48 protein-coding genes (2 of these 48 only partly in view) are annotated in these 57,671 nt (G+C 59.3%); 24 read left to right on the forward strand and 24 right to left on the reverse strand.

Annotated elements, in window-relative coordinates; translation table 11 throughout:
• The 5 genes from clsB to AC07VO_RS17845 all read right to left on the reverse strand — a co-directional run.
• On the reverse strand, positions 1-1,276 hold the 5' portion of the coding sequence (gene clsB, locus AC07VO_RS17825) for a cardiolipin synthase ClsB (RefSeq protein WP_086945169.1). 11 nt of this gene lie to the left of the window's left edge; only the first 1,276 of its 1,287 coding nucleotides appear in the window; the start codon lies at positions 1,274-1,276; its stop codon lies beyond the left edge, outside the window.
• Positions 1,273-2,070, reverse strand: a complete 798-nt coding sequence (locus AC07VO_RS17830) for an endonuclease/exonuclease/phosphatase family protein (RefSeq protein WP_018925674.1) — start codon at positions 2,068-2,070, stop codon at positions 1,273-1,275. The genes clsB and AC07VO_RS17830 overlap by 4 nt, the downstream gene beginning before the upstream one ends.
• Complete coding sequence (locus AC07VO_RS17835) at positions 2,067-2,993, reverse strand: DUF72 domain-containing protein (protein WP_018925675.1); 927 nt, start codon at positions 2,991-2,993, stop codon at positions 2,067-2,069. The genes AC07VO_RS17830 and AC07VO_RS17835 overlap by 4 nt, the downstream gene beginning before the upstream one ends.
• Positions 2,994-3,150: 157 nt before the next feature.
• Positions 3,151-4,362, reverse strand: coding sequence for an MFS transporter (locus AC07VO_RS17840; protein WP_086945170.1), 1,212 nt, complete (start codon positions 4,360-4,362; stop codon positions 3,151-3,153).
• 271 nt (positions 4,363-4,633) lie between these two features.
• Entirely contained in the window at positions 4,634-8,974 is a 4,341-nt protein-coding gene (locus tag AC07VO_RS17845; protein WP_086945171.1) for a DEAD/DEAH box helicase, read from the reverse strand.
• Positions 8,975-9,199: 225 nt separating this feature from the next.
• Here AC07VO_RS17845 and AC07VO_RS17850 point away from each other — a divergent pair, with 225 nt between their 5' ends.
• Both AC07VO_RS17850 and AC07VO_RS17855 read left to right on the forward strand, forming a co-directional pair.
• Positions 9,200-10,084: a sugar nucleotide-binding protein gene (locus tag AC07VO_RS17850; RefSeq protein WP_032833719.1), complete on the forward strand. Its 885-nt coding sequence runs from the start codon at positions 9,200-9,202 to the stop codon at positions 10,082-10,084.
• The gene (locus AC07VO_RS17855; protein ID WP_086945172.1) at positions 10,077-11,006 is read left to right on the forward strand and encodes an NAD-dependent epimerase/dehydratase family protein; all 930 of its coding nucleotides are present in this window, start codon (positions 10,077-10,079) and stop codon (positions 11,004-11,006) included. The genes AC07VO_RS17850 and AC07VO_RS17855 overlap by 8 nt, the downstream gene beginning before the upstream one ends.
• A gap of 187 nt (positions 11,007-11,193) precedes the next feature.
• On the opposite strand, the gene AC07VO_RS17860 is transcribed toward AC07VO_RS17855, so the two are convergent.
• The 5 genes from AC07VO_RS17860 to AC07VO_RS17880 form a co-directional block, all read right to left on the reverse strand.
• Complete coding sequence (locus tag AC07VO_RS17860) at positions 11,194-11,892, reverse strand: OmpW/AlkL family protein (RefSeq protein WP_064620668.1); 699 nt, start codon at positions 11,890-11,892, stop codon at positions 11,194-11,196.
• Positions 11,893-12,115: 223 nt separating this feature from the next.
• Complete coding sequence (locus AC07VO_RS17865; RefSeq protein WP_018925681.1) at positions 12,116-12,634, reverse strand: DUF3299 domain-containing protein; 519 nt, start codon at positions 12,632-12,634, stop codon at positions 12,116-12,118.
• Positions 12,635-12,645: 11 nt separating this feature from the next.
• The gene (locus AC07VO_RS17870) at positions 12,646-13,911 is read right to left on the reverse strand and encodes an ABC transporter permease (RefSeq protein WP_007933653.1); all 1,266 of its coding nucleotides are present in this window, start codon (positions 13,909-13,911) and stop codon (positions 12,646-12,648) included.
• Position 13,912: 1 nt separating this feature from the next.
• Positions 13,913-14,623: an ABC transporter ATP-binding protein gene (locus tag AC07VO_RS17875; RefSeq protein WP_086945959.1), complete on the reverse strand. Its 711-nt coding sequence runs from the start codon at positions 14,621-14,623 to the stop codon at positions 13,913-13,915.
• A gap of 156 nt (positions 14,624-14,779) precedes the next feature.
• Positions 14,780-15,367, reverse strand: coding sequence for a DUF2796 domain-containing protein (locus tag AC07VO_RS17880; RefSeq protein WP_086945958.1), 588 nt, complete (start codon positions 15,365-15,367; stop codon positions 14,780-14,782).
• A 135-nt stretch (positions 15,368-15,502) separates the two neighbouring features.
• Between AC07VO_RS17880 and AC07VO_RS17885 the strand changes: the two genes are divergently transcribed.
• Positions 15,503-15,844 carry a hypothetical protein gene (locus AC07VO_RS17885; RefSeq protein WP_086945957.1) on the forward strand — a complete coding sequence of 114 codons (342 nt, stop codon included), beginning with the start codon at positions 15,503-15,505 and terminating at the stop codon, positions 15,842-15,844.
• A 15-nt stretch (positions 15,845-15,859) separates the two neighbouring features.
• Here the strand turns inward: AC07VO_RS17885 and trxA are convergent, their stop codons facing one another.
• The 3 genes from trxA to AC07VO_RS17900 form a co-directional block, all read right to left on the reverse strand.
• Complete coding sequence (gene trxA, locus AC07VO_RS17890; RefSeq protein ID WP_086945956.1) at positions 15,860-16,732, reverse strand: thioredoxin; 873 nt, start codon at positions 16,730-16,732, stop codon at positions 15,860-15,862.
• 193 nt (positions 16,733-16,925) lie between these two features.
• Positions 16,926-17,582: a class I SAM-dependent methyltransferase gene (locus tag AC07VO_RS17895; RefSeq protein WP_086945955.1), complete on the reverse strand. Its 657-nt coding sequence runs from the start codon at positions 17,580-17,582 to the stop codon at positions 16,926-16,928.
• Positions 17,579-18,043, reverse strand: a complete 465-nt coding sequence (locus AC07VO_RS17900) for a YbaY family lipoprotein (RefSeq protein WP_018925687.1) — start codon at positions 18,041-18,043, stop codon at positions 17,579-17,581. Before AC07VO_RS17900 ends, AC07VO_RS17895 begins: the two co-directional genes overlap by 4 nt.
• 116 nt (positions 18,044-18,159) lie before the next feature.
• Here AC07VO_RS17900 and nrdR point away from each other — a divergent pair, with 116 nt between their 5' ends.
• From nrdR to AC07VO_RS17960, 12 genes are all read left to right on the forward strand, one after another.
• Positions 18,160-18,624: a transcriptional regulator NrdR gene (gene nrdR, locus AC07VO_RS17905; RefSeq protein ID WP_007906838.1), complete on the forward strand. Its 465-nt coding sequence runs from the start codon at positions 18,160-18,162 to the stop codon at positions 18,622-18,624.
• Complete coding sequence (gene ribD / locus AC07VO_RS17910; RefSeq protein WP_018925688.1) at positions 18,621-19,754, forward strand: bifunctional diaminohydroxyphosphoribosylaminopyrimidine deaminase/5-amino-6-(5-phosphoribosylamino)uracil reductase RibD; 1,134 nt, start codon at positions 18,621-18,623, stop codon at positions 19,752-19,754. Before nrdR ends, ribD begins: the two co-directional genes overlap by 4 nt.
• Before the next feature lie 44 nt (positions 19,755-19,798).
• On the forward strand, positions 19,799-20,476 hold the full coding sequence (locus tag AC07VO_RS17915; protein ID WP_086945954.1) for a riboflavin synthase: 678 nt from the start codon (positions 19,799-19,801) through the stop codon (positions 20,474-20,476).
• 16 nt (positions 20,477-20,492) lie between these two features.
• A complete protein-coding gene (gene ribBA, locus AC07VO_RS17920; protein ID WP_019581380.1) occupies positions 20,493-21,584 on the forward strand; it encodes a bifunctional 3,4-dihydroxy-2-butanone-4-phosphate synthase/GTP cyclohydrolase II in 1,092 nt (363 codons plus the stop codon).
• A gap of 91 nt (positions 21,585-21,675) precedes the next feature.
• A complete protein-coding gene (ribH, locus tag AC07VO_RS17925; protein WP_003228649.1) occupies positions 21,676-22,152 on the forward strand; it encodes a 6,7-dimethyl-8-ribityllumazine synthase in 477 nt (158 codons plus the stop codon).
• Complete coding sequence (gene nusB / locus AC07VO_RS17930; RefSeq protein ID WP_007933632.1) at positions 22,149-22,649, forward strand: transcription antitermination factor NusB; 501 nt, start codon at positions 22,149-22,151, stop codon at positions 22,647-22,649. Before ribH ends, nusB begins: the two co-directional genes overlap by 4 nt.
• Before the next feature lie 23 nt (positions 22,650-22,672).
• Entirely contained in the window at positions 22,673-23,638 is a 966-nt protein-coding gene (gene thiL / locus AC07VO_RS17935) for a thiamine-phosphate kinase (protein ID WP_086945953.1), read from the forward strand.
• The gene (locus AC07VO_RS17940; RefSeq protein ID WP_018925692.1) at positions 23,635-24,138 is read left to right on the forward strand and encodes a phosphatidylglycerophosphatase A family protein; all 504 of its coding nucleotides are present in this window, start codon (positions 23,635-23,637) and stop codon (positions 24,136-24,138) included. The genes thiL and AC07VO_RS17940 overlap by 4 nt, the downstream gene beginning before the upstream one ends.
• A 22-nt stretch (positions 24,139-24,160) precedes the next feature.
• Positions 24,161-24,895 (forward strand): type 2 periplasmic-binding domain-containing protein, encoded by a 735-nt coding sequence (locus AC07VO_RS17945; RefSeq protein ID WP_064620650.1) that lies wholly within the window; start codon positions 24,161-24,163, stop codon positions 24,893-24,895.
• Between the two features lie 140 nt (positions 24,896-25,035).
• A complete protein-coding gene (gene ribA, locus AC07VO_RS17950; protein WP_018925694.1) occupies positions 25,036-25,653 on the forward strand; it encodes a GTP cyclohydrolase II in 618 nt (205 codons plus the stop codon).
• Positions 25,650-26,069 carry a hypothetical protein gene (locus AC07VO_RS17955; protein WP_018925695.1) on the forward strand — a complete coding sequence of 140 codons (420 nt, stop codon included), beginning with the start codon at positions 25,650-25,652 and terminating at the stop codon, positions 26,067-26,069. Before ribA ends, AC07VO_RS17955 begins: the two co-directional genes overlap by 4 nt.
• Entirely contained in the window at positions 26,069-26,869 is an 801-nt protein-coding gene (locus AC07VO_RS17960; protein WP_086945952.1) for a cobalamin-binding protein, read from the forward strand. The genes AC07VO_RS17955 and AC07VO_RS17960 overlap by 1 nt, the downstream gene beginning before the upstream one ends.
• 55 nt (positions 26,870-26,924) lie before the next feature.
• Here the strand turns inward: AC07VO_RS17960 and dxs are convergent, their stop codons facing one another.
• From dxs to AC07VO_RS17975, 3 genes are all read right to left on the reverse strand, one after another.
• Positions 26,925-28,823 (reverse strand): 1-deoxy-D-xylulose-5-phosphate synthase, encoded by a 1,899-nt coding sequence (gene dxs, locus AC07VO_RS17965; protein WP_086945951.1) that lies wholly within the window; start codon positions 28,821-28,823, stop codon positions 26,925-26,927.
• A gap of 91 nt (positions 28,824-28,914) precedes the next feature.
• Entirely contained in the window at positions 28,915-29,802 is an 888-nt protein-coding gene (gene ispA, locus AC07VO_RS17970) for a (2E,6E)-farnesyl diphosphate synthase (RefSeq protein WP_086945950.1), read from the reverse strand.
• On the reverse strand, positions 29,799-30,041 hold the full coding sequence (locus AC07VO_RS17975) for an exodeoxyribonuclease VII small subunit (RefSeq protein WP_007894317.1): 243 nt from the start codon (positions 30,039-30,041) through the stop codon (positions 29,799-29,801). The genes ispA and AC07VO_RS17975 overlap by 4 nt, the downstream gene beginning before the upstream one ends.
• Before the next feature lie 508 nt (positions 30,042-30,549).
• Here AC07VO_RS17975 and AC07VO_RS17980 point away from each other — a divergent pair.
• From AC07VO_RS17980 to AC07VO_RS18005, 6 genes are read left to right on the forward strand one after another with little or no spacing between them, the layout of a single operon-like run.
• A complete protein-coding gene (locus tag AC07VO_RS17980; RefSeq protein WP_018925700.1) occupies positions 30,550-31,341 on the forward strand; it encodes a YfaP family protein in 792 nt (263 codons plus the stop codon).
• A gap of 48 nt (positions 31,342-31,389) precedes the next feature.
• Complete coding sequence (locus tag AC07VO_RS17985) at positions 31,390-33,111, forward strand: DUF2138 domain-containing protein (protein WP_064620641.1); 1,722 nt, start codon at positions 31,390-31,392, stop codon at positions 33,109-33,111.
• Positions 33,081-33,746: a DUF1175 domain-containing protein gene (locus tag AC07VO_RS17990; RefSeq protein ID WP_032833720.1), complete on the forward strand. Its 666-nt coding sequence runs from the start codon at positions 33,081-33,083 to the stop codon at positions 33,744-33,746. The genes AC07VO_RS17985 and AC07VO_RS17990 overlap by 31 nt, the downstream gene beginning before the upstream one ends.
• Before the next feature lie 11 nt (positions 33,747-33,757).
• Complete coding sequence (locus AC07VO_RS17995) at positions 33,758-38,317, forward strand: alpha-2-macroglobulin family protein (RefSeq protein ID WP_370741144.1); 4,560 nt, start codon at positions 33,758-33,760, stop codon at positions 38,315-38,317.
• Position 38,318: 1 nt separating this feature from the next.
• Positions 38,319-39,938 (forward strand): DUF2300 domain-containing protein, encoded by a 1,620-nt coding sequence (locus AC07VO_RS18000; RefSeq protein WP_086945947.1) that lies wholly within the window; start codon positions 38,319-38,321, stop codon positions 39,936-39,938.
• A gap of 3 nt (positions 39,939-39,941) precedes the next feature.
• On the forward strand, positions 39,942-40,748 hold the full coding sequence (locus AC07VO_RS18005) for a YfaP family protein (RefSeq protein WP_086945946.1): 807 nt from the start codon (positions 39,942-39,944) through the stop codon (positions 40,746-40,748).
• 443 nt (positions 40,749-41,191) lie between these two features.
• Here the strand turns inward: AC07VO_RS18005 and AC07VO_RS18010 are convergent, their stop codons facing one another.
• Genes AC07VO_RS18010 through AC07VO_RS18025 form a run of 4 tightly spaced genes read right to left on the reverse strand, consistent with a single transcriptional unit; the run spans position 41,192 to position 46,855 of the window.
• The gene (locus tag AC07VO_RS18010) at positions 41,192-42,313 is read right to left on the reverse strand and encodes a PIN-like domain-containing protein (RefSeq protein ID WP_221178215.1); all 1,122 of its coding nucleotides are present in this window, start codon (positions 42,311-42,313) and stop codon (positions 41,192-41,194) included.
• The gene (locus tag AC07VO_RS18015) at positions 42,310-42,840 is read right to left on the reverse strand and encodes a hypothetical protein (protein ID WP_495007647.1); all 531 of its coding nucleotides are present in this window, start codon (positions 42,838-42,840) and stop codon (positions 42,310-42,312) included. The genes AC07VO_RS18010 and AC07VO_RS18015 overlap by 4 nt, the downstream gene beginning before the upstream one ends.
• The gene (locus tag AC07VO_RS18020) at positions 42,837-44,513 is read right to left on the reverse strand and encodes a DEAD/DEAH box helicase family protein (RefSeq protein WP_495007648.1); all 1,677 of its coding nucleotides are present in this window, start codon (positions 44,511-44,513) and stop codon (positions 42,837-42,839) included. The genes AC07VO_RS18015 and AC07VO_RS18020 overlap by 4 nt, the downstream gene beginning before the upstream one ends.
• The gene (locus AC07VO_RS18025) at positions 44,510-46,855 is read right to left on the reverse strand and encodes an ATP-binding protein (RefSeq protein WP_495007649.1); all 2,346 of its coding nucleotides are present in this window, start codon (positions 46,853-46,855) and stop codon (positions 44,510-44,512) included. The genes AC07VO_RS18020 and AC07VO_RS18025 overlap by 4 nt, the downstream gene beginning before the upstream one ends.
• A 434-nt stretch (positions 46,856-47,289) precedes the next feature.
• On the opposite strand from AC07VO_RS18025, the gene AC07VO_RS18030 reads away from it, so the two are divergent.
• The 3 genes from AC07VO_RS18030 (at position 47,290) to AC07VO_RS18040 (ending at position 50,243) form a co-directional block, all read left to right on the forward strand.
• A complete protein-coding gene (locus AC07VO_RS18030) occupies positions 47,290-47,682 on the forward strand; it encodes a very short patch repair endonuclease (RefSeq protein WP_495007657.1) in 393 nt (130 codons plus the stop codon).
• Positions 47,683-48,111: 429 nt separating this feature from the next.
• Complete coding sequence (locus AC07VO_RS18035) at positions 48,112-49,326, forward strand: DNA cytosine methyltransferase (protein ID WP_495007650.1); 1,215 nt, start codon at positions 48,112-48,114, stop codon at positions 49,324-49,326.
• A gap of 20 nt (positions 49,327-49,346) precedes the next feature.
• Entirely contained in the window at positions 49,347-50,243 is an 897-nt protein-coding gene (locus AC07VO_RS18040; protein WP_495007651.1) for an Eco29kI family restriction endonuclease, read from the forward strand.
• A 350-nt stretch (positions 50,244-50,593) separates the two neighbouring features.
• On the opposite strand, the gene AC07VO_RS18045 is transcribed toward AC07VO_RS18040, so the two are convergent.
• The 4 genes from AC07VO_RS18045 to AC07VO_RS18060 form a co-directional block, all read right to left on the reverse strand.
• Positions 50,594-51,574: an integrase domain-containing protein gene (locus AC07VO_RS18045; protein ID WP_495007652.1), complete on the reverse strand. Its 981-nt coding sequence runs from the start codon at positions 51,572-51,574 to the stop codon at positions 50,594-50,596.
• A complete protein-coding gene (locus AC07VO_RS18050) occupies positions 51,552-51,911 on the reverse strand; it encodes a hypothetical protein (RefSeq protein ID WP_495007653.1) in 360 nt (119 codons plus the stop codon). Before AC07VO_RS18050 ends, AC07VO_RS18045 begins: the two co-directional genes overlap by 23 nt.
• The gene (locus AC07VO_RS18055; RefSeq protein ID WP_495007654.1) at positions 51,895-53,295 is read right to left on the reverse strand and encodes a YfjI family protein; all 1,401 of its coding nucleotides are present in this window, start codon (positions 53,293-53,295) and stop codon (positions 51,895-51,897) included. The genes AC07VO_RS18050 and AC07VO_RS18055 overlap by 17 nt, the downstream gene beginning before the upstream one ends.
• A gap of 1,164 nt (positions 53,296-54,459) precedes the next feature.
• A protein-coding gene (locus AC07VO_RS18060; RefSeq protein WP_495007655.1) for a radical SAM protein crosses the window boundary here: on the reverse strand, positions 54,460-57,671 show its 3' portion. 1,003 nt of this gene lie beyond the right edge of the window; 3,212 of the gene's 4,215 nt are visible here — the last part of the coding sequence; its start codon lies off the right edge, out of view; the stop codon is at positions 54,460-54,462.

Genomic DNA, 57,671 nt, shown 5'->3' on the forward strand with positions numbered 1-57,671 from the left:
CGCTCCCGGGTGGGTGGATGAAGGGCTTCAGGCGTGGTTTATGCGCCGGCAACCAGCCGGCCCATGCGGGGAAATGCCGCAGGAAGTGAAACACCAGAAAGCCGATGGTCATGTCCCAGATTCGCCCGCGAGGGGCTGTGTCCACCGAGATGACCTTGCAATGGTTGCTGCTCAACTCGTCGAGACGCTCGTACAGATCGCGGTTGAAGATACGGTCGCGGATCAGCACGTTGGCTTCCAGGTTCAGGGACAGGCTCAGCGGATCGAGGTTGCTTGAGCCGACAGTGCTCCAGTCCTCGTCGACCAGGGCGACTTTGCCGTGCAGTGGGCGGTCGCAATATTCGTAGATCACCACCCCGGCCCGCAGCAGGTAATCGTAGGTCATGCGCGCGGCGAGCCTGGCCACCCGCAGGTCCGGTTGTCCCTGAAGAATCAGGCGCACCTCGACCCCCCGGCGTGCCGCATTGCGAATCTCGCGCAGCAGCCGATAGCCCGGAAAGAAGTAGGCATTGGCGATCACCACGCGACGCCGGGCACTGCGCAGCACCTGCAAATACACCTCTTCGATATCGTTTGGGTGTTCTGCGTTGTCGCGATACACCAGCCGCACCTGACCGTCATGATCGCTGACCGCCAGTTCAGCGTGCCGCTGCCGGCGGCGCTGCCACCAGTATTTGGCCCGAGCCGGTCGACCGCTTTTTAGCAGGGCGAAATGATGAATATCGGCCACTGCCGGGCCTTGCACTTCAACCGAATAATCCTGCTTGGCCTCGGGGCCGAAGTCGGCCAGATGGTCGGCGGAAAAATTGATCCCGCCGAGGAACGCAATCGTGCCGTCGACCACCACAATCTTGCGGTGCAGACGGCGGAACCAGTTGGTGCGGATGCCCAGGTGACGCGGGGCAGGGTCGAATATTTGCAGGTGCACGCCTGCGTTGCTCAGGGCGGCGAGGAACGCCGTACTCAGTTCGCCACAACCAAAGCCGTCGAGACTGACCGTGATACGCACACCGCGTTGCGCCGCTTCAATCAGGATCTGTTGAAGCTCATTGCCGACCTTGTCTTCGAACAGAATGAAGGTTTCCAGGAGGATTTCCCTCTGGGCCTGGCGCAGCACTTCAAACACCCGTGGAAAGTACGCCTCACCGTTTTCCAGCAACTCGACCCGGTTGTTACCGTGCCAGCCGTATTCAACTTCAGTCACCGCAGGCTCGCGCACGGGGGGAGGAGGGGAGACGTGTTCGACCGTGGTTTTTTCCATCGATGGGCTGCTCATAACTCGATCTCCACCGACAGGGGCGCATGGTCGGAAAGGTGTGACCAGGGGCGTGCCGCCAGCACTTGCGGATGGCTGGCCTTGAGATGGCGCACGTAGATGCGGTCCAGGCGTAACGCCGGCAAACGCGCGGGGAAACTGCGCGCCGGTTTGCCATGCTGCTCGGCAAAGACCTCACGCAAACCGCAAGGCTTGAGCAACGCATCGGCGCGTTGGCGCCAGTCGTTGAAGTCGCCGGCGACCACCACCGGGGCATCTTGCGGTAACTCTTCCAGGCGTCGGATCAGCAGCTTGAGCTGTGCCGTCCGGTGGCTTTCGCGCAGACCCAGATGGACGCAAATGGCATGCACTTCCCGGCCATCGCCGGGCATCCGCAACACGCAATGCAGGACTCCACGGTTTTCATGGCCGCTGATGGACACGTCGAGGTTGTCGTGGCGAATGATCTGGAATTTCGACAACAGTGCATTGCCGTGATCGCCCGCCGGGTAGACCGCGTTGCGCCCGTAGGCGAATTGCGGCCACAGGCTATCGGCAAGGAATTCGTACTGGGGCATCGCCGGCCAATTGTTGTAGCGCTGGGGATGCTGTTCGTGGGTGCCGTGGACCTCCTGCAAAAACACCACATCGGCGGACACACTGCGCACCGCTTCGCGCAACTCGGGCAGGATGAAGCGCCGATTGAGTGCGGTGAACCCCTTGTGGGTGTTGACCGTCAGCACGGTGAAGCGGCTCACGGCATTGATGATGGGTTGCTGTTCATCCGTTCCGCCGACCGGTTCGGGAATGCTCATGGCAGCGCTCCTTCGGCAACCGGCTCGCCGGGGGCCGTGACCAGGTCTTTGTCGAGATGCAAACGCTCAAGCAGGTGGCGGGCATCGAAGGGCGCGCGGACTTTGATGTCGTTATCGAAATAGCAGAACACTTCCCGGGATCTGCGAGTCTTGGGTTTTTGCCGGGGCGCGATCAATTGCGGATCTGCCGGTTGCTGGCCGTGATGCCAGGCCTCGATCCGCTCGCTCCAGCGTTGCAGCGCTTGAGGGGTGTAACCGCTGGCGTAGAGTTCTTCGGCGCCGTGCAGGCGCAGGTAGACGAAATCGCTGGTGAGGTCTTCGCGGTACGGCCATTTGCCGGCGGTGTCGGCAATCACCAACGCGGTGTTGTAGCGTTTGAGCAGCCGGACGAAGGCCGGATCGACGAAGCTTTCGTGGCGAATTTCCACGGCATGACGCACTGGTTTTTTGCCGTAGGCCTTCATGCTGGCGTGACCGTTCAGACGTGGTTCGTGCTGGCGGGCAAGGGCGGCGGCCTGTTCGGTGTCGTGGGGCAGTTGTTCAAGAAAGTGTTCGAACAGCTCCGGGTCGAATTTGAAGCTGGGCGGGAACTGCCAAAGGATCGGGCCGAGTTTTTCCTTGAGTTCCAGCACCCCGGAGGCGAAGAAATTCGCCAGGGGTTTATGGATCTCCCGCAAGCGCTTGATGTGGGTGATGAAACGCGGCGCCTTGACGCTGAACACGAAGCCCGCCGGGGTTTCGGCGTACCACTGGGCGTAACGTTCGGGCCGTTGCAGGGCGTAGAATGATCCATTGATTTCGATGCTGTTGACCGCCCGTGACGCGAATTGCAATTCGCGTTTGTGGGTCAGCCCCTTCGGGTAGAAGGCTCCCCGCCAGGGCGTGTAGCGCCAGCCTGAAATGCCGATATGAATCGCCGCCATGTCGCCTCCCATCCTCGGACAGCCCTGTCTTTTGATGACTGCCGGGTGTGCGAGAAAGTTTCGACGGGGCTACGGACGGTAAAAGCAAAAGATCGCAGCCTTCGGCAGCTTCCCACAGGCGTGCAGGAGTTGCCGAAGGCTACGATCTTTTGATCTATCAGTGCCCGACAACGATCCGGGCCGAACCTTCAGCCGGCTCGGCATACACCGGACCCAATCGATCGAGACGACCACTCCAGGCGGTCAGTGCCAATGCCACCAACACCACCAGGCCACCGATCCACGCGGTATGGATCAGGCCCATATGCGCCACGATCAAGCCACCACCCCACGCACCACCGGCAATGCCGAGGTTGAATGCCGCGATGTTCAGGCCCGACGCCACGTCCACCGCATGCGGGGTGTGATGTTCGGCCTGACGCACCACATACACCTGCAGCCCCGGCACGTTGCCGAACGCCACCGCACCCCAGACCAGCACAGTGGCCAGGGCCAGCCATGGATTGGCGGCGGTGAAGGTCAGTGCGAACAGTACGGCGGCTAGCAGGGCGAAGATGATTTTCAGGGCGCCGATCGGGCCGCGTTTATCCGCCAGCTTGCCGCCCCAGATGTTGCCGACGGCCACCGAGATGCCGTACACCAGCAGCACCAGGCTGACGGTGCTGGCGCTGAAGCCCGCAATGTCCTGAAGAATCGGTGCCAGAAAGGTGAAGGCGATGAACGAGCCGCCGTAGCCGACCGCCGTCATGGCATACACCAACAACAGGCGCGGTTGCTTGAGCACTTGCAACTGCTGCAACAGCGAAGCCGGTTTGCTGTGGGCGATGTTCTTCGGTACGTAGAGCAGGCTGCCGATGAAGGCGATCACACCCAGTGCAGACACCGCGAGGAAGGTTTCACGCCAGCCGAAATGCTGACCGATAAACGTCCCCAGCGGCACGCCAGTGACCAGCGCCACAGTCAGGCCGGTAAACATGATGGCAATCGCGCTGGCGGCTTTTTCCTTAGGCACCAGGCTGGTGGCGATGATCGAGCCAATTGAGAAAAACACCCCGTGGGCCAGGCCGGTGACGATCCGCGCAATGATCAGCGACTCGTAGCTCGGCGCTTTCCAGGCCAACAAGTTGCCGAGGGTGAACAGCACCATCAGCGACAACAGCAGCAATTTACGCGGGACTTTGCCGGTGAGGGCGGTCAGCACCGGCGCGCCGACGGCCACCCCGAGTGCATACAAACTGACCAGCAAACCGGCAGACGGCAGGCTGACGCCCAGGTCGGCGCCGATGGTGGGTAACAGGCCAACGATGACGAACTCCGTCGTCCCGATGGCGAAAGCGCTAAGGGTCAGCGCCAGCAAGGCAATGGGCATGGCTGCAACTCCGATGGATTGATTGATGGAGCGCAGTGTCGGGGTTTGGGGCGTGCGGAAAAATACAGGGATGGGCATTTGATATTTGCGTGCAGGTCAAATATCTCGCGGCTGGTATTAAACCTTGTGGCGAGGGAGCTTGCTCCCGCTCGGCTGCGGAGCAGTCGCAAAGCCATACAGCGCGGTGCATCCGGGAGAAATTGGTTTACAGGTTTTGGGGGCGCTTCGCACCCCAGCGGGAGCAAGCTCCCTCGCCACAGGAGATTGAATCCTACAGGGGGGAGTGGCGGATCAGTGTGTTGCGTACTTCTGTAGTCGATTGCTGATCCAGCTCCAGCCAGAATTGCTGCTTGCCGGCGATCTCGGCGGCGGTCGGCAAGCCGTCGCGATAAACCAGCCGATTGCTCGCCAGCGCCGGCACTTTCGCGCCCGGCAGCAGGGTGCCGGCGAGGTTCAGCGGATCGACCCCGCACACCGCGATCAAACTACCGTCATGGGGGCGCCGCCTGACTTCGCGCAACAACGGGATCGCCTCGGGCAGGGCAAACTGTTCGCCGGCCAGGCCACTGACAAACCGCCCGCCACGAATCTCGCCCCGGGCCTCCAGCCGATGGAACGTGCGCAGCAATTCCCGCCAACTCGGCAACCAGTCCGCCTCGCGCTCCAGCAAGCGCCAGAACACCACACCGTACCGGCGCAGCAAGGTCATGGCGATGTGTTCCAGGGTTTCTGTGGGTGTGGACGTCGGGCGTTGTTTATCCACAACCGGTTTATCCACAACCGGCGCGACCGCACTGCGGCGCAGCAAGGCCCAGCGCCCGGCGTCTTCCATCCCGCCGACAAACGCTCCACGCCCGCGTCGGCTGCTGCGATTCTGGCGTTTGCTGGCCGGGGTGATCAGCGCCCGCAACCCGGCGAAACTGTCGGCGTTGACCAGTCCGGCACCGACCAGTTCCTGCAAGGCGATTTCCAGTTCCGAGCGCAGCAGATGGGCCTCGTGCATCAGCTCATCAAAAAACAGCGCGCCGTGCTGGCTGAGTGCTGCATGGACCTTTTGTGTTTTGGGCGACAACTCGTTGACCGGCGTCTGCTCGGTCAAGCTGCTCCACAACCCGACCTGATTACGCGGCAGCAGCAGAATCGGCGTGCTGCGCAATGCCGTGCCGGTGCTCTTGTTGCGCGCGGTCAGGCGGGTCCAGACCAGTTTGCCGCTGCGGCATAACTCATCCAGCCAGCTCGCCGAATAGTCTTTGAGCCGCGCCGGCAGAATGTCGCTGTCCCATGCCGAAGCGGCGGCGGGGTAGCCTTCGAACTGGCTGATGATCGCCGGCAACACTGCGCTGCCCTGGCCTCGGCTCATGCTGGAAAGATGCTGCCAGTCGAACAGAAAGCGCATGAAATCCTGCAACGCCACTGGCTCGATTTCCCGGCGCAGCCGTTTGACCGTGTAGCGATGAATCCGCGCCAGCAGATGCCGTTCGCACCATTCCTCTTCGCGGGCGCCGGGGCTGAATTGCCCGCGCAGCACGTAACCTTCGCGTTCCAGTTGGGCCAGGGCCTGAGTGACTTGAAGCGCCGGTAAACCGAGCGGTTCGGCAATCGCTTTCAGCGGCAATGGACCAAACGCACTGAGTCGCGCGCGGACCACTTCCAGCACCGCTTCGTCCGTCTCCCAGGTTTCATCGAAACCGGGCAACGCCTCCAACGACGGAAACAACATGGCCTGTGGATAAATCGCCCGTAGGCAGGTCAGTCGCTCCAGTGGCAGCCACAGCGATTGCTTGGCGTTGATCTGCAAACGGCTGGCGCGGCCACTGTCGGCCAGGGTGTTCAGCCATTCGAGCCAATTGGGGTTGGCCCGGGCCTCGGCGTCGGTGATGCACGCCAGGCTCATCAAGGCCTCATGCATTTCATCGAGGCCGGTTGGCGTTGGCCAGGCTTCGTCGCGCACCGCGGCAATCGCCTCGGCGTCCAGTGCACCGAGGTCGTCGGTGGACTGCGGATCGCTCCAGCGACGGTTGAGTACCGCCTGAGTACGGCGTTCTTCCAGCGGCGCGTCGTCGAGGAAGGTGTAGGGGCGGGCACTGAGGATTTCCGCCGCCATTGGCGAAGGCGCCGGCAGGTCGCGGCTGATCAGGCGTATATCGCCCTGTTCCATGCGCCGCAACAACGCCAGCCAGCCTTCGCTGTCCATGGCCTCGTGCAGGCAATCGTCGAGGGTTTGTTCCACCAGCGGATGGTCGGGAATCTCGCGCTCGCCGGCGAGGTTTTCCACGCAGGCGATCTGATCGGGAAACACGCTGGCGATCAGGTCTTCGCTTTTCATCCGCTGGATCTGCGGCGGCACTTTGCGGCCGCCGCTGTAGCGTGGCAGCGCGAGGGCGACCCCGGCATTCCAGCGCCAGCGTACGCCGAACAGCGGGGCTTCGAGCACCGCTTGAGTCAGGATATGTTCGGCGCTGTTGCTGTGCAGGTAGCGCCAGACGTCGTCCAGCTCGAAGCTGTGGCTGGTGGACAGCGACAACACGATGGCGTCCTCGCTGGCGGCGGCCTGCAATTCGAAGTTGAAGGTGCGGCAGAAACGCTTGCGCAGGGCCAGGCCCCAGGCGCGGTTGATGCGGCTGCCGAACGGTGAGTGGATGATCAGTTGCGTACCGCCTGACTCGTCGAAAAAGCGCTCCATCACCAGTGTGTCCTGGGACGGCAAGGCGCCGAGGGTCAGGCGGGCCCGGGCCAGGTAGTCGACCAGTTGCTCGGCGCTGGCGAGGTTCAGGCCGAGGGTGTCGGTCAGCCAGTCGAGGGCCGGTTGCAGATCGCCGGGTGTGGTGGCGAGCAGTTCATCGAGTTGCGCTTGCAGGCGGGCCACGGCGAACGACAGTTCATTGCTGCGACCGGGTGCTTCACCGAGCCAGAACGGAATGGTCGGCGGCTGGCCCTGAGCATCTTCGACCCGGACCTTGCCGGTTTCGACCCGCAGGATTCGATACGACGTATTGCCCAGCTGAAAGATATCCCCGGCGATGCTTTCCACCGCGAAGTCTTCGTTGACGCTGCCGATGTTCAGCCCCTGAGGCTCCAGCAACACGCTGTAGTCGGCGTTGTCGGGAATCGTCCCGCCGCTGGTCACGGCGGTCAGCTTGGCGCCCCGACGACCGCGCAAGGTGCGGCTTACGGCGTCCCGGTGCAGGTACGCGCTACGTATGCCCTGGCGACCGTTGTAGCCCTCGGCGAGCATGTGCAGCAGCGCCTGATAATGCTTTTCGTCGAGCTTGGCGTAAGGCGAGGCTTTACGCAGCGTCTCCAGCAATGCCTGCTCGTGCCATTCCTGGCAACTGACCTCGGCGATGATCTGCTGGGCCAGCACGTCCAGCGGCGCTTCGGGGATCAACAAGGTGTCGAGTTCGCCACGGCGCACGCAATCGAGCAAAGCGGCGCATTCGATCAGGTCGTCGCGGGTGGTGGCGAACAATCGGCCCTTGGGCGTGCCGCCGACCTGGTGCCCGGAGCGGCCGACCCGTTGCAGAAAACCGGCAATCGAGCGTGGCGAAGCGATCTGGCACACCAGGTCGACGTCGCCGATATCAATCCCCAGTTCCAGCGAGGCGGTGGCGATCAGCACTTGCAGCTCGCCGCGCTTGAGCCGTTGCTCGGCGTCCAGACGAAACTCCTTGGCCAGGCTGCCATGGTGGGCGGCCACCGCGTCTTTGCCGAGGCGTTCGCTCAAGTGTCGGCTCAGGCGTTCGGCCAGGCGCCGGGTGTTGACGAAAATCAGCGTGGTCCGGTGTTCGCGGGCGAGGGCGGCGAGGCGGTCATAGACCAGCTCCCACACGTCGTTGGCCATCACCGCTGACAACGGCACGGGCGGCACTTCGATATCGAGATCCCGTGGGCGGGCATGGCCGATGTCGATGATTTCGCAGTCGCGATCACCGCCAACCAAAAAACGCGATACCGCCTCGATGGGTTTTTGCGTGGCGGACAGGCCGATCCGCACCAACGGTTGCGGGCAAAGCGCTTGCAGGCGCTCCAGGCTCAGGGCCAGGTGACTGCCGCGTTTGCTGGCGGCGATGGCGTGGATTTCGTCGACGATCACCGTTTGCGTGGTGCCGAGCATTTTCCGGCCGGAGTCGGAGCCGAGCAGCACGTATAGGGATTCCGGAGTGGTCACCAGAATGTGCGGCGCGGTTTTGCGCATGGCCGAGCGGTCTTTTTGCGGCGTATCGCCGGTGCGCACGGCAGTGCTGATCGGCACGTCGGGCAGGCCCATCAGGCGTAACTGCTCGGTGATGCCGGCCAGCGGGTTTTGCAGGTTGATCCGGATGTCGTTGGACAGGGCCTTGAGCGGCGAAACGTAGACCACCAGGGTTTCGTCCGGCAGGCCATCCGGGTTTTCCAGGCCGCGATGGACCAGATCGTCGAGCACGGCCAGAAACGCGGTGAGGGTTTTGCCGGAGCCGGTGGGCGCGGCAATCAGCGTTGAACGGCGCTGGCGGATCAACGGCCACGCCCGGGCCTGGGCGGCGGTAGCCGTCGCGAAGGTGTTGCTGAACCAGGCGCTGACGGCGGGGTGGAAACCGTTCAGCGCGCTGTCTGCGGGGATGGGCAGGTTCATGAGCCAATTTATGCGGGTGGGGACGGGAAGTTGCAAGTACCGCTCAGGCTCTGTGTTGCTCCTGAGGCCAGTAGCGGCACCACAAATCCCCGGGAACTACACTTTACGGGTGACGGTTGCGCACTAAACCCGCAAAATGCAACGATTCCGGCAATTATTGAGGACATCGCCTGCGGGCGCTGTCGATAAAGCCATCGTTCCAATCAGACTGGGCCTGCTGACTCTATGCGAATGCGCCTTATGTTACTGGGCGGCGGAAATGCCCTTGGGCAGGCGCTGATTCGCCTCGGTGCGGAGGAAGACATCGGTTTCCTCGCCCCCCGCCCACCACAAGACGGCTGGGACGCCGCGAGCCTGACGCAACTGCTCGACGATACCCGTCCAGATGCGTTGATCAATCTCGCCTACTATTTCGACTGGTTCCAGGCGGAGACCGTCAGCGAACAGCGTCTGGCCGGGCAGGAGCGCGCCATCGAGCGTCTGGCCGAATTGTGCCAGCATCACAACATCGTGCTGGTGCAACCGTCGAGTTATCGCGTGTTCGATGGCTCCCGGGCGACCGCCTACAGCGAAAAAGACGAACCGGTACCGTTGGGCCTGCGCGGTCAAGCTTTGTGGCGCATTGAGCAAAGCGTGCGCGCCACTTGTCCACAGCATGTGTTGCTGCGTTTCGGCTGGCTGCTCGATGACAGCCCCGAGGGCACCCTCGGGCGATTCCTCGCCCGAGCCGAGAAAGCTGAAGAACTGCTGTTGGCGGATGATCGTCGCGGTAATCCGACGCCGGTGGACGACGCTGCCCGAGTGATCATTTCGGTGCTCAAGCAACTCGATTGTGCTGCGCCGCTGTGGGGCACCTACCACTACGCCGGGCATGAGGCGACCACACCGCTGGCACTGGGGCAGGCGATTCTCACTGAAGCGCGCGCCCTGCATCCGCTGGCCATCGAAGCGCCGACCGCCCAGGCTCACGCCGCGCGGCCCGACGCTGCCGAAGAACCGCAACACGCAGTGCTGGCCTGCAAGAAAATTCTGCACACCTTCGGGATCAAGCCCCGCGCCTGGCGCGCGGCACTCCCGGGCTTACTGGATAGGTTTTATCGCCATGGCTGACGGCCCTGTTTTAATCACCGGCGGCGCCGGTTTCATCGGTTCGCACCTGACCGATGCCTTGCTTGCCAAAGGTCATTCGGTGCGAATTCTCGATGACCTGTCCACCGGCAAGCGCAGCAACCTGCCGATGGACAATCCCCTCGTCGAACTGATCGAAGGCGATGTCGCTGATGCCGCCCTGGTGGCGCAGGCGATGCTCGGTTGCAGCGCGGTGGCGCATCTGGCCGCGGTGGCTTCGGTGCAGGCTTCGGTGGATGACCCGGTGAAAACTCACCAGAGCAACTTCATCGGCTCGCTGAACGTCTGCGAGGCCATGCGTCAGGCCGGTGTCAAACGCGTGTTGTACGCGTCCAGCGCAGCAGTCTATGGCAACAATGGCGAGGGCGAGTCGATCGACGAAGACACGCCCAAGGCACCGTTGACGCCATATGCGGTGGACAAGTTGGCGAGCGAGCATTACTTCGATTTCTATCGCCGCCAGCATGGTCTGGAACCGGTGATTTTCCGCTTCTTCAACATCTTCGGCCCGCGTCAGGATCCGTCTTCGCCATACTCCGGTGTGATCAGCATTTTCAGCGAGCGCGCGCAGAAAGGCCTGCCGATCACCGTGTTCGGTGATGGCGAGCAGACTCGGGATTTTGTCTACGTCGAGGATCTGGTGGACGTGCTGGTGCAAGCCATCGAGAAACCGCAGGTCGAGGTCGGCGCAGTGAATGTCGGCTGGAATCAGGCGACGACTCTCAAGCAGATGCTTGAAGCCCTTGAAGCCGTGGTCGGCAAGCTGCCGCCCGTTAGCTTTGGCCCGGCGCGTTCCGGTGACATCCGCCATTCACGAGCGAATAACCGGCGTTTGCTGGAGCGGTTCACCTACCCGGAGCAGACGCCGATGAGCGTTGGCCTGGCGCGGTTGTTGGGGCGCTGAGGTTTTACACAGTTGTGAAAAAGGCGCCTTGAAGGCGCCTTTTTTGTGTGTCGAATATGACCGATGCAGTTCCGTGGCGAGGGAGCTTGCTCCCGTTCGACTGCGCAGCAGTCGCCATCAATCTTGGGGCTGCTTCGCAGCCCAGCGGGAGCAAGCTCCCTCGCCACAAAAGCTGATCACATGTTGCTTAGAACTTGTAACCCAGACCGACCATGTAGATGAACGGATCGACGTCCACGTTCACCCGTGCGCGGGTGCCCGGAGCCACGGCGTTGTTTTCCACGGTGGCACGGGTGTCGATGTCGATGTAGCGCACCTGGGCGTTGATCATCACCTTATCGGTGAGCATGTAGTCGGCACCGACTTCCCAGGCCAGGCCCCAGGAGTTTTTCGCGTTGAAGTTGCTGAAGCCATTGGCGCTGGCTTCGCTGCTGACGTGCTCGTCGTAGATCCAGGTGTAGTTGATCCCGCCGCCGACATACGGCTGGAATGCGGACTTGGCATCCATCGGATAGTAGACCAGGCTCAGGGTCGGCGGCAGGTGTTTCAGGGTGCCGAGTTTGCCGTTGGCGGCGCCGAGCGCGGTGCCTTTGAGCTTCACGTCATGCTCGAACGGCGAGGCCGCGAGCAGTTCGATCCCCAGGTGGTTGGTGATCATGTAGGCGAAGTTCAGGCCCAGTTGCGTGTCGCTGCTCATGGTGGCCTTGCCACCCAGGTCGGCGCCCTTCAGCGGGCCTTGATCGACCTTGACGCTGGAGCTGTCGGCTGTCGGATTGACGGTGATCGCACCGGCCCGAACGATGATATTGCCAGCCTCATGGGCATGGGTGAGCGGGGCTGCGAGCGCGAGGGCAAGCAGCGAAGCGCTGAGCAGGGACTTGTGCATGGGGGCTCCAAAGGACGTTAAAAATGTTCGATGTCCAATGGTAGGGATCCAACTGATACGGTCTTTTGACTCAGCTCAACGAATCAGTGATGGCCCAGATTTTTGCGGAACCTTCGAGGGCCTCTTCGCGGGCAAGCCTCGCTCCTACAGGTTCAACATTGCCTTGTAGGAGCGAGGCTTGCCCGCGAAGGCGTCCTTTCATTCAACACCGAACTACCGGTGTTCACTCCGGCAGTTCATACACATAAATCTTCTGCGCCTCCATCTGATACCCGGCATCCGCCAATTCGCTGGTGGACGCCTTGACCTGCAACGCACCTTCGACCCAGTACGGCTGGTACAGCTCATCGAGCTTCACGCCGACTTCGCTTTTGACGTGCACGATCTGGTTCGACGGCGGAGGCGGTACGTGGATGCAGGCGCCGAAATACGGCACCAGCAGAAACTCCGTGGTGCGGCCTTCTTCACTGACCTCCAGCGGCACGATGTACCCCGGCAAGCGAATGTTCTGGCCATCGAGACTTTTCACCACCGGCGCGTTCGGCATGTCCTGTTTGGCGGCCGGGGCCGACTCCGCGGACAATGCGTCGCTCATCTTCGACAGGTCGTGCAGCGGCGTCATGTTCGGCACTTCCGGCGGGGCATCCGGCGGGATCATTTCCGACCAGGTCAGGTCTTTCGGCTCGGCCGCCCACAGCGGCAGAGCAACCAGCATCAACAGCGCAAGCAGAGCGCGGGGCATGTTCAACGTCCTCACAGGCGGATCGACAGGCCATCGGCCAAGGATTGGCGATAAGCGCGCCAGGCCGGCACGCTGCCCATCAGCAGCGCGGCGATCAGGATGCCACCGAGCAGCGTCCATTCATATTCGCTTGGCCAGGCCAGTGGCAGGTACAAACCGTAATTCGACTGCACGTAACCCTGCGCCACGGCGATGCCGACATACAGCAGCGCCACGCCGGCAATCACTCCCGACAGCGCCAGGGCAAACGCTTCCAGCACCAGTAAAGTCGCGATATGCCATGGCCGCGCACCCACCGAACGCAGAATCGCCATCTCCCGGCGCCGCTCGTTGAGGCTGGTGAGAATCGCCGTGAGCATGCCGATCAACCCGGTCAGCACCACGAACAGCGAGACGACGAACAAGGCTTTTTCCGCCGTGCTCATCAAACTCCACAGCTCCTGCAACGCCACACCCGGCAGGATCGCCAGCATCGGTTCGCCACGGAATTCGTTGATTTCACGTTGCAGCGCGAAGGTCGAAATCTTGTTGTTAAGGCCGAGCATGAACGCGGTGATTGCTTGCGGCGTCAGGTCCATGTTGCGCGCCTGATCGGCACTGACCCGACCGTTACCCCGCGCCGGTACACCGTTGTGCCAGTCGATGTGGATCGCTTCCATGCCGCCGAGGCTGATGTGCAGCGTGCGGTCCACCGGGGTGCCGGTGCGTTTGAGAATGCCGACCACGGTGAACGGTTTGTCGTCATGCTTGACCAGGCTGATCGCCGCCACGCCATGGGCCAGCACCAGTTTGTCGCCGAGTTTGTAGTGCAGCGCGTCGGCCACTTCGGCGCCGAGCACCACTTCGAACGGATCGCTGGCGAAGGCACGGCCGTCGGCCAGTTCCAGATGCTGTTGATGGCCGTACTGGTAATGCTCGAAGTACGCCTCAGTGGTGCCCATCACCCGATAACCACGATGGGAATCGCCGAGGGACATCGGGATCGCCCACTTCACTTTCGGGTTGTTGGCGAACTGCTCGAAGCTGTCCCAGCGGATGTTGTTGGTGGCGTTGCCGATGCGGAATACCGAATACAGCAGCAGGTTCACCGAGCCGGAACGCGCGCCAACGATCAGGTCGGTGCCGCTGATGGTGCTGGCGAAACTGGCCTTGGCCTCGGTGCGCACCCGCTCCACCGCCAGCAGCAGGCAGACCGACAGGGCGATGGCGAACGCGGTGAGGATCGCGGTGAAGCGACGGTTAGCGAGGCTGGCCATGGCTAGACGAAACAAATACATCTCAAACCTCGGACGGGGTGGCGGCGCGATTGAGATCGGCCAGCGACAGGTGGCGATCGAACAGCGGCGCGAGGCTCTGATCGTGGCTGACGAATAACAGGCTCGAGCCGGCTTCGCGGCATTCGGCGAACAGCAGGCGAATGAAGTTTTCGCGGGCGTCGTAATCCAGTGCCGAGGTCGGTTCGTCGGCGATCACCAGTTCCGGCTGACCGATCAACGCACGCGCGGCAGCGACCCGTTGCTGCTGGCCGATGGACAGCGAATCGGCGCGGCGGGCCAGAATGTTTTCGTCCTTCAGGCCCAGATGGGCGAGCAGGGTGGCGGCGGCCTGATCGACGCTGCCGTGGCGTTGTTTCGCCCGCTCGGCGCGCAGTTTCGAGAAGTGACAGGGCAGTTCGACGTTCTCCCGCACCGACAGAAACGGCAGCAAGTTGAACTGCTGGAAGATGTAGCCGGTGTGATCGACCCGGAAGTGGTCGCGAGCCCCGGCAGACAGTTCGGTCAATTCCTGGCCGAGCAGCCGGATGCTGCCGCGATCAGGCTTTTGCACACCGCCGAGCAAGCCGAGCAGGGTGGTCTTGCCGCTGCCGCTGGGGCCTTTGAGGAACAGGGTTTCACCAGGCTCCAGGCGAAACGCCGGGATGTCCAGCAACGGCGGGTGACCGGGCCAGCTGAAGCCCAGGTCGGACAATTCGATGAGTGCTTGGGTCATGGCGCCGATTTCATGAGGTTTGTCTCGACTTCACATTCAACATTACCCCCTGTAGGAGCGAGGCTTGCCCGCGAAGAGGCCAGTAGATCCAACAGAGATGTTGACTGACAGATCGCTTTCGCGGGCAAGACTCGCTCCTACAGGATTGGTGTCGGATCAGAATTTCAGGGCAGCCGCCTTGGCCGTCACCTCAACCCCTTGCTGCCCGCTCGGGCTGACCAGTTGTACCTGAATCTTCTGGGTAGCCGGGAACGTGTTGAAGACAGTCGCCAGGTCCAGGGTCTTCAGCGCGCCCGGGGCCGAGCAGCTGAATTGGTAACGGGCGTGGATTTCGCTGTGGTCATGTTGATGCTCGTGACCATCCTTGGCTTCTTCATGCTCATCGTCGGCATCCGGTTTGTCACCGAACAACGGGCTTTCCAGCTCCTGGGTCGCGACCACGCACCCGGCGGCTTTCGGCAGGTTGAACAGTGTCAGTGGTTTTTCCAGTTGGGCACGGACGGCGGCGACTTTGGCCTTGTCGGCATCGGTGGTGGCGGCGTGCTCGAAACCCACCAGGTTCATTGCCGGGCTTTCCAGCTCCAGCTCCAGGGTCTGGCCGTCCAGCGCCGCATTCAAGCGACCGACGCCGTGTTCGTGGGCACCGAGGCTGCCGTGCTCATGGTCGTGATCTTGCTCGACAGCCGCGTGGGCGACAGCCAGCGGTAACAAGGCAAACGGCAAAGCGAGCAGCAGACGGCGCATGACGGGTCTCCGAAAAGTAAAATGAAAAATTTGTTATGTAATCTTATAACGAAAGTGCCGAGAGTTTGACCGTCTGCTTGGCGTTGTGCAAGACCCATGGGAGCATGCGAGTCAGGTATGTGCTGGAGCAGACTTATGTTGCGAATACGCGGAAGCATCGGCGACTGGCCGGTGGATTTGACCCTTGAACTGGATGAGGGCGACTGGGCGCAGCTCGGTGCGCAGTTGCAGGCTGCCAAACCCGAGGCGAGTGCAACACCGGTCAAACCGGTGAATCAGGATGATGCGCTATGGCAGATCGCCAAAGAATTGCTGCGCAAGGCCGGGCAATTGAGTGGGCCGGATTTGCTGGAGCAACTGGAAGGGCTGACCGGCAGCGCAGCGGCGGGCAAGCGCTTGTTGGTGCGCTTGCGCCACTGCGCAGAGGTCAAAGTAGTGAGCGGCGGGGATACGCCGCTCTACAGCTGGATCGAGTAAGCCGCAAAAAAGAGCTTAATAGAGCGCGGCAAACAGCTTGCGACGGTACGTGGTCACCAACGGGTGATCGTTGCCCAGCAGTTCGAACACTTGCAGCAAGGTCTTGTGTGGCAAGCCTTCGCTGTAGCTGCGGTTGCGGACGAACAGTTTCAGCAACGCATCCAGCGCCGCGTCGTATTGCTGACGGGCCAGTTGCTGGATCGCCAACTGATAGACCGCCTCATCATCCTGCGGATTTTTCGCCAGGCGTGCTTTCAGGTCTGCCGCATCCGGCAAATCCCTGGCCTGGCCGAGAAACTGGATCTGCGCCTTGGCGCCGGCCAGCGCGGCCTTGTGTTCATCGGTCTTGACCGCGTCGAGTACGGCTTGCGCTTCACTCAGCTCGCTGCGCTCGGTAAGGCAGCGGGCGTAGAGGATCAGTGCCTTGGCATTGGTGTTGTCTTCAGTCAGCAAGATTTTGAGCGTGGCTTCGGCGTCGGCGAAACGGCCTTCATCGAACAGCGCCTGAGCCTGTTCAAACGGGTCGGCGGCGGCTGGAGGCGGCATTTGCACATGAGGTTCGAGCATCGTGCGCACAGCGGATTCCGGTTGCGCACCGGCAAAACCGTCCACCGGCTGACCGTCCTTGAACAGCACCACGGTCGGCAGGCTGCGAATGCCGAAACGCGCAACAATGTCTTGCTCGATGTCGCAGTTGACCTTGGCCAGCAGCAACTCACCCTGATAGCTCTCGGCGATGGTTTGCAGCATCGGCATCAAGGCCTTGCACGGCGCACACCATTCGGCCCAGAAATCCACCAGTACCGGTTTGTGGAAAGAGTTCTCGATCACCGACTGGTCGAAATCGGCAGTCGTGGCGTCGAAGATGTACGGCGTTTCCTGACTCATGGGGGATCTCGTAAAAGCGTGGATGAGGCCACTATAAGGCTTGGTGGGGGGCGGCTGAAAGCGGGGTGATCATTGAGTGATGTGCTGCCAGGCAGGACGTCTTCGCGGGCAAGCCTCGCTCCTACAGGTCCGCGCTGATTTCGAAATCGCCACCCAACCCTGTAGGAGCGAGGCTTGCCCGCGAAGCTTTTTGCTAACCGCGCCGCGCGTGGTAAAGGCTCACATGCCGAAACTCTTCGGGTTCGGCCAGGTCCGGCAAGGTCATCGCCTGCAGCATCTCGATGCGCTGATACAGCGGATGGCGAAAATCCCGCACCCGTGAATCCGCCACCAACGCTTCCCGGCCACGGCTGAGAAACTCGTCGAGTAGCGGCAGATTTTCCCGGTCGTACAACACGTCGGCCACCAGAACCAGATCAAATCGATCCGCTTCGGCGAAAAAATCCGTCGAGTAGCGCAGCTGCACATCATTGAGTTCGGCATTCGCCCGACACGCGGCAATCGCCAGCGGGTCCAGGTCACAGGCCACCACTTCCAGCGCCCCGGCCTTCACGGCCGCAATCGCAGCCACGCCGGAACCGGTGCCGAAATCCAGCACCCGTTTGCCTACGACCCAGTGCGGGTGTTCGGCGAGATAGCGGGCCACGGCCAGCCCACTGGCCCAGCAGAAACTCCAGTACGGCGGCTCGTGGAGAATCCGCCGGGTTTCTTCGGGGCTGAAAGCGCGGTCCATGTTGTCGCCGTCGATCAGCCAGAGTTTCAGCTCGGTGCCCGGCAATTCACAGGCTACAAGCTGTGCGTCACCGAGCAGTTCACCCAACGCCTGTTGCAGGCCGAGCGGTGCAATCATGGCGCTTTGACGAATTGCAACTGACCCAGGGCCTGGGTCGTCGGCTGGGTGATGAGTTGCGCCGGCAGATGCAGAATCAACTGCCCGGACTGGCTGGCGCGGCCGCGCAGTTCAACGCGAGCGCCAACCGGGAAGGATTCAGGGTTGAAACGCAGGCGAAACGGCAACACCTGATTGGTGCCAATCAGGTTGGCACTGGCGAGCAATTGTTGCGGGCGATCCTTTTCGTCGATCACCAGCAGCGCCAGTTCGACTTCGGCGTCGGCCGGCACGCCCATCAGGGTGCCACTGATTTCACGTTGGTAAGCCGGCAGCGGGCCGAGCTCGGCAGACGCCTTGGCCTTCTTCTGCGCCTGTTGCGGCGCTGGGCCTGGTGTTGGTGGCTGGGGCTTGGGTGCATCGCTGCCACAGGCCACCAGCAGGCTGAAAAGACTGAGCAAAACGAGCGGTCGTAACGACATTGGCGGCTCCAGCAAGGTGAAAACATTATAGCCCGTCTGTATACCGCAAACCCTATGGCTTGTCTTGCCACGGGGATGCGCTACCATGGCCCTCCCATTTTTTGTTGCCTGCCACCATGCACTGTCCCTTCTGCGGTGCCAACGACACCAAGGTCATCGACTCGCGTCTGGTCGCCGAGGGCGAACAGGTGCGCCGCCGGCGTGAATGCCTGGCCTGCGGCGAACGCTTCACGACGTTCGAAACCGCTGAACTGGTGTTGCCGCGCCTGATCAAAACCGACGGCAGTCGCCAGCCGTTCGACGAAGAAAAACTTCGTGCCGGCATGCAGCGAGCGCTGGAGAAGCGCCCGGTGAGTGTCGAGCGCCTGGAATCGTCGCTGGTGCACATCAAACACAAGCTGCGCGCCACTGGTGAGCGCGAGGTCAAATCCCTCGTGGTCGGCGAACTGGTGATGGCCGAGCTGAAAAAGCTTGATGAAGTCGCCTATATCCGCTTCGCTTCGGTGTACCGACGCTTCCAGGACCTCAACGAGTTCCGCGAAGAGATCGATCGCCTCGCCCGTGAACCGGTGAAAGAATGACCACCTCCCCGGAACAAGCCATCCTCGACGCCCATTACATGGCCCGTGCCCTGGAACTGGCGCGCAAAGGTCATTACACGACGCACCCCAACCCGCGGGTTGGCTGCGTGGTGGTGCGTGACGGGCAGATTGTCGGCGAAGGCTGGCATGTGCGCGCCGGCGAGCCCCATGCCGAAGTCCACGCCTTGCGTGCCGCCGGCGACAAGGCGCGAGGCGCCACGGCTTACGTGACCCTGGAACCGTGCAGCCACCACGGCCGTACGCCGCCCTGCGCCGATGCACTGGTGAATGCCGGTGTGGCGCGCGTCGTTGCGGCGATGCAGGACCCGAACCCGGAAGTTGCCGGTCGCGGTCTGCAACGTCTGGCCCAGGCGGGAATCGCCACCGAAAGTGGCGTGCTGGAAGGTGAGGCGCGCAAGCTCAATGAAGGCTTCCTCAAGCGCATGGAACACGGCTTGCCGTTCGTGCGGGTCAAGTTGGCCATGAGCCTCGACGGTCGCACAGCGATGGAAAGCGGCGAGAGCCAATGGATTACCGGCCCGGCGGCGCGCTCGGCGGTACAACGGCTGCGCGCGCAGGCCAGCGTGGTGCTGACCGGCGCCGACACGGTGCTGGCGGACAATGCCCGCTTGACCGTGCGTGCCGATGAATTGGGCCTCGATCCCGAACAAACCGCCTTGGCCATGAGCCGTCCGCCACTGCGCGTGCTGATCGACGGTCGCCTGCGGGTGCCTCTGGACGCGCCGTTTTTCAAGGCTGGTCCGGCGTTGGTTGCGACGTGCATGGCGATCGAAGAGCAATACGCCAACGGTCCGGAGTGCCTGATCGTGGCGGGCGACGATGGCCAGGTCGACCTGCGCAAGTTGCTGGTTGAACTGGCTGCCCGTGACGTCAACGAGGTGCTGGTCGAAGCCGGTCCGCGTCTGGCCGGGGCGTTTGCTCAGCAAGGGTTGGTGGACGAGTTCCAGATTTTCATTGCCGGCAAGTTTCTCGGCTCCACGGCGCGACCGTTGCTGGACTGGCCGCTGGCGCAGATGAAAGATGCGCCCGAGCTCAAAATTACCGAAATCCGCGCGGTTGGCGATGACTGGCGAGTCATTGCCATACCTGTCCCAACGGTCAGCGTATAATTCCCGGCTGCAGCCCAGAAGGCCCTGTTCTCGAGGAGGACTCCATGTTTACCGGCATCATCGAATCCATCGGCAGTATTCGTGCATTGACCCCAAAAGGCGGAGATGTGCGGGTTTACGTAGAAACCGGCAAGCTCGACCTGAGCGACGTCAAACTGGGCGACAGCATTGCCGTCAACGGCGTGTGCCTGACGGCGGTTGAACTGCCGGGCAATGGCTTTGCGGCGGACGTCAGTCGCGAAACCCTCGACTGCACCGCCATGAATGACCTCAAGAGCGGCAGCCCAGTGAATCTGGAAAAAGCCCTGACCCCGACCACCCGCCTCGGTGGGCACTTGGTCAGCGGTCACGTCGATGGTGTCGGCGAAGTGGTCTCGCGCAGCGACAATGCCCGCGCCGTGGAATTTCGCATCCGTGCGCCGAAAGAACTGGCCAAGTACATCGCCCATAAAGGTTCGATCACCGTCGACGGCACCAGCCTGACGGTGAACGCGGTCGATGGCGCCGAATTCCTGCTGACGATCATTCCGCACACCCTGAGTGAAACCATCATGGCTTCTTACAAGCCAGGTCGCCGGGTGAACCTGGAAGTGGACTTGCTGGCACGTTATCTGGAACGCCTGCTGCTGGGTGACAAAGCTGCTGAACCGGGCTCATCACAAAAGTCTGGCGGCACTATTACTGAAAGCTTTCTGGCCCAAAACGGCTACCTCAAATCCTGACTCAAGGGGGTGCCTTGTGGCGCTCAATAGCATCGAAGAACTGGTTGAAGACATCCGCCAAGGCAAGATGGTCATCCTCATGGATGACGAAGACCGCGAGAACGAAGGCGACCTGATCATGGCCGCCGAGTGCTGCAAGGCTGAGCACATCAACTTCATGGCCAAGCACGCCCGTGGCCTGATCTGCATGCCAATGAGCCGCGAGCGCTGCGAACTGCTCAAGCTGCCATTGATGGCGCCACGCAACGGTTCCGGCTTCGGCACCAAGTTCACCGTGTCCATCGAAGCCGCCGAAGGCGTGACCACCGGTATCTCCGCGGCCGACCGTGCGCGTACCGTACAAGCCGCTGCCGCCAAAGACGCCAAGGCTGAAGACATCGTCAGCCCCGGCCACATCTTCCCGCTGATGGCCCAGGCCGGCGGCACCCTGGCCCGCGCCGGCCATACCGAAGCGGCCTGCGACCTGGCGCGCATGGCCGGTTTTGAACCGAGCGGTGTGATCTGCGAAGTGATGAACGACGACGGCACCATGTCCCGTCGCGCCGAACTCGAAGCGTTTGCCGCCGAGCACAACATCAAGATCGGCACCATTGCCGACCTGATCCACTACCGGATGATCCACGAACGTACCGTTCAGCGGATTGCCGAGCAGCCATTGGACAGCGAACTGGGCCAGTTCAACCTGGTGACCTATCGTGATTCGGTGGAAGGCGACGTGCACATGGCCCTGACCCTGGGCAACGTGTGCGCCGAAGAACCGACCCTGGTTCGGGTGCACAACATGGACCCGCTGCGTGACCTGCTGATGGTCAAGCAACCGGGCCGCTGGAGCCTGCGCGCCGCCATGGCCGCGGTTGCCGAGGCTGGCAGCGGTGTGGTGCTGTTGCTCGGTCACCCGCTCGATGGCGACGTGTTGCTGGCGCACATCCGCGAAACCGCCGACCACCTGGCGGTGAAAAAGCCGACCACCTACAGCACTGTGGGTGCCGGTTCGCAGATCCTTCGGGACCTGGGCGTGCGTAAAATGCGCCTGATGTCTGCGCCGATGAAATTTAATGCGATATCCGGTTTCGATCTGGAAGTTGTAGAATACGTGCCCTCCGAATAATGACCGGTTGTTTCCAGTCCTTGATTCGCGGCTAACACATCACTGAGGGATGCGTAGAAAACGCGTCCCGGCTCTTTAAGAGATCTAACGAATGACCCTGAAGACCATCGAAGGTACCTTCATCGCCCCTAAAGGCCGCTACGCTCTGGTAGTGGGCCGTTTCAACAGCTTCGTGGTTGAAAGCCTGGTCAGCGGTGCAGTTGATGCCCTGGTTCGCCATGGCGTGAGCGAAAGCGACATCACCATCATCCGTGCGCCTGGCGCCTTCGAAATCCCGCTGGTTGCGCAGAAAGTCGCTCAGAAGGGCGAGTTCGCGGCAATCATCGCCCTGGGCGCGGTCATTCGTGGCGGTACTCCGCACTTCGAATACGTGGCTGGCGAGTGCACCAAGGGCCTGGCCCAGGTGTCCATGGAGTTCGGCGTACCGGTCGCTTTCGGCGTACTGACCGTTGATTCCATCGAACAAGCCATCGAACGTTCCGGCACCAAGGCCGGTAACAAAGGTGCTGAAGCTGCCCTGTCCGCTCTGGAAATGGTCAGCCTGCTGGCGCAGTTGGAGGCCAAGTGATTAGCGACGATAGCGATCGTTTCAACCCGCGCGATCCAAAGCCTGCGGATGCCGGCAAGCCATCGAAAAGCGCAAAGCGTCGCGAGGCCCGTCAGCTCGCGACCCAGGCGCTGTACCAATGGCACATGGCCAAGCAGTCGCTGAACGAGATCGAAGCGCAGTTCCGGGTCGATAACGATTTTACCGATGTCGATGGCGCGTACTTCCGCGAAATCCTGCACGGGGTTCCGCAGTTCAAGACCGAGATCGACACCGCGCTCAAGCCTTGCCTGGACTTGACCATCGAAGAGCTGGACCCGGTTGAACTGGCGGTTCTGCGCCTGTCCACCTGGGAACTGCTCAAGCGTGTCGACGTGCCGTACCGCGTGGTGATCAACGAAGGTATCGAACTGGCCAAGGTCTTCGGTTCCACCGACGGCCACAAGTTCGTCAACGGTGTGCTCGACAAGCTGGCCCCGCGTCTGCGTGAAGCCGAAGTGAAGGCGTTCAAGCGCTGATTGGCGCTTGAACTGCCATTGCCATGGGTGAGTTTGAGCTGATCCGCAACTTCTTCGCCGCCGCGCCTTGCGCGCAGGGCGGTGAAGGCGTTGCCCTCGGGATCGGCGACGACTGCGCCTTGCTGGCTGTTCCTCCCGGGGAGCAGTTGGCGATTTCTACCGATACGCTGGTGGCCGGTGTGCATTTCGCCGACCCCTGCGATCCGTTTCTGCTCGGCCAGCGCTCGCTGGCCGTGGCCGTCAGTGACCTGGCCGCCATGGGCGCCACCCCCGTTGCCTTTACCCTTGCCTTGACCTTGCCGACCGGGACTTCCGATTGGCTGGAAGCGTTCGCCCGTGGTTTGAACCTCATGGCGCAGAATTGCCGTGTGGCACTGGTGGGCGGCGATACTACTCGCGGGCCGTTGAGCCTGACCATGACCGTGTTCGGCCGGGTGCCGACCGGTCTGGCGTTGACCCGCAGCGGCGCACGGCCGGGCGATTTACTCTGTGTGGGCGGTGAGCTGGGTAACGGCGCGGGCGCATTGCCGCTGGTGCTCGGCCAGCGGACAGCGGACGCGGCCATCGCCGAGCCATTGCTGGCCCATTACTGGTCGCCGCAACCGCAACTGGCGTTGGGCCAGGCGTTGCGCGGCAGGGCCACGGCGGTGCTGGACATCTCCGATGGCTTGCTCGCCGACTGCGGGCATATTGCCCTGGCGTCGAAAGTCGGGATTCGGGTAGAGCGCAGCAGGCTGCCGTTGTCGAAGGCGCTGCTGGCTTTCCTCGGTCAATCCGACGCGGAGCAAGCCGCCCTGAGTGGCGGTGACGATTACGTGCTGGCCTTCACCTTGCCGCCTGCCGAGTTGCCATCGTTACTGGCGGACGGCTGGCCGATCCATGTGCTCGGGCAGGTGGTTGCAGGGCAGGGCGTGATTCTGCTGGACGCCGACGGACACGACATCACCCCGCCAATCCGGGGTTACCAACATTTTCGGGAGACACCGTGACAGATCATCCCAAACAGGTTCCGTCGGAGTTCGTACCGCCGTCGGTCTGGCGCAATCCGTGGCATTTCCTGGCGTTCGGCTTCGGCTCGGGCACCCTGCCAAAAGCGCCGGGCACCTGGGGTTCGTTAGTGGCGTTACCCTTTATTCCGTTGTGGCAGATGCTGCCCGACTGGGGCTACTGGCTGATGCTCGGCATCACCATGCTGTTCGGCTTCTGGCTGTGCGGCAAGGTCGCCGACGATTTGCGCGTGCACGACCATGAAGGCATCGTCTGGGACGAAATGGTCGGGATGTGGATCACCCTGTGGCTGGTGCCGCAAGGTTGGTATTGGTTGTTGGCGGGGTTCCTGATGTTCCGCTTCTTCGACATCCTCAAGCCGTGGCCGATTCGCTGGATCGACCGGCATGTGCACGGTGGCGTCGGGATCATGCTCGACGACGTGCTTGCGGGGGTGTTCGCGTGGTTGGCGATGCAAGGGCTGGTCTGGCTTTTCGCCTGAAGGCTACAGTCGAGGACGAAAGATGGCTCGCTGGTTGATGGTGATGGTTTTCGCGACGTTTTGCTCGTTCGCCCAGGCGGGGGATGCACCGACGACGCCGTCCGTGATTCACCTGGCCAGCGAAGCGTGGGAAGACTTTACCGCCGCCGATGGTCGTGGTTTGGGCTGGGACGTGTTGCGCGAAGTGTTCGAGCCTGCGGGCGTCAAACTGGATATTCGAATCGAACCGTATACGCGCGCCACGGGCCTGGCACAGCGTGGCGAAGTGGACGCGTGTGTCGGTGCCTATCGGGATGAAGTCAGTGACGTGCTCTATCCGCGCTGGAGTTTCGATACCGATCCGATCTATGCACTGGGCCTGGCCACCAATCCGGCGCCGACCCCGGAAAATCTGGGCAATTACCGTTTGGCCTGGGTACGCGGCTACAAGTACCAGGCTTACCTGCCCAACGTGCAGCGCTATAACGAAGTCGCGCGGCGTACCGGGATTCTGCCGATGCTGATCCACAACCACGTCGACTACTACATTGACGCGCTGGACGAGGTTAACTCTATCGTCAGCCGAGCCAAGGATCCGTCGCAGTTCCGCCGCACGCACATCGCGGATTTACCGCTGTACCTGTGCTTCGCCGATACCCCTCGGGCACGGCAGTTGATGGTGCTGTTCGACCAGCGTATGGAATTGCTGGTAAAAAGCGGTCAGCTGAAACCGGTCTTCGAACGCTGGAAACAGCCCTATCCGTTCGGCTCGAAATGAAAACGTTCAATGCGGGCGCGGGGCAGATATCAAACTTTTTGATCGTTATGGCCGATAATTCAGCCTAAGCGTCTGTAGGAACGTGCTGTTACAATGCCGCCTCTGCGAATCTTCAGTACTTATAGATCAGGAGCACACCGGTGCCTGTCGTTTTTGTCGCCGCTTCCAAGCTGCCAACGCCTTTTGCGCAATTCACCATGCACGGCTTTCTCGATGAAGAGAACGGGCGTGAGCACGTGGTGCTGAGCCTGGGTGAGATCGCCGACGGTGCTCCGGTACTCGGTCGGTTGCACTCCGAATGCCTGACCGGCGATGCCTTGTTCAGCCAGCGTTGCGACTGTGGTTCGCAACTCGAGGCGGCGTTGCAGGCGATCGCCCGTGAAGGCCGTGGCGTATTGCTCTACTTGCGTCAGGAAGGCCGTGGCATTGGCCTGCTGAACAAGATCCGCGCTTATGAATTGCAGGACGGCGGTGCTGACACCGTTGAAGCCAACGAGCGTCTGGGTTTCGCCGCCGATCAGCGCGACTACGCCATGTGCCTGCCAATGCTGGAGCATCTGGGCGTGAAATCCCTGCGACTGATGACCAACAACCCACGCAAGGTCAAAGCCTTGACTGACATGGGCATCGTGGTTGCCGAGCGCGTGCCGTTGCACACAGGGCACAACCCGCATAACAAACTCTACCTGGCGACCAAGGCCAGCAAGCTCGACCACATGATGGGCAACGAGCACCAGGGCGAGGCTGACAGGGCGTGACCCGCGGTCAGGTACGGCGACGACTGGCCGTCAACTGGTGGCAATATCTGGCGTTGGCCTTGCTGCCGCTGTTCGTGGTCAATGGCTTATTCGGCCAAAGCGAGGCGATTCTGCCGGTGCTGGCCATGCCGTTTTTCATTGCCGGTGTGGCGTCGATGTTTGTCAGCCTGAAGTTCTTTGGCGGTTACAAACATGCGCTGATCGCGACCCAAAAAGCCCTCGATACCCCTGAAGAACCCGCCGCCTGGATCGCCCTGGCCGCGAAACGCCGTGCTGCGTTTCTGGTCGCCGGCCTGCCCGCCTGGATCGGCGCACTGGCAGTCTTCGTTGGTCTGGAAGCCGTGCCGCTGATGCTGCTGGCGTTGTCGACGGTGGTGCTGTTCTACCTCTACCGTATCCCGCGTCAACTCGGCTGATGCGATGCGTCTGGCTGGCAGTCCTGTTGCTGGCCATCGGTGGTCCGGCAGCTGCGGCCGAGCGGGTTGTCAGCCTGGCACCGTCGCTTTCCGAAATCGTGATTGAACTGAATTCGGCTGACCTGCTGGTCGGAGTGCTGGATGCCGGTGAGCGTCCGGCCGAGCTCAAAGACATTCCTTCGGTGGGCCGCTACGGTCAGTTGGACATCGAACGGTTGCTCAGCCTCAAACCTGATTTACTGCTGCTCTGGCCGGGCAGTGTGGGGCCGGCTCAGCGTGAACAGCTCAAACGGCTGAACATTCCCACCTATGTCGCCGAACCGCATAACCTCGAACAACTCACTGTGCAGATCGAAGCGATAGCCACGCAACTCGGGCGAGCGGAGCGGGGCGTTGCATTGGCCAAAAAACTGCGTCAGCGACTCGACTCCTTGCGCCAGCGCTATCGAAGGGACGAGCCGCTGCGGGTGTTTTATCAAGTCTGGGATCGGCCGCTGTACACCGTGGGCGGAAGGCAGATCATCAGTGATGCGCTACAGGTTTGCGGGGCAAGCAATGTGTTTGCCGACCTGCCACAGCCTGCACCGCAGGTCAGTGTGGAGGCGGTGTTGCAGCGCAACCCCGAGGTGATTCTGGCCAGCGATCAGGCGCAGCTCGAGGCGTGGAAGGCTTGGCCCCAGGTGACGGCGGTGGCGCAGGGGCAATTGCTGTTAGTGACGGATAAAGGCCTGGAACGACCGAGTGGGCAGATGATCGAAGCGACGGCCAAGCTCTGTCAGTTGATCGCACCCGATCTTTAACCTGTGGCGAGGGAGCAAGCTCCCTCGCCACAGGGTTTTGCATGTAGCCAGAGAATCAGATATTCAGCAATTGCAGGCGCTGACGCACCGCCTCTTCGATCCCGGCTTCATCCAGCCCGCATTCGGCGAGCATTTGCGCAGGCTTGGCGTGTTCGACATAGATGTCTGGCAAGCCCAGGTGCAGCACCGACTTTAGGATGTTCTCGCGGGCGAGGAACTCGCTGACCGCGCCACCGGCGCCGCCCATGATCGCGTTCTCTTCGACGGTCACCAGCAATTGGTGGCTGCCGGCGATTTCGCGAACCAGTGCTTCGTCGAGCGGTTTGACGAAACGCATGTCGACGACCGTCGCATCCAGCTTCTCGGCGACTTTCAGTGCCTCGGCCAGTTGCACGCCGAACACCAGCAGGGCGACTGTGCTGCCCTGGCGACGAACCACGCCCTTGCCGATTTCAATCGGTTCGAGGTCTTTCGCGATCGGTGCATTCGGGCCGGTGCCACGCGGGTAACGCACCGCCGCCGGGCCGCTGTACAGGTGGCCGGTGCTGAGCATTTTGCGCAGTTCGTTTTCGTCGCTCGGGGTCATCACCAGCATGCCGGGGATGCAACGCAGGAACGACAGGTCGAAGCTGCCTGCGTGCGTCGGGCCGTCTTCGCCCACCAGGCCGGCGCGGTCGATGGCGAACAGTACGTCGAGGTTTTGTACCGCGACGTCATGAATCAGCTGGTCGTAACCGCGTTGCAGGAAGGTCGAATAGATCGCCACCACCGGTTTGGCGCCTTCACAGGCCATGCCGGCTGCCAGGGTCACGGCGTGTTGCTCGGCAATCGCCACGTCGAAATAGCGCGTCGGGAAGCGTTCGCTGAAGGCCACCAGGTCGGAGCCTTCCTTCATCGCCGGGGTGATCCCGACCAGGCGCGGATCGGCTGCGGCCATGTCGCACAGCCACTCACCAAACACACCGGAATATTTCGGCCCGCTGGCTTTTTTCGGCGCGGCGGCCGGAGCGTCCAGCGGTTCGAGTTTGGTAATGGCGTGGTAACCGATCGGGTCGACTTCCGCCGGGGCGAAGCCTTTGCCCTTCTTGGTGACCACGTGCAGGAATTGCGGGCCTTTCAGATCGCGCATGTTGCGCAGGGTGGCGATCAGGGTCGGCAGGTCGTGGCCATCGATCGGGCCGATGTAGTTCCAGCCCAGCTCTTCGAACAGCGTGCCAGGGACCAGCATGCCTTTGGCATATTCTTCCGTGCGACGGGCGATTTCCCAGGCGCCGGGCAGGCGCGACAGGACCTTTTTGCTGCCTTCGCGCATGCTTGCGTAAGTGCGGCTGGAAAGGATTTTCGCCAGATAGTTCGACAACCCGCCGACGTTGCGCGAGATCGACATATCGTTGTCGTTGAGGATCACCAGCATGTTGGCGTCCACTTCCGGCGCGTGGTTCAGCGCCTCGAAGGCCATGCCAGCGGTCAGTGCGCCGTCGCCGATCACCGCGATTGCCTTGCGATCACTGTGTTGCAGGCGGGCGGCAATGGCCATGCCCAGCGCTGCGCTGATCGAGGTGCTGGAGTGGCCGACGCCAAAGGTGTCGTACTCGCTCTCGGAACGACGCGGGAAGGCGGCGATGCCATCCTTCTGGCGCAGGGTGCTCATGCGCGCGCGACGGCCGGTGAGGATTTTGTGCGGATAGGCCTGATGACCCACGTCCCACACCAGCCGGTCGTCCGGGGTGTCGAAAACGTAGTGCAACGCGATGGTCAGCTCGATCACGCCCAGGCCGGCACCGAAATGCCCACCGGTCTGGCCGACCGTGTAGAGCAATTCCAGGCGCAACTCATCAGCCAGGGTTTCCAGCTCGGCTTCGCCTAACCGGCGCAGGCCGTCCGGCGTGTTGGCACGGTCGAGCAGGGGCGTGGTCGGGCGCTTACGGGGAATCTCATGAAACGTCGTGGGCATCAGGCGAATCGTTATAGGTATAAAAGATGCGGCAGTTTACCTGATGCATCGCCCCCTGCCCACGCGTTGGTCTTTTTTGGCGGATACGCCGTCAGTTGCGGCGGTCAACGATGTACCGGGCCAGATCGCGCAAGGGCTCGGCTGCCGCGTCAAACGGTCGCAATGCGTGCAGGGCCTGGTCGCGCAGTTCCAGAGCGTAGGCCTTGGCCACGTCGAGACCGAGCAGTGCCGGGTAGGTCGGCTTGTCCCGGGCGATGTCGGCGCCCTGGCGTTTACCTAGGGTGGCGGTGTCACTTTCGACGTCGAGAATGTCGTCCTGGACCTGAAATGCCAGGCCGATGGCCTGTGCATAACTTTGCAGCGACTTCAGTTCGTCCTTCTCGGCACGGCCACTGGCCAGGGCACCGAGTTTGACGCTGACTTCGATCAACGCGCCGGTCTTGTGCCGATGCATGTATTCAAGGGCTTTTTGATCGAGCTTCAGTCCCACCGAGCCAAGATCGATGGCTTGCCCGCCGACCATGCCCGCCGGGCCTGCCGCCAGCGCCAGGGCGCTGACCATCTGCAGCCGGGTTTCGGTATCCGACGAGCTCAGGCGTGGGTCGAGCAGGGCGCTGAAGGCCAGGCTCTGCAAACCGTCGCCGGCGAGAATCGCGCAGGCTTCGTCGAATTTCTTATGGGTGGTCGGCTGGCCGCGACGCAGGTCGTCATCGTCCATGGCCGGCAAATCGTCGTGCACCAGCGAATAGGCATGGATCAGCTCAACCGCGCAGGCTGCGCCGTTGGCTTGCTCGGCCTTGCCGCCCAGCGCTTCACACGCGGCGTAGGCCAGCAGCGGACGTACGCGCTTGCCGCCATTCATCACGCTGTAGCGCATGGCTTCATAGAGGCGGGCGAGCTCAGGGCTCGGCGGGTTGAACAGGATTTCCAGTGCTGCATTGACGCGGGCCTGGCTGGCTGCCGAATACGCTGCAATCATTCTGGCTGATCCGCGTCGAAGGGTTCCTCGGCCAACTCGCCATCACGCTCGAGCAGCACTTGAACCTTCTGCTCGGCCTGGGCCAGCGCCGCCTGGCAATCACGGGTCAGCCCGATGCCCTGCTCGAAAGCGGTCAGCGAGTCTTCCAGCGACAATTCGCCGTTCTCCAGACGCTCCACCAGCGTTTGCAGGTCAGCGAGGGATTGTTCGAAATCCAGTGCAGCTTTTTTGCGGGCCATGGCGGCTATTTCCGGTTGACGTTAAACCGGCGCGACACTAGCAGACATGGGGGGTATGGGCAAATGAGCTGGGCCATTTGGAGCAGCAGTTCCGGGGTGACAACACACCTTGGGGCGAGGGAGCTTGCTCCCGTTCGGCTGCGCAGCAGTCGCGAGCCTCTGGACACGGTAGGCCTGAATAAACGCGATGTATGGTTTTGGGGCCGCTACGCTACCCAGCGGGAGCAAGCTCCCTCGCCACAGATGTATGTCGTCTATATAGGTTGTGTGGATTATTCGGCTCACTTTATGAGCCGAATAAGATCGCTATTCGGCTCACGCCCAACAAACACCGTGATTCTCACCGCAAATATAGATGTATCCGATTGTTAAAAAACTGCCGAATGGCTAATCTTCGCGCCTTCAACGACCCTATATTCAGGGTCTTCTGACGAAACGCAGTTTTTTTGATCTGTAACGCGCCGAGGATCAGGCGCCAGGTTTCGTTATGCATGGCAGGAGGCGTCACATGCGTTGGGTTCTTTCACTGCTGATTACGCTGGTCTGCGCTCAAGTGGCGCGGGCCGAGCCCACGGCCGAGCTATCGGAACCGGTGGGTGGTTGGCGCTATCACGGCTTGCTGGACCGCAGTGAAAACCCTCGCGTCGCCTATCCCACACCGCCCATCGACCGGGGCGTGCAGCGCAATCGCACAATGATCGAAGGCCAGCTCAAGGCCCTCGGCACGCTCCGTCCGCCCCACAGCCTGGCGGTCAACGGCAATCCCCTGAATCTGTACACCGACGATCAAGGGCGTTTTGCCCGCCCGTATGCGTTCGGCGCCGGTTCCAACAGCGTCGAAGTGCGCAGTTCCGAGGGCAAGTCGCTCAAGCGCGTTCAATTCTATGAAGCCAATAACCTGCGCACCCCGGCGCGGATTCGCGTGGTGCTGGGCTGGGACGATCCCAAGGCCGAACTCGACCTGCACATCATTACCCCCGACGGCCAGCACGCGTTCTGGGCCAGTCCGGCGATGAGCAACGGCGGTGGGCTGGACCCGGACGGGGTCGATGGCCCTGGCCCTGAAATGTTCACCATGACTGCGCCGATGCACGGCACCTATCTGGTTTACGTGAACTATTGGGGCAACTACGGCAGTGGCGGCTATAACTTCGATGAGAACAGCAACCAGAACGAGGTGATCACCTCGCAAATCAATCTGGTGCTCAATGAAAACACCGTCGACGAAAAACGCGAGACGTTCATCGTGCCCTTGCGGGCGATCGGCGACCTGCTGCTGGTCAAGACTTTCAACTATTAAACATCCCGCACCACGGTTGAATTCAGCCTTGTGAAAATGAGCGTGAACATGAGTGATAACACGATTCCACCAGCAGCTTCCCCGGCCGCCGCACCCGCTGCCAAACCTCCTCGCCGCTGGCCAGCGCTGGTGATCGGGCTATGCCTGGTGGCCGGAGTGGCGGGCGGATTGGGCTGGTTCCTGCACAAACCCAAGGCCCCGCCTGCGCAATTGGCCAGTGACAAACTGGGCATGAGCCGGCCGGACGGTCTGCTCGAAACCCATTCCTTGAGTCAGCTGCCCAAGGATTTGCTGGCCGTGCCGTTCCTCAAGGAAACCCTGACCGAAGATTTCGTCTTCTATTACGAAGCTCACGCCGACCGTCTCGGTTTGATTGGCAGTCTGCGGCGGATTATTTACGAGCATGACCTGAAGCTGCAGGACAGCCTGATCGAGCAGCTCTTCGACCAACCGGCGGATGTGGCGCTGTGGCGTGGGGCGGATGGGCGTCTCAAGGATTTCCTGTTGGTGATGGATCGCGGCGGACTGGCCAAGGTGCTGGAGCCGCTGGCGAAAGTGGCGCTGGATGATTCGCAACTGAGCAAGCTCGGCGAAGTGAAAGTCGGTGCCGACGCCGTCACCCTCTATCAGCTCAACTACAACGCCAGCAAGTCGTTGGTGTTTGCTTCCCATGGCGACAAATTGGTGGTGCTGTCCAATCCGGCCAAACTCTACGACCCGGATAACGGGGCTTTGGAGGAAACCGGCGGCGTTTCGACCAAGGCGATCGCCGCCTTGCTCAACGGCGACAAACTGTTCCCCGAAGCCTTCGGCCTGCCGCCCCGTGCGCCCGAGGTAAAACAACGCCTCTCGGTCAACTCCAGCGTGTTGGCCATGGGTTATCAGCGCTTCATCCCGAACTTTGCCGGCCTGCGTTTCGACATGGATGACAAGGGCTGGCACAGCTTCCTCGCCATGGACGAACTGGACAAGCAGCCGGACTTCGACTTCAAACCGATCTGGCAAGCCATGCCGATGGGCGCCAGCGCTTGCGTGGCCTTGCCGTTGGCCGCCGAACAACAGAAACCGCTGCTGGTGAAACTTGGCGCCGAAGAGTCCGTGGCCCAGGCCCTGACCGAACATATGGCCGGTGCCGCCGGCCTGTGCTGGTACGCCGATTCGCGGCTGTACACGCCGCTGCTGGTGGCCAGCCTGAATGACGATGACAGTGCCAAACTCGACGGTGACTTGGGCAACCTGTTCGGCTCGATGGTCGGTGCCTACGAAGGCAATGTTGCCGAGCACGCATTCCCGGTGGTCGAGAAACAGGACGGTAAAACCCATCAGTGGCAGCGCCAGGTCAGCTCCAACTTCGGCCCCTATAAGGCCAAGGATGCCGAGCAGCCGGACGCGATCACCGGCAAAGCCTTCATGCGCGTCAGCCTGGCGCGCCATGGTTCGACGCTGCTGTTCTCCCTCGACGACAAACTCGTCGACAAAGCGCTGGGCACCCTCGACAAACGCTTCCCGCCGCTGGCTGACGTGCTGCCGAAAGACCTGCTGATGCCGATCTATTTCGGCCCCGACTCCATGGCGCAACTGATGCAGCAGGAAACCCTCGACAGCCTGCCGCAGGACATGGAGCCGGTGTTCTACAACGCCGCGCAAACCTACCTGATCCCGAAACTGCGCACCCTTGGCGGCTACGGCAAATACGCCCTGACCTTGCCCAAAGGCAGCGAGCCCGACGGCCACTGGCAATGGCTGCCGCTGGAGTGGAAAGCTCTGTGACCGCACTCATCCGAGGCCTCGGCTTGCTGGCGTTGCTGCTGGGGACCCGCACATTCGCCAGCGAAGCCGCCGCGCTCGACCCGCAGCAATCCCAGGTATTCCGTGCCTGGTTCGTGCGCATCGCCCAGGAACAATTGACCCAAGGCCCGAGCCCGCGCTGGTATCAGCAGGACTGCGCCGGGCTGGTGCGGTTTGCCGCCAACGAAGCGCTGAAAGTCCATGACGACAAATGGCTGCGCAGCAATGGCCTGTCCAACCGCTACCTGCCGCCGGAGTTGCAACTGAGTGACGCCCAACGCGGCCTCGCCCAGCAATGGCAGCAGGGCGGCGGCAAGGTCGGGCCCTACGTCAACGCGATCAAACTGATTCAGTTCAACAGTCATCTGGTCGGCCGCGACCTGGCCCAGGCCCGGCCCGGCGACCTGATGTTTTTCGATCAGGGCGATGACCAGCACCTGATGATCTGGATGGGCCGCTTCATCGCCTATCACACCGGCACCACCACCCCCACCGACAACGGCATGCGCTCCGCAAGCCTGCAGCAACTCATGACATGGAAGGACACCCGATGGATACCCGACGCAGCCAACCCCAACTTCATCGGCGTCTATCGACTGAACTTTCTCTCCCAATGATCGGTGCCCGCATGCTGCGCATTTGCTCAAAACTGCCTCTTTTGCTTGCGTTGGTTCTGCCGCTGTCGGCAGTCAACGCCGAAGACACCGTCGAGCCGAGCGGCTATACGCCGGTAGCCGGTGAAAGCTTTTTCCTGTTGGCCGACAGTAGTTTCGCCAGCGATGAACAAGCGGTGGTACGCCTCGAAGCGCCGGGTCGTGACTATCGCCGGTTCCGCATGGAGCCTTACGGCGGTGCGGACATTCGGGTGTATCGCATCGACAAGCCGCTGGATTTCCTCAAGCGCCAGAAGAACTTGCACCGTGTGGTCAGCGACGGCCAGTTCAAGGGCGAAGGCCTGTCGAACACCCTCGCGTACCTGTGGGACAACTGGTACCGCAAATCCCGTCGGGTGATGCAGCGGGCGTTTTCCTACGAGTCGCGTAAACAAGTCACCGAGGAAGTGCCGGAACTGAAGATGGGCACCGCCATCGCCGCGCCAACGCCCTACGATGCACAGCCACAATTTGCTTTGATTCCGGGCCTGCCGGTGGTCAGCCAATTCCGTTATCCGCTATGGCAAGCCAAACCGATCCAGCCGCCTGAAGGCGTGAAACTGGTTGGTTCTTCCAGTGAGTTCGTCAGCGTCTCGCCGGGCAACGTGTACATCCCGTTGGGCAACCTGAAACCGGGCCTGTATCTGGTGGAAGCGCTGATCGGCAAGTACCGCGCGACCACTATGGTGTTCGTCTCCAACACCGTGGCCGTGAGCAAGATTGCCGGTGATGAATTGCTGGTGTGGGCTGCGCGCAAACACGAAGGCAGTTCGGTGCCAAAAGTGAATGTGCTATGGACCGACGGCCTGGGCGTGATGAGCAGTGGCGCTACCGATGCCGATGGTTTGCTGCGCCTGAAACACGTCAGCCCCGAGCGTTCGTTCGTGATCGGCGAGGACGAAGAGGGCGGGGTGTTCGTCTCCGAGAACTTCTATTACGACAGCGAAATCTACGACACCAAACTCTATGCGTTTACCGATCGACCGCTGTACCGGCCGGGTGATTGGGTGTCGTTGAAAATCGTCGGTCGCGAGTTCAAGAATGCCCGGGATTCCGTGGCGCCGACCGCTGCCGATGTCAATGTGACGGTGCTCGATGCCACCGGTACTGCGCTGCAGTCGTTGGCGTTGAAGCTCGATTCCAAGGCCGGCACCCAGGGCCGTTTCCAGTTGCCGGACAATGCGGTGGCAGGTGGTTATGAGCTGCGTTTCAGCTACAAGGATCAGGCCTACAGCAGTGCCTTCCGCGTGGCTGAGTACATCAAGCCGCACTTCGAGATTTCTCTGAACCTGGCCAAGCAAGATTACCGCACCGGCGAACCGGTCAAGGGCAGTCTGGTGTTGTTGTACCCGGACGGTAAACCAGTGGCCGACGCCAAGGTGAGCCTGAGCCTGCGCGCCCAACAACTGTCGATGGTCGATAACGAACTGCAATACCTGGGGCAATTCCCGGTGGAGCTGACCAGCGCCGAACTGACCACCGACGCCAAGGGCAACGCGACGCTTGACCTGCCCGCCGCCGAGAAACCGAGCCGCTACATGCTCACCGTGTTCGCCAGTGATGGCGCGGCGTACCGGGTCAAGACCACCAAGGAAATCCTCATCGACCGTGGTGCCGCCAGTTTCCGCCTGAGCGCGCCGCAACGGTTCAGCGCGGTGGGCGACAAGGTTGCCTTCAGCTACGCCAATGAAGGTGGCAGCGAGCAGAGCAAAGCGGTCAACCCGAGCAGCTACAGCTGGGTGCGACTCGAAGATCAGACCACTGGCGAAGGAAAACTCGCCGCCAAGGACAAAGGCTTCAGCCTGGCCTTCGACCGTCCGGGTACTTACAACCTGACGCTGAAAGATGATCATGGCCGCGTGCTTGGCGCGACCGGTCATTCGGTCACGGGTGATGGCGTCAAAGCCGTGCCCGGCACCGTGGAAATCGTCCTCGACAAACCCGAGTACAAGGCTGGTGACGAAGCCCTCGCGTTGATCACCTTCCCCGAGCCGGTCAGCGATGCGTTGTTGTCGCTCGAGCGCGACAAGGTCGAGGCCACGGCGTTGCTGTCCAAGGGCGCCGACTGGCTGAAGATGGAAAAACTCAGCGACACCCAATACCGCGCGCGCATCGCGGTGAAGGACAACTTCGCGCCGAACCTGACGTTCTCCGTGCTCTACACCAAGGGCGGTCAGTACAGCTTCCAGAACGCCGGTATCAAGGTGGTCGCGCCACAGATCGATGTGGCGATCACTACCGACAAAGAGGCGTATCAACCCGGCGATACCGTGTCCGTGGACCTCACCACCCAGTTCGCCGGCAAGCCGATTCCGGCGCACCTGACGGTCAGCGTGGTCGACGAAATGATCTACGCGCTGCAACCGGAAGTGGCGCCGACCATCGACCAGTTCTTCTACCACCCGCGCCGCAACAACGTGCGCACCAGCGCCAGTTTGTCGTTCATCAGCTACGACGTGGCACTGCCGGGCAGCCCGGGTGCGCCGGGCAAAGCCAACCGCAGCGAGCGTGGGGTGAAAGTGCTGGAGCGGCCGCGTCGTGAAGACGTCGACACCGCCGCGTGGCAGCCGGAATTGATCACCGACGCCAACGGCAAGACCCGCTTCACCTTCAAGATGCCGGACTCCTTGACCCGCTGGCGCATCACCGCCCGCGCCATCGCCGATGACGGTCAGGTCGGGCAAAAGAAGCAATTCGTGCGCTCGGAAAAACCGCTGTACCTGAAGTGGAGCGGCCCGACCAAATTCCGTAACGGCGACAAACCGGATCTTGGTGTATTCGCTTTCAGTCAGGCCGAGAAACCGGTCAAGGCTGAGCTGGTGATTCATTACGCCGGTGCCGAGCAACGTGTGCCGGTCACACTGAACAACGGCGTCAACTACGTCCCATTGCCGGCATTCACATTGGCCAATGGCGATTGGACCGCCGAGCTGGTGCAGGATGGCAAAACCGCTGATGCATTAGCCGTACGCCTGACCGCGACTGGCGAAGGCTGGCAGGTGACCCAGAGCCAAAGCCTGGACGCGGTCAGCGGCGACACGCCGTTGACCTTGCCGGCGGACGCCACGGATATTCGCCTGCGTCTGGATGACAGCCCGCAAGCGGTGTTCCGTTCGGCCCTCGACGATCTGCTGAGCTATCCGTATGGCGGCGTCGAACAAACCGCCAGCCGTCTGCTGCCGCTGAGCATCGCCTATCCAACGCTGTCGTCGAACCCACAGATCCGTGATCGCTTGCGTTTGATCATGCAGAACAGCCGCCTGCGTCTGGTGCAAATGGCCGGGCCGTCGGCGTGCTTCACTTGGTGGGGCTTTGACGGCGAGCCGGATGCATTCCTCACCGCTTACGCCTATTACGCCGACTGGCACGCCAGCAAAGTGCTGGAACTGAGCCTGCCGCCGGAGCACTGGCAGCGGGTGTTGGAGGTGTACGCGAAACAGGCGCAGAACACACCACTGTTGCAGCGGGCGTTGATTCTGTCGTTTGCCAAACAGATGCAATTGCCGGTGAACACGCTGCTCAGCGGTTTGATCGACGACCTGGTGAAAGCCGGCGAAGGCAATGCCGCGAGCGTGATGGACGATGGCGCAGAGAGCCTGGTCATGAACGATCCGGATTCGGCCTTGGGGCTGGCCAGTGCTCGGGTGTTGACCGCGTCTTTGGCGCGTCAGGCCAAGGTCAATCTGCCGCCGGCATTCAGCCGTCAAGTGGATGCTGCGCAACAGCAAGTGGCCGCCAGCGCTCAACCGTTTGTCGAAGCCCTGAACCTGTCGCTGCAGACTTTCGATCAGGCTCATGCACAAGCGTTGTTGCAACGCCTGTTGCCACAGCAATCGACCCTGGAACGCGCGTTGGCGCTGACCTGGTTGCAACGCAGCATCGAGCAGGCCTCTCCGACCATCGCACTGGCACCGGGTGAGGGCTGGAAGAAACGTTACAGTGATACCGGTGAGATGTATTGGACGTGGCAGGGCTCCTCGCCAGTGCCGGCGGCATTGTCGCTGACCGGGACGCAAGAGCGCCCGCTACGCGCCATGTTGAGCTTCCAGACCAAACAACCGGCAATCGATCCGATGGCTGTGACCATCACCCGTCGCCTGTCGCGTCTGGTGCCGGGTGATGAAGCGTTCGAATTCAAACTCGAAGCGGTCGGCACCAAGCCGTTGTCCAGCGACAGCCTGTACCTGGACGAAGTGATCATCACCAGCAAAGCCGCGAAACCGCTGCGCTACGGCATGCTCGAAGTGCCGCTGCCACCGGGTGCGGACGTCGAGCGCACCACGTGGGGCATCAAGCTGATGGGCAAGGCCGGCACCGAGCCGACCTCGCTGGAGAAGGCCCGTTTCGAGCCGGGGCAAATGGCCTATGCGGTGCCAGTGGATGCGCTGAGCGGTGAGTTGCGCCTGCGTCATCTGGTGCGCTTCTCGCAAAAAGGCCAGTTCAACCTGCCGCCGGTGCGCTTCACGCAGGTCTACGCGCCACAGCACCAGGCTCAGGAACAGAAGCAGGCGCTTGGCCAGGTCACGGTCAATTGACATGACCCGGCCTCTGGTCTGGTTACTGCTGTGTTTGATTCCTGCGCTGGCGACAGCGCAGGACGAGCCGTTGCGCCTGGGCTTCAAGGGTGAATTGCTTGCGTTGAGCCAGACTCAGGTGATCTCGCGTGAGCCATTGCCTGATGATTTGCAGACGCCGTTGGGCAGCTTGTGGAAGCTGTTTGTCTACGGCTGGCTGGTGGACACCGGCGCGCGCGAACCCGCTTATGAATGTCGCGGGCAATCGAAGGAAGAAGTTTATTGCTGCACGGCGGGCGGCACGATCGGGCGTGATCAGGCATTGGTGAAGTCTTGCGGCTTGTACTTTGAGCCTGCGCGCCTGGGCATTGCCGGCGCACAGTGGCGCGAGTATTGGCAGGCCAGACAAGCGCCGAAATGGTTGCTGGATTTGCCGTCGTTGCAACCGCAGACCCGGGTTTCGGTGGCGGAGTTGTTGAAGGTGTTGGCCGTGATGCCGGCGCAGGATCAGGCGCGAAGGGTGTTGCTCGATGTGGTGCTCAATGCCGCGGATGGCAATGTCGTGGGTGAACTCGGTGGTCGGTTGCGGGTGAAAACCTGGAGCTGGCTGGGGGATCAGGATCCTTCGTCGCGCCAAGGCGGATTCGCGGGCTGGACGGTAGACGGCACGCCGATCTGGGCCGGTGGGCGTGGCACCAGCCAAATGGTGTTGCGCCATTATGGTCAGGCGCTGGCGACGGTGCTGCCCTCGTCGTGGCCAGCCGAGGCAGGGAAGTGCGTTGAGGTCGGTCTGTTCGCGCGTTATCCACTGAAACGCGTGTTGTCGGGGGATCGCGTTATAGCGCCCGGCCCTTTGCAAGGCGACTACCGCGTCGAGTTCGCCAACGGCAATCAACTCGATATCCACAGCGACGGCGAGTTGTTCTTGCTCAAAGACAAACTCATCGCCCGCCTCGATCGTGAAGAATACGTCGCCCGCGTCCTGCAGCGCGAAGCCAGGCCTGAACCCGTCGAAGCGGCCAAAGCCCTGGCCGTCGCGATCCGCACCTACCTGCTGCAAAACGCCACTCGCAACGGCGACTGTCTGAGCATCGATGACAGCAGCAGTCGACAGCGCGTCGCGCCACGTCCGGCCGCCACTGAGTCGCGCAATATCGCCTCGTGGACCAGCGATCTGGTTCTCGCAGGCAGCAACGTCACCTATCACTCCGACCAACCGGGGCCGGACAAACTCTCCTGGCAGCAAGCCGTCGAACAAGCCAATGCCGGCCAACGCTACGACGCCATCCTGCTGCATGCCTACCCGCGCGCCAGCCTCAGTCGCTGGGACAACCCGGTCGCCTCCTGCGAAGCGCTGCCCGCCGCGCAAGACTGGCTGCAAAACCAGCGCCGCGGCTGGCGCCAACGACTCGAAAGCGAAGTCGGCTACAACGAAGTCAGCACCTTTGCGGTCTGCCGCCTGGCCTTTGGTCGTCCGTTTGTCGACCGCGAACGCCAGCGCATCTACGTACGCGGCGTGCTGTCGTTGCAAGACCGCCTCGATCTGACCCACGAATACCTGCACCTGGCCTTCGAAGCACACCCTAACGGCCAGGATGAAACCTACATCGAAGGGCTCGCCCGTCACCTCTTGCTGGAATAGGCCATGAAACTCCGTTATCCACAGGTCTTGCTGTTGTTTTGCGCTTTTTGCGTACTGCCAGCGACATTTGCCGCCGTCAAACTTGATACGCCCATTGGCGGCTGGCGTACCGGCGCCCCTGAAGGCGAAGGCGAAAGCTTTCGTCAGACGGTCAATTACCCGGCGTCGTCGGTTAACACCCCGGTGGGCCAGGCCAATACGGCGCGCATTACCGGCCAGATCCAATCCACCCCCAAGAGCAATGAACCCGGCAAGCTGATCGTCAACGGCGTCAGCATGCCACTGAAGATCGACCCCGCCGGTCACTTCGACCGCCCGTTCTCATTCCCCAAAGGCAGCAACAGCGTTGAAGTCCGCAGCCCCGATGGCCAACAACGCCACCGCACGCAGTTTCTTAACGCCAGCGGCGGCGCAACCCCGGCCAAGTTGCGGGTGCTGCTGTCCTGGGACAGCGACAACACGGATCTGGACTTGCACCTGATTACGCCCGACGGCGCGCACATCTGGTACGGCGATCGTGTCGCACCCAATGGTGCGGCGCTGGATGTGGACGTGACCACCGGCTACGGCCCGGAAATCTTCGCCATGCCCGCGCCGATCAAGGGGCAATACCTGGTGTACGTGAACTACTACGGCGGCGGGTATCGCAGTGATGACGAAGGGCAGGAGGATGCGGTTCAGCCGCTGACCACCGCGCAAGTGACGGTGATTACGGAGGAGGGGACGCCTGATGAAAAAATGGAAACGTTCCTGGTGCCGATGCGGGCGGTGGGGGAGTTGACGTTGGTTAAGGGGTTTAGTTATCCGTGAGGGGAGATCGTCTCGGCAGTGCTGAGGCCTTTATCCAATCCGTAGCAGCTGCCGAGCCTGCGAGGCTGCGTTCGAGCCGGGGTCGCGCTCGACCGAAGTTCTCGCATATCCGCTGTACACGGTCTTCCTGAAAGAAACGGTTGCCTGATTTTACGACTGCTTCGTGGCCGGACGCAGGCTTCGCCAGCTGCTACAAGGAGTGCGGTGCTTGATGAGGGGGCTGAGGTTGGTTCGGGGGAGGGCGCAGGATTATTCCGGGCATTAAAAAGCCGGCTTGTGGTTAGCTTTTTATCGATGCAGGTGCTTGAAAAACAATAAATTAGCGTTTCAGTATGGCTTTGCGTTCCCCCATCCGTTCCCCCACTTTTTGGGCGATCTTGTCCGGCATTCGGCCGGCTTTTTTGTCGTTTGGAGTTGGCTGTGATACGCCAACTGAATTAGTTTCAGCGATCGTCAGCGGGAGGTTCGCTATCGGCGTTCTCACCAAGTTTGTTCAAACTTATCGCAATCAAGTCATCGAGCTCTTTCAAACGTGTGCGGAGGCCGGCACGGTCTGTGGCCACAGTCATCGTTGAGGTGCCAGGTACCCCGGACAGTAGCGCAATTATTTCATCTCGCTCGTCTTCCAGTCGCCGGATCTTTATCTCATTCCCAATGGCTTCCGCAGCATCGCTTTGTCGTTGCCGAGCTTTCTCGTCAGCGAGAAGACTCTCTTCTACCTGCCCAACATTAGCCTTCATCTCCGCAAAGCGTTCGGCTGCAAATCGAAGAAATTGACTAAATTCATAGATATGGAAATCTTGCCCACTTTCAGCTTTGAATTCCTCCACCAGTTCTGGTCTAGGACCGAGTTTTCTTCCTTTGTGAATCCACCACCAATCCTCCTTAACATCATCTGTGATAAAAACTATCGGACGGTTATCCACTTTAGCTTTCGCTATCATTTCTTTCCAGATGATGAGGTCGCCAAACTTATCAAACTCCCCCGCATCCTTCTTGGCGTCCTTATAGCCCGGTGGGATTTTTTTTGCGTAGCGATCCTCGCCTTCTTTCTTCAACGCGTTAAGCTGTTCACGCGTCCACTTATCACCAATGCGACCATCCAACAATTGTGTAAGTCTAGAAACAGCCTCAGCGATTTCCTCCGAAGGGTGTGCTGTTTGCGCAGCAATCATGCGCCCACGAAAGTCCGCTGCGAATATATCTAATGCGGCAAGCTCTTTGGGCACGCTGATAGTCGGATGCGCGCGTAGCTGTCGCAGTCTCTCGCGTGCTTTCTCAAGGACCGCATCTAGGTCCCTAATTAATGTTTCATAGGCGTCCTGAGCACCAAGTTCGACATCCAAGCGATTGCGATGAAACTCTAGCCCAACCTGATATGGAATCCATAGTGATGCCTTGAGTGCGTCAAATAGTCGTAGAAGCTCATTACGCACTGCAGCGGGATGGCGTAGGCAATGCAACAAAACGTTTGCGTCGGCAACAAAGATTGCGTTATCCCATAACGCCACCACCTCCGCAGCTGACTTCACGTACCAGCCGGAGTATTTATCCTTCATATTCATTCTAGCCAGACCAACTTATTGATGCCGAGCCGTTCGGCTGCCTCTCTAACGAGATCGCGGGTACGCTCACTCTCGGTTTTACCACTCTCAAGTAGAACGATTCCGAATGAAGAAAAGGATTTCTGCGCGCGACCGCGCTCGAAAATCGTCATTAAAATTGACTTCCAGTCGCGACTGCGGCCCCACCCGATGACACGGCCATCCTCAAGTCTTCGACCGTGTGGTTTGATAAAAGCCTGAGCTACGAGGTCGAGATGGGTCAAACCAAGCATTCGCCAGACTTCGGTTTCGCTCAGTGATAACCGGTCCCGAACGTAAGGTTTCACTAAGGAGTCCTTAATGTAGACTCGAACTTTCCTTGCATCCATTACATGTGCCAGTTGCCCACCAATAGAGGCATCTCGCGTCCAAAGCTCGTAGTAGCGTGCACGCTCTGTGTCTTGGAGCGACATCCATCCGAGGTCATCACACTGTTCCCAGAGTTTTTCCCTAAGCGCGTCACGTATTGCGGTTGGAATTGCCGTCATTGAGTTCCCCCTCTATTGTGAGGCGCCGGAAAATCGAACGCGGGGAGCTCGAGTGTCGGATCTCCCTCGCGAGTAAAAAGATCAGCCTGATCCTTCATCCAATCCAACACAAAGGTGCCTGCGCCCTCGTCGCGAAACTGGACGACGCCCGGTAGACGTAGCCTCTCGATGTCTCCTCGAGCGGCCCTCTCCAACTCGATAACCTCGGCAATGCGGCGTAAATCGCTAACGAAGTCGAGAACGACAACTTTCTTTTTTCTGGGGCTAATACGCAGCCCTCGGCCCAGTTGTTGTACAAATATCCGTCGACTGTGTGTGACGCGCATGAAAACGATCATATCGACATCGGGGACATCGACGCCCTCGTTGAATAAATCGCGGGTTGTGACAACATCTAAGGAGCCCTTGCGAAATGCAGCCATTGTTCGGTCGCGTTCGCGAGGTGCCATGTCACCTGTGATCGGCTCGGAGCGAAAGCCGAATAGTCTCAACATTGCCGCGAAACTTTTCGCGTGTGTCACAGAGGAGCAGAAAATTATCGCCGAGCGTCGAAGCTCTTTATCGAAGGTGTCGCGAATTGCGCGCGCCGCCTCTTCATCGCGAGTTGGTAACAACAGAAGTTTATTTAATTGGGTGAGCGAGTATCGATTGCGAGACTGCGATCGCACGAATGACCAATCAATGTTATCCGCAAGCAACCGATAGTCCGCCTCACAAAGGAAGCCTCTTTGGAGCCCCTCCGCGATGCCAACTCGAACAACCGGAGGGCCAAGCAAGTGGTCGATATCATAACCATCGCCGCGCCACGGCGTCGCGGTAACTCCTCCGATCATTGCCTCTGCCATTTTATCGGTTACTCGACGGAAACTGTCTGAACCGACGTGGTGCGCTTCATCAATGAGCACGAGGCCAAATTCTGGCAAGTCCTCCAATCGTGACACAGCACTTTGTACGGTCGCGAAGGTAATCCCATCCCATTCTGACGGGGATTCCCCGCCGATCATTCTATGTGTGGGGATCCATTTTGGAAGTTGATCCCAAAATGCCCTTTGCAGTTGATCGACCAATTCTCTTGTGCCTGCGAGTACTAATGCCCGCCCTCCAGGTATGGCTTCATCACGAAATAGCTGAGCTATGCTTTCAGCCAATACGACTGTCTTCCCAAGCCCTGTCGCCAGCACTACCTGGGCACGGCCGGTTTCGCGCAGACATCCGACGAACTTATCAACGGCTTCGAGTTGATAGTCACGAAGTTCACGTCTACAGGGTGGATATTCCGGGCTTCGGCGCGCCATTTCCAAAAGGGTTGCTGGCTCCAGCACTCCAATTATTACCCCAAGCGCACTCCATCGTTGAACTGACGCCAGCATGGCTGGGCCGACCCGACGACTTGTCGCAACATAAATTCGATCGGCCTGATAGTAGCGGGCTGCATCGCCGACTTGATCAACTGCGGTGGCTGATGGGTATCCATTGGAGGTGAACTTGCATTGGATTACCCATAGTTCGCCATTTTTTACACCCAGAACATCGGCGCCTGCATCGCCGGAACCGCCGATCAGTCGAACGTCCTCAAAGCCGTTACACACAAGCAACCGAGCTACGTCACGCTCGAAAGCTTGCCACGGTCCTCTTAATAGACGCTGTGCGTCAAGAAATGGCTCTGCGCTCACATCACTGCATCCGGCCTTAGAAGGCGAAGCGAGCAAGTCGCACGAATTACGGCATCGCGCGATGCTAGTGCGAGGTCTGCGGGCGTCTGATCTGCGAGCCAGATGGCGTCTCCGAGATATGCGTCATAGCGTGCGACTGTTGAAGACCGCGCATCGCTCGTAACGTCCGCTGCACCAAAGTCGAGTACTGCATAGGCATCTTCCCAATACTTACCATCGAGAAAAATGTCAGGATGCCTAACAAACAACTTCCGGACAGTGCTGCCGTCGGCATACTCCCAATATCTACCACTTTCGATCAGCGCTCGTGGATCGGCGACGCCTCGCCCAGCCATTCGACGAGCGATCCCTTCCTTCTCGCGCACCGACAGCTCCTCATATATTGTTCTGGCCATACTCTCACCTACAAGGCTGGCTGCGGCACGGCAGATGTCGTTCAGAATACTGCCCGCAACGGCGATGATCTCCTGTTCATCTAATCGCGTATCTCCACAATACTCCGCACGAAATTCGGCGAGAACACCAGCTACTGTCGCATCCTGGCTATGGCCTCGGAGAAACTCGATCGTTCGATATGTGATATCGACAAGAAGAGCGTCTAGCGGGGTCATTGTCGAAGACCGAAATACCTCGTGTGTTAAATCGACTAGGTAAGAATAGGTGCGTGTAGCGACGTCCTCCAAACGGACAGTCCAAGGTTGCCCCACAGGCAGTTGCGGATCTGTGGGGTCTACAGAGAATGCCTCTATTTCGAACTCCGCACGGAATGTAGGATGAATGTATTTGCGGGTAAGCTCAAAAATCGGTCGGCGCGCTGGTGGGGGCGTTACCTGAGGAGTCGCCAGCAACAACGGCTCGCCGGCCCCAGCGCTCGCTTCTTCATTAACGCCAGAGCTCTCTGGGGTTGAAACTCCTCCGAGAAAACCTTCGGGAATAGCGATGCCATCACCCGCGCCAGATACATCGCCTAAAATTTTTGCATCCTGTTCTTCGACTAGCTGCCACCACCTTTCATCTGTTAGATAATCGGGGTCTGCATTGGCAAATGAACTAGCCATTTGTTGGGCTCGATCATTGTCTTGGACCACCATCACTCGAGACCAAAGTCCATTTTTGCCCTGAGGACTTGTCCGGCGGAACGCTTGAAATAACTTATAAAGTGGGCTTCGATTTCCATCGAACCCCTTCTGGCGTGCGGTATTAGGCCGTAAGGGCCCCTCACCGCGGATCACGCGAACCATCTCGTTCCATGCCGGGTCGTCGCGCTCAAAGCGGTTCTTTGTATAACTTACTTGGCAATGATCGAGATGGATTTCCCCAATGAAGCGACCGCGACTCCTGGGGTCGTCAATTGGATACTCAATCTCGTCAGTCTCTCCATCACTCCAAGTGAAGAGATCCTTATTTCCGATCTCGATCTTTCGACCATTCCTGATGAAGTCGACACCAAAGTCTGTCTTGTCTAAGTATCGTTGGATGCCTACCCAGCCCCTGACCTTGCGTGGCGTCTCGATAATTTTGCAGTTCAAGCTGCCAGTGGGGCATTGTTCTTGCTCGCTCGTTAACGTGCGCATGCAATGCTCGCAATATCGCCTCGGCGCCAGCGCGACGTCGAAGCGTTCTACTGCGCTTACCACTGTGCCATCAGGTAGCTCCACTGATCGGCTCTCGTCCCAGACGCATGGACGAAGTGGAGTAATCCTTGCGCCGCCTAGCGTCAATCGTATAGCGCCCGCCTCCGAACTTGAGAGGAGGGAGGAGTATGCTTTCGCTAAATGTTTTTTGATGGCAGTTCGATTATTCGCACGAGCGAGAAAAGTCCGTTGCTCGGACTTCAACCGGGTGATGATGATCTCCGTGCCGTGGTCTTCATGGTTCGCCTTGGGTCTAGTTTGGCGGGGCACCCTATAATTGCCTGAGGACCGAAGTTCTTCGAGGTCAATGCGGACGCCAACCTGCTCTGGATCACCTCTGCGGCTTGTCCAAACCTCCGTGACAAGACCAAGCCGTGCCGTTGCAATATTAAAGCCCATGCCGAAAAGGCCGAGTTTCGATAGAGGATCATTACCCGACCAACCAGCTCGAAGGGCATTTTCAAGCACCCCCAGAGACATCCCCGGGCCGTTATCCTTAACGGAAACACGCGCGTTCTCAGTATCGGCGGTAGGGATACTAACCGCGATTTCGGGTTGCTCAATGGGGCCACCGGCTCGTGCCGAATCGATAAAGCCGTCGATCGAGTTGTCGATTAATTCCGCTAGGCAACGCCACTGCTCGAGATTGATTTCGCCGAGCATCTGAAGCACCCGCGGAGCAGGGGTGAGATCTAATTCCTGAGTCATTTTCCCACCTTGGTGCCTGGCCTCGGCCGAGACGTACCACTAACTGCGTTCGACGGTTTGAGGAGCGTACCTGAGCGATCAGCAACTTCAAAAAATGAGGCCAGGACTAGCACTACCAAGCCTTGACGATTGTCCAACTTGTCAATCATGGCGAGTTCTGTGCATTTGGATCTCAGAGTTCGCTGGCCTGGAGTCCAGAACGCCATAAGCCCGGCGTCGACTCTGACATTTGGGCGAGAAACCAAGCCTTTCGGCGGTTGAGGTAGTGCCATCCAATAGCAATCCTTTTAGGCGAACTTCGAGAAATTCAACTCTAGCGAGAAAGCCAAGGAATAGGAAGGCGAACCATGGAGCACGGTCTTGGTTGCAGGCGCAGTGATTAAAGGATGAAAGCTATGGTAGATACCATCAGCGCTAGTGAGCGCAGCCACGTAATGTCTTTGGTCAAGGGTAAGAACACTCACCCCGAGATGGTGGTTCGGCGCCTTTTGCATGCTGCGGGATTTCGCTATCGGCTGCACGACGCGAAACTGCCCGGCAAGCCGGATCTGGTTTTTTCCCGAAAGCGTAAAGTTATCTTCGTGCATGGCTGTTTCTGGCACCGTCATCAAGGGTGCGCCCTCGCGAGAATCCCCAAGTCGAATCAGGAATTTTGGCAGACGAAACTCGAGAGTAACAAGGCGCGCGACGAGGTCAACCTTAGGCGGCTCCAGGACGCGGGATGGGACTCACTGGTGGTCTGGGAGTGTGGTCTAAAGGACTTGAATAAGCTGGAGCAGCTCTTGTTATCGTTTCTTGGAGACGTCTCTACGGCTCGATTAAAATAATCGTACCTCTTGGTGAGGGTTCCTTTCCCTTTTATAGGATCTCATAAGCCGGTAAGGACCGCTGCTAGCCCTCTGGTAGGTCCGCTGAACCTCTGGAACCTGCTGAGCTGTGTTTCTCCTCACTAAAGCGAATCACCCAAAGGGGATTGCACGCGAAGCGATTCGTTGAAAATGGAGAAAGGAGGGGTGGCAAAGGTGAGGACTGTATGAGCGAAACGGCGTGCTGGTCGGAGAAGCCTTTTCACAAAGTTTTAGCTGTGTTTATATACAGTAAATTGGGGGCCGCGATGCCAGATGCATGGAATGCTAGTTTGTTCCGTTAAACACGGTCCACATGTGTGTAGAATCTCCCCCCTATTTTCAAAAGTGACGGTGTCTCGGCAGCCACCGAGACACCGTCAACCACGCCACCTGGTTAAGAGGTGAATAATGGCCACAACTATTTTCCCACGTGCTCCTGCGCATTGCGAGGGGGCAGTCTCTAATGGGCTGCAGTCAATCGAGCTGTTCGCGGGAGCAGGTGGTCTCGGGCTTGGTTTTTCCCTAAGCGGCGTTGGCCATAAAGCGGTCGTTGAGTGGAGTAAGCACGCTTGCGAAACGTTGCGCACCAACAAACGACATGGTGTAGAACCAATCGCTCATTGGCCAGATGTGACCGAAGGCGACGTTCGGAACTTTAGCTTTGGAGGGTTTGAAGGCCTCGATATGATTACGGGTGGCCCTCCATGTCAGCCATTTTCAATGGGAGGAAAGCATCGCGGTTTTTTAGATGATCGCGATATGTTCCCCCAGGCAGTGCGGGCTGTGCGGGAAGTAAGGCCGCGGGCTTTTGTGTTTGAAAATGTGCGAGGGCTTACGCGAGCCTCCTTCTACAACTATTTTAACTACATCCTGCTTCAGCTTGAGTACCCGAGCTTTGAAGCCAAAATTGGCGAAGAATGGCTTGAGCATTTAGCTCGATTAGAAAAGCATAAAACCAAGGGCCGGAAAAGTGAGTATCACGTCGTGGCTCGCTTGGTGAATGCAGCAAATTATGGCGTTCCACAAAAACGTGAGCGCGTTTTCATTGTAGGTTTTCGTGCCGATGTACATCGGCCGTGGACGTTTCCGATTGAAACGCATAGTGCGGATGCACTATTGCGTGAGCAATGGGTAACAGGTGAGTACTGGGATAAGCATAAGGTGGCAAAGCGTCATCGACCTGAACGCCCAGCAAAAATGGAAAAAAAACTTGCAGCGCTGCAGGAGGTCGATGCGACAACGCTCCCCCATCCTTGGCAGACGGTTCGAGATGCCATTGCTGACCTGCCCGATCCTGAGAAAAAAAGTTCCCCATTGATACAGGCACACCGATTTCAGCCTGGGGCAAGAAGCTACCCAGGCCATACAGGAAGCCCGTTGGATGAGCCAGCAAAAGCATTGAAAGCGGGCGATCATGGTGTTCCAGGTGGAGAAAACATGTTGCGCCGCCCTGACGGCTCGGTGCGTTATTTTACTGTTCGAGAATGCGCTCGCATTCAGACTTTTCCGGATAATTTCATTTTCGATGGCACATGGGGAGAAGTTATGCGGCAGCTAGGGAATGCTGTTCCTGTAAAGCTTGCACAGCATGTAGCTGGGAGCGTCTGTGAGATGCTGCGATGAAATAAAGGGAACTTTGCGGAATGGCAGTTAGGAAGTCGGTATCGGAACTTGATGCTTTACTCTTAGAGTTACACACGTTAGCGGATCGTGTCGCTGCTGCTGAAGCAGGCGATGATGTGCGAAGAACCAAACGTGCTCGTTTGACATTAGATGAGATCACTCGGAGGCTCTCTGCTGCGGCCGAAGAGCTTGATCCTATACTCCGGCCGACGTCTATTTTCGACCCTTCAGCCCCCAATACGGCAGGTCGAGTAGTTGCGTTGACTCTTGTGGCGCAACCTAGGCATCCGTTGTCTGAAATTCCAGATTTTTATGGGGCTGGAGTTTATGCAATTTACTACCGAGGTGATTTTGTCCCTTACAGGTTATTGTCGAATACAGATCACCCCATTTATATAGGGCAAGCTGCTCCCGATGAAGCGTCAGCTAAAGATGCTGTTGGTCAGGGCACGAAGCTTTCCGCTAGGCTAAGAGAGCACGCTAGAAATATTCGTAAGGTGGACTCGACGCTTAATATTAGCGACTTTGAGTGTAGATTTTTGATCGTGCAGAGTGGTTTCCAAACATCTGCGGAGAATTATTTAATCAATTTTTTTAGGCCTATTTGGAACGCGGAAACCAAAGTTTGTTTTGGTTTGGGAAAACATGGTGATAGTTCCGATACTCGTGCAAATAAGCGCTCTCCTTGGGATACCTTACATCCAGGTCGAACTTGGGCTGAGTCTACGGTCATCGATCAAAAACCGTATGAGCAGATTGTTGAGCAAATAGCTGCTCATCTGGAAGTTAATAAGCCATACAAAGATATACACGAAATTTTTGATAGATTTATGGTTGATATGAGGCAAGTCGATAGCGATAGGTTCTATACGGCAACGAAAAAAGACATAGTTATTGAAGAGTCAGCGGAATCATAGGCGTTAAGCTTTTATTGTCTGTCGCTGGATATGTTTTATCTGTGTAGGGGGTGTTAATTATTAAAAACGTCTTCTTAATTTCAGTGTCCAGAATTCATCCTTTCTCATTCTTTTGGATATCAAAAGGATAGTTAGGATGTAGTAATATCGAGTGGCCGAAGAACGTGATTTAAGATGGCTATCCAAAAACCAAGTTATATGCTTGTATTGCCATCTCCATGGGTTATCGAGTTGCCAACGCCGCAGTATGGAGGTCTGCACCGTCTGTGCTTGCCTGATGTGGCGCTGCCGGGTGGCATTTGAACCTGTGAGCACCCCCCTTAAAAATAGCTCCATGTCGAAAGGCTTGGTCATTTTCTGCCCCCGATATATGCAGACACCACATCAATTCGATTGTGGCCAAGCTCAATGCTGATCTGCTGGCGAGCAGCTTGATCAAGTCCACTATCTAGTCGATTACCGTCACTACCGTTTACAGGCGCTGGGTGGCCGGTGATTTCACCGTAGCGTTCGCACGCATAGGCGGCCCGTAGTTCGTGAAAGCCCTTTAGCCCATGGCTATGCAGAATTTCCCGGGCAGGGCAAACGACTTGTTGGATGAACTGTTGGTAGCTTTCGTTGTGAGCTAACAGGTTGCGGCTACTACGTGGTGAGACGTTTTGCGCGATATGCAGCGCAGTTCGGACTTGGGCGGTCGCGGCTATCCACCTTGGAACTGATGCCCCTGATCGACCGCCTTTGGTCCCATCCTGAATATTGATCCGATTGAGCCTTTCCGCCTCAAGTTGCAATCTGGGCAGGTCGGCTAGGATCGCTTCACGCAGTCGCATACCGGTTTCACGTGCTAGAAGTACGATGGCGCAGATTCGGTGTTGCCCCTGTTCGCCAAGTGCCTGAGTGATGCGCTCAATGTGCTGTCGATCCTGCCCTTGTGGCGCAATGGTGCGAACCGTCGAACGCTGCCGCCCTAACGCCTGGCTCGGGCTCGGGACTTTCACATACTGATCACCGCGCAGCGCCGCCAGCGTTCGGTTGACGCTGGACAACCGGTTTTGCGCGGTGGCGATGCGGAGGTCGCCGTGGTCGATTTGCTGGCGAAGGTACTGGGCATAGTTGAGTAGCGTCTGCCGATCGATTTGCCGCGCATCGTTGTAGCCAGGGCCTTGCTCGGATCGGCACCACTTAACGAACGCTAGCCAACGATCACTGTGGGCTTTGACTGTGGCGAAATGGCCGCCGCCGAACAGATCCTTAAGCGCCTGCGGACCGGCATAGCTCAGTTGGCGACCATAACCAACGTTGCGACCGTCACGCCTGCCGACCAGGGCCATCCTGGAGCTCCTTCGCCTGTTGGCACAGGTAATCCAATAGCTCGCGCCACTGGCCGTTCACGGGGGGGAGTTGGCCCCAGTCACTGGGACGAAAACACAGCCGGTTGTCCAGGCAGAACAACTCGGCACCTTCCTGGTGGAGGCGCTCAATCAGATCGCTGATGTGTGAGCAGTCCCCTTGGTTTTTGGCGACTGCGGCGACAGTGGCGACAAGCCCCGTGGTACCTGGCGTGGAGCGTGGCGACAAAGTGGCGACAGTGGTGGCGACAAGTTGTAAATGATGAGCTTTTTTCGCCTGGGCGCGCCGGTTGCGTAGGGCTTCATTGAGTCGAAACATGACGCACCTCGAAGTGGTGGCCGTCAGTGCCCAGCCATTGATGAGTGATCAACTCGACCAGCAGGGCCAACGTGTGATGGCTGCTTTTGCGGGCGAAGCGCGGGCCGTTGCGCAACAGATCTCGAACCGTGAAACGGCACCACTGTTTTTCCTGCAGCCAACGCAGCAGCCGATCGGCTTCTTCCCGCTGGGTGTTGATCGGTTCCTGTTCGGTCAGCCGTTGGATCTCGGTCAGGTAGTAATCCATCAGCGAGGAAGCGCGCTGGATGTGGGTGACCTCGATCAGGTCGCGGTCTTCCAGTACCGCAAAGACGCCGGCGATTCGTAGCAGATTGTCCGCGGCCTTGGAGGCGCTGGGGCGCACGTTGGCCAGCTCGTCGAACTCGCCGAGTTGGGCTTCGATGGTGTCGTGTAGGTTGATCCAAGTTTGCCGGGCCAGGCTTCTCAAGGGCAGGGCTTTGGGTTGTAACGCGCCATCGCTGCCGATCACCCAGGGACGTTGCAGCAGGTCGGTGATTCGTTGGGTGTAGCGTTTGATGCTGATGTCTTGGGTGAGATCCACCAGCTGATAAAAACGCTGTCCGGCCAAGCTCTGTGGCCAAGTGATCAGGCAACGGGCGAAGATGCCTTGGCCGTTGAGTAGCGGATCCTTGAGCAGTTGTCCCGCCAAATAAGGTTGCAGCATCAAATGCAGACTCAAGCGCCGGTCATAGGCGCGCAGGCTTTCTCCGGCCATGGAACGAGAGCGATCGATGGGGTTGCCGTCCCACAGCGAGGACAGAGTGGTCACGGCCTTGAGCCGGTTGTCCCTGCTCATGGTACTGCTACCGAGGAATTGGCCGCCCTCATCGCTGAACAGCCCCATGCTGGGCAGACCCAAGCACAGGCTTTTGGTCAGGGCTTCGATGGTCGGTTCGCTGCTGATCAGTCGTGGTGCTACGGGCTCTGGCTCTATCTGGATTGGCGTGTCGGTGTGGCTATCGATCGTTGCCATCTGCTTCTGAGATTGCACAAGGGTGGCGCGGTAGCGACTGAGTTTTTCGCGGTAGGCCTGCCACTGCAGGCGTTCCCATTCGCGGGCTGGCTGCAAGGCCAGCTTATCCACCGCCGTCTTACGATCACCGGAGGCCGCAATGGTGAGCAGGTACAGCGACAGCGGATAGACCCGGCCATCCAGTTGCACATTGGCATGCCCCTGAGTGGCCAAGGCCGAGGTCGCGAGCACCGATTGCGCGGCCATGGCCTGCGGCACACCCATCACTGCGGCCATGCGTTCGACGGCCGGCCCCAGCAGATCACCGAGGGCGGCCACCGGATAATCCAAGGGTGCCTGGCGGGCCTCCAGCAAGGGTTGCGGCGGCAAGCTCCAGGTTGATTGCAGCATGATCGATCTCCTGTTCTTTCACTGTTGTCCTCACGCTCCCGCCACGGATGTTGAGTGTTATCAGGGATAAAGGCCCCTGCGACCTGTGAGGGTGTTCACTAACGCGGAACGGACGGCTCTGTACGACCAAGAGCGCGGGCATTTCCCATCGATCTGGCCTCCTGAACGCATCCGAGGATGCGGGCGGGTGGAGGCTGCACCGGTTAACGAATCCGGTACCGCGAGATCCTGGGCGGGAGGAGGGCATCATTGTTGCGAGCGGGGCATGCCTGACTGTCAGTCAGGTGCAGCCTGTCCTGGGCTGCAGCACCTTCGCCAGCGATAATGCGAGACGTGTCGAATCGTTTTTGTCACGCCGATTGTCACGCGGTGAGTTGCCGCAGAGCCCGATAAGGCGTGGGCTGCAGCAGCGGTAGGAGCGCCCGTCTCTTTCCGGGAGAAAGAGACGGGCGCAGTCTGGCGCAGCGAGATGGGCCAGGGGATGAGGTTGCTGCAGGGCAGTTGGTGATGAGGTAGGCAGTCTGCTGCACAGACGCATTGGAGTAGTCGGCATCCATCACAAGGGGATTGTGACTGTGCGAGCCACCGGACGCTGATCGCACTTAGGAAGAACCACCACGGTGTGGCGTAGCCTTGAAGGTTCGGGCTACCTGGGCGGGTGCTGTCAACGACAGCAATCCATGCGCCAGTAACTACGCTTGTGGTTAAGATTGGTCAAGCCATTATCCGAAGCTGGGGACACCTGTGGCGACTGTCGCCACAGGTGTCGCCACAGGTGTCGCCACGTCCAAAGCCATAGTGGGCGTAGTTTGTCGCCGGTGTCGCCGGTGTCGCCAGCATCCGTACCAACTAGTTGTCCGGTGGTATGAAGAATGGCAGGCCGACCCACCTCCATGGTTCCTGTGAACCTCACAGACGTGCGACGCTTGAGGAACCCTTGAGTGTCAGGGTAACGCTGACATCGAGTAGCTAAATCTCCGGCACGCGGCGTGAGCGAGCTCACTTGGCCGGAGCTTTCCGAGTAAAGGCAAAGGGCCGGACGTCTCTGGCCCCTTGCTCCTTATGTTTCAAAGATAGAGAGCGGAGTTGATTGGGGAACTATTAGGATTTTAAACTCCTCGAAGACACATTGATTTGCTCGAATCGATCATTAGAGCAGGACCTTCAGTATCCATTCGCAATTAGCGTTTTATAGTCATCGACAAATTTAGGCCTAAGATAAAAACGAAAATAAGCTTGCTCTACAGCTTTAAAATATTCGGTTGATGAGTTCCAAGTCACTAGGGACAGCACGCTCGCGGAGGGGCCAGTGTCGCTGTGGTAGTCGTTGTACTTGACCAGGTCGTCGAAGCGGAAACCCAAGTCGGCCAGTTGCATGTAGGTTGCCACCTCTTCATCAGATAGTGTCGACTGTAGGTTGGGTTTTTCTTGATTACCAACCGTTTCAGATAACAACTCCTCGTCCCATCGCGGCCATAGTTGGCTGTAAGATAAGTAACGAGCAGCTTCCTCATCCTCGGGTAAGGACTCTTTGCTGAGTTCTCGAGTTGCTTTGACAAACTCCTTATAGAGCGCAAAATAGGCAAGGGTTACACCAGACTCCAGAGCAAACGCGATTGTCTTTTCTGCAGTCTGGCGAGTTTCACTTCGCCCACCTAGCATGAAGTATGCCTTCGTGTGTATTCCAGCAGTTTTCAAGCGTGAAAACAGTGCGACAATATCTTCGTTCCTATAGGTCGTCCCGGCTTTCAGGCGTCGCCGACGTTTTTCGTCGCCGTGCTCCACGCCGAAAGCTAGCATCCGGCATCCTGATCTAACCAACATAGACACAAAGCTATTACCTGGCCAACACGCCTCGTAATGGAAAAAATCCTCAAGCCTGAAAATTCCCCTCCAAACAAATAGCTCGTTGTGCGATTGGCTGATGCTGTGAAGTCCTTTAAGGAATGCGTCTGCCCATTCCATTGCTTTTGCCTGCGAGACTTTATCGAGATTATCTATGGCTGCTACTTGGGGAAGCAGATTGTCGTCAATGAACTGGATTCGCAGGTTTGGATACGTGCGCGCCAAGCCATTCAGCTCGCTTAGCACTGAATCAACTGATCTGCGGCGCTCTCCTCCGCTCAGTGATTTACGTTCTGTGCAGAAAGAGCAATTCCAATCGCACCCTTGCGACATAACTACGTGGGCTTCGTACAACGTGTCACTGCCAGAACGCGTCTTTGCAGGCTCATAACGACCTGTCGGGCCACAATACACCCGCCGATCAACGTTTAATGTCTCCCAAAGTGGACTGCGATGATTTACGGCGTGTATTGCTTCTACACTTTCAGATGTACTTTGGACATCCCTCAATGCGACGATTGAACTGTTCTCGTTGGCAATTAAATATCTCGACGACGGCCAAGGCCCTTGCGTGTCCAGCGCGGTCACCAAGCGGGTAAGGTTCTCAAACGCATCATTAGATATTGCGAAATCCCATGATCCCCATTCCTCATCATCTTCTGCCGAGAACTGCCAAGCATTTAGATTTGCGGCTGGGCCCCCAACAACAAGGACTGGCCTCGAGGTCTGTCGTCGAATTTCCTTGAGTAGCTGATGTGCTGATCGAACAGTACTCAATACTACGTTGAGTCCAATCAGGTCGAACGTGTGGGCATGCGTTGAAACGTTTCTGTAAAACTGCGGATATCGATGGCAGTCTACTAACTGTACGTCATGACCAGTCAGCGAAAGGTGTGTGGCGATTAATCCCAAGCCAAGCGGTGGGGTGCTAGTGGTTGAGGCTTCATGTCGCCCCGTTGAAGATACCTGGATAGGTGGAAGCACCAGCAGAACTCTCTTGATGCTCCTCTGAGCATCAATTAACGCGCCCCGCACTTCCGGATGCATGGAACCGTTGAGATTATTAGTCGGCATGCCGATTAGGGGGCCGAATAACCGTCGTGAATGCGGAAAATCGTAGATCGAAAATTTTCGCAGAGTTGGTTTTTTAGAGGTGCGTTCATGCTCGCGTGCGTACAGCTGCAGGAATTCGCGTTGAAGCCAAGGATGTCCAGAGTCAAAGGCTACTGCTTTATCGACGATAGCCCCTAGGCTACTGAGTAAGTTATCCCACTCACTTTTAGCGCGAGATAGAGCTGCTGATTCTAAACGCGACCGAAGCGTACTCGAGAAGGCGAGATCTATTGCAGCCCAGCGGACCGCCTCCTCCTCATCCCCAGCCATTGAATTGAGCAGTTGCAAAATTTGGTGGCTGGGGATACCAGATGTGAGTAGCCCGGCATATAGACGCTTATCTCCGCGCCAAGCCAGTTTGATTTCAGAGCCATGGTAGTCACGAAAGAAGTTGAACGCTTGATCTACCGACTGGCGAACTGCATCTGGCTTAAGCCCTGACAGAGCAAGTAGAGAGGGTGCCAAGGCCGGAGCCTCATGCAGAAGAGATGTGACGTCGTGCGGTAAAGCCAGCAGTTTTTGGCATCTCGCTGTCTCGGCTTCATATCCCTTCAAGTGTATGCCTGGTTTAATTACTAGTAAGATCTCTGGATATACAATCGCAATGCGCGCGAGCCGCACTTGTACAAGGTTGTCGTTTTCCAATAGCAAAGTAAAAGGCTTGAGGAATTTGGTCGCGAGTGATTTCGAGCGATGAGGGAATTCTTTGGCGAAGCGGCAGACGTAATACAGCAACTCTCTGCACAAAAAGCTATCAGAGCAAATTGCGTTCAACATCTCAGGGGCTATCAGCCGGGTGAATTCGCGAAAGGAAGGGGCTATGCTGGAACTTGCGGCCATGTACCGCCAGCATAAATCCAAGTAGCCGGTATCACGTATCGTTAGATGAGTCTCTCCAGAATCTATTTGGAGCTGCCCCTCCAAAGCCTGGGACAAAGCTTGCCCTATCGTTTCTAGCTGTTGCAGTAAATATTTCCGTTCCGCAATACCAGCGTTCTTTCCCAAATTACTAAACGCATTGAACGCGGAACATAAAACGCTCCAGTCTCGTTCGATATGCCCATCGGCGCAGGCCTCCAGCGCAAGTGCAATGGTCCCAGACTCCTCTGCGCCCGTGGTATCTCTTGAGGCTACTTTCTGGCGAGTGCGCCAGTTCACTGAACTTGGAAAGTCCCAACCTATCTGTTCGATTAGTACATATGCGCATCGATCCCAGGTGTATTCCGCCTGAAGGCTCTTGGCTAGCATCGCTGCAGCTTTTTTCCTTCGCGGATAATCATTGACGATGCGAATGAGTGCCTGTGCGATGGTTGTGCGGTCCTGCTCGTTCGATATTCCTGGTTTGATGCTACCAGCAAGACTGACAAACTCGACGCTTTCGAATGGCACACTCGGCAACTGCTGCCTCAAGTCCTCAA

Source organism: Pseudomonas sp. GW821-FHT03E01, assembly GCF_059420765.1.

What these genes read in the sequence shown, in the direction of transcription:
- AC07VO_RS17830 (WP_018925674.1), bottom strand. Translation starts at nt 2,070, where the DNA reads ATGAGCATTCCCGAACCGGTCGGCGGAACGGATGAACAGCAACCCATC.
- AC07VO_RS17835 (WP_018925675.1), bottom strand. Translation starts at nt 2,993, where the DNA reads ATGGCGGCGATTCATATCGGCATTTCAGGCTGGCGCTACACGCCCTGG.
- AC07VO_RS17840 (WP_086945170.1), bottom strand. Translation starts at nt 4,362, where the DNA reads ATGCCCATTGCCTTGCTGGCGCTGACCCTTAGCGCTTTCGCCATCGGG.
- AC07VO_RS17845 (WP_086945171.1), bottom strand. Translation starts at nt 8,974, where the DNA reads ATGAACCTGCCCATCCCCGCAGACAGCGCGCTGAACGGTTTCCACCCC.
- AC07VO_RS17850 (WP_032833719.1), top strand. Translation starts at nt 9,200, where the DNA reads ATGCGAATGCGCCTTATGTTACTGGGCGGCGGAAATGCCCTTGGGCAG.
- AC07VO_RS17855 (WP_086945172.1), top strand. Translation starts at nt 10,077, where the DNA reads ATGGCTGACGGCCCTGTTTTAATCACCGGCGGCGCCGGTTTCATCGGT.
- AC07VO_RS17860 (WP_064620668.1), bottom strand. Translation starts at nt 11,892, where the DNA reads ATGCACAAGTCCCTGCTCAGCGCTTCGCTGCTTGCCCTCGCGCTCGCA.
- AC07VO_RS17865 (WP_018925681.1), bottom strand. Translation starts at nt 12,634, where the DNA reads ATGCCCCGCGCTCTGCTTGCGCTGTTGATGCTGGTTGCTCTGCCGCTG.
- AC07VO_RS17870 (WP_007933653.1), bottom strand. Translation starts at nt 13,911, where the DNA reads ATGTATTTGTTTCGTCTAGCCATGGCCAGCCTCGCTAACCGTCGCTTC.
- AC07VO_RS17875 (WP_086945959.1), bottom strand. Translation starts at nt 14,623, where the DNA reads ATGACCCAAGCACTCATCGAATTGTCCGACCTGGGCTTCAGCTGGCCC.
- AC07VO_RS17880 (WP_086945958.1), bottom strand. Translation starts at nt 15,367, where the DNA reads ATGCGCCGTCTGCTGCTCGCTTTGCCGTTTGCCTTGTTACCGCTGGCT.
- AC07VO_RS17885 (WP_086945957.1), top strand. Translation starts at nt 15,503, where the DNA reads ATGTTGCGAATACGCGGAAGCATCGGCGACTGGCCGGTGGATTTGACC.
- trxA (WP_086945956.1), bottom strand. Translation starts at nt 16,732, where the DNA reads ATGAGTCAGGAAACGCCGTACATCTTCGACGCCACGACTGCCGATTTC.
- AC07VO_RS17895 (WP_086945955.1), bottom strand. Translation starts at nt 17,582, where the DNA reads ATGATTGCACCGCTCGGCCTGCAACAGGCGTTGGGTGAACTGCTCGGT.
- AC07VO_RS17900 (WP_018925687.1), bottom strand. Translation starts at nt 18,043, where the DNA reads ATGTCGTTACGACCGCTCGTTTTGCTCAGTCTTTTCAGCCTGCTGGTG.
- nrdR (WP_007906838.1), top strand. Translation starts at nt 18,160, where the DNA reads ATGCACTGTCCCTTCTGCGGTGCCAACGACACCAAGGTCATCGACTCG.
- ribD (WP_018925688.1), top strand. Translation starts at nt 18,621, where the DNA reads ATGACCACCTCCCCGGAACAAGCCATCCTCGACGCCCATTACATGGCC.
- AC07VO_RS17915 (WP_086945954.1), top strand. Translation starts at nt 19,799, where the DNA reads ATGTTTACCGGCATCATCGAATCCATCGGCAGTATTCGTGCATTGACC.
- ribH (WP_003228649.1), top strand. Translation starts at nt 21,676, where the DNA reads ATGACCCTGAAGACCATCGAAGGTACCTTCATCGCCCCTAAAGGCCGC.
- thiL (WP_086945953.1), top strand. Translation starts at nt 22,673, where the DNA reads ATGGGTGAGTTTGAGCTGATCCGCAACTTCTTCGCCGCCGCGCCTTGC.
- AC07VO_RS17945 (WP_064620650.1), top strand. Translation starts at nt 24,161, where the DNA reads ATGGCTCGCTGGTTGATGGTGATGGTTTTCGCGACGTTTTGCTCGTTC.
- AC07VO_RS17960 (WP_086945952.1), top strand. Translation starts at nt 26,069, where the DNA reads ATGCGATGCGTCTGGCTGGCAGTCCTGTTGCTGGCCATCGGTGGTCCG.
- dxs (WP_086945951.1), bottom strand. Translation starts at nt 28,823, where the DNA reads ATGCCCACGACGTTTCATGAGATTCCCCGTAAGCGCCCGACCACGCCC.
- ispA (WP_086945950.1), bottom strand. Translation starts at nt 29,802, where the DNA reads ATGATTGCAGCGTATTCGGCAGCCAGCCAGGCCCGCGTCAATGCAGCA.
- AC07VO_RS17975 (WP_007894317.1), bottom strand. Translation starts at nt 30,041, where the DNA reads ATGGCCCGCAAAAAAGCTGCACTGGATTTCGAACAATCCCTCGCTGAC.
- AC07VO_RS17980 (WP_018925700.1), top strand. Translation starts at nt 30,550, where the DNA reads ATGCGTTGGGTTCTTTCACTGCTGATTACGCTGGTCTGCGCTCAAGTG.
- AC07VO_RS17985 (WP_064620641.1), top strand. Translation starts at nt 31,390, where the DNA reads ATGAGTGATAACACGATTCCACCAGCAGCTTCCCCGGCCGCCGCACCC.
- AC07VO_RS17990 (WP_032833720.1), top strand. Translation starts at nt 33,081, where the DNA reads ATGGCTGCCGCTGGAGTGGAAAGCTCTGTGACCGCACTCATCCGAGGC.
- AC07VO_RS17995 (WP_370741144.1), top strand. Translation starts at nt 33,758, where the DNA reads ATGCTGCGCATTTGCTCAAAACTGCCTCTTTTGCTTGCGTTGGTTCTG.
- AC07VO_RS18000 (WP_086945947.1), top strand. Translation starts at nt 38,319, where the DNA reads ATGACCCGGCCTCTGGTCTGGTTACTGCTGTGTTTGATTCCTGCGCTG.
- AC07VO_RS18005 (WP_086945946.1), top strand. Translation starts at nt 39,942, where the DNA reads ATGAAACTCCGTTATCCACAGGTCTTGCTGTTGTTTTGCGCTTTTTGC.
- AC07VO_RS18010 (WP_221178215.1), bottom strand. Translation starts at nt 42,313, where the DNA reads ATGAATATGAAGGATAAATACTCCGGCTGGTACGTGAAGTCAGCTGCG.
- AC07VO_RS18015 (WP_495007647.1), bottom strand. Translation starts at nt 42,840, where the DNA reads ATGACGGCAATTCCAACCGCAATACGTGACGCGCTTAGGGAAAAACTC.
- AC07VO_RS18025 (WP_495007649.1), bottom strand. Translation starts at nt 46,855, where the DNA reads ATGACTCAGGAATTAGATCTCACCCCTGCTCCGCGGGTGCTTCAGATG.
- AC07VO_RS18030 (WP_495007657.1), top strand. Translation starts at nt 47,290, where the DNA reads ATGTCTTTGGTCAAGGGTAAGAACACTCACCCCGAGATGGTGGTTCGG.
- AC07VO_RS18035 (WP_495007650.1), top strand. Translation starts at nt 48,112, where the DNA reads ATGGCCACAACTATTTTCCCACGTGCTCCTGCGCATTGCGAGGGGGCA.
- AC07VO_RS18040 (WP_495007651.1), top strand. Translation starts at nt 49,347, where the DNA reads ATGGCAGTTAGGAAGTCGGTATCGGAACTTGATGCTTTACTCTTAGAG.
- AC07VO_RS18045 (WP_495007652.1), bottom strand. Translation starts at nt 51,574, where the DNA reads ATGGCCCTGGTCGGCAGGCGTGACGGTCGCAACGTTGGTTATGGTCGC.
- AC07VO_RS18050 (WP_495007653.1), bottom strand. Translation starts at nt 51,911, where the DNA reads ATGTTTCGACTCAATGAAGCCCTACGCAACCGGCGCGCCCAGGCGAAA.
- AC07VO_RS18055 (WP_495007654.1), bottom strand. Translation starts at nt 53,295, where the DNA reads ATGCTGCAATCAACCTGGAGCTTGCCGCCGCAACCCTTGCTGGAGGCC.